Raw genomic sequence first — 54,123 nt, 5'->3', positions numbered from 1 at the left:
TCGTTTACGAAGACTCGGGACGCCCGGCAGAACTGTGCTTCTGGGGCTTCACCGGAGACTGATCCGGGCCCCACGGCCAGACGATCAGGGGACAGCGGGCGGCAGCGGCCTGTCACCGCTGCGGAGTAGTCACATGATCGGCCGGACACGTCCTGGCTCGCTCGCCAGCCAGCCACCCGGCTGAGGAGGCCGCCCCGCCAGCCAACCGAGCAGACGACCGGCCGAGCACCCAAGCAGCCCACCGCCCGGCCAGCCCTGGAAGGTCCGCCTCCGCAAGAGGCGCCCTCCACCCCGGGCAAACTGACACCCGCCCGCGTCCGCAGAGGGTTCAGAAACCTCCACGCGAAGACCGGCTCCCCGGCCAGCGCACCGAAACCATCGCGTCCCGGACCCGGCGCCGGCCGCCGGGCTCGAAGAACCGCCGCCCAGCCACCCGTCACGACGTGGGCAGAGTCCTCGCCGCCGGCGAGGCATTCAGCCGTCCCGCCCACCACAAGGTCGGCACGAAACCACGCCGCACCGGATAGACGGGTCGGCTTGTCATCGATCGCGGATGCGTCGGTGGGATCCTTGGGCTCGTGGCTGGACACGACACGCAGCATCAAGATGACTCGCAGGGACACGTGACGCCTGTTCGGGCCGAAGTCGAACGCCTGCTTACTGAAGCGGAGCGTCGAGAACGCGCTGCCCACCAACGCGTGCGTTTTTGGGGCGTCATCGACGTTGCGCTGGGCTTTCCCGCTGCCGTGCTTGCTGGCCTCTCCGGAGCTGCCGGGCTTGCCTCCCCAGATGCCCGTGTTCCTGCGGCGGTGCTGGCCCTTGTCTCCGCCGGACTCTCAGCAGGGGTGGGCTTCCTCCGCAGCGATGTCAGACGAGCCGAAAACCGGCGCAGCCGACTGGCATGGGCTGAGGTCGAAGCGGGAGCCCGTCTGCTTCTGGCGCAGGAGGCTCAAATGGATCGCGAAGGCATCCAGGAAACCCTCCGAAACTTGTTCGACAGCCGGACAAGAGCCATTGCAACCCATGCAGAAGATGCCTCCGATGGGTCGGCCTCCTGATTTAGCAGCATCCGAGCACCACTCATGTTCGAGGCACGCTCGACTCCGGACGTTAAAAGACAAGTTTTGGCCATGCTTTAGAAGTGGGTTTCGTCGTTCGCTCTGCGCCGTGATGATCGTGGTGTGGGGCGAGGGGATCTTCCTGACGGTCAGTGGGCCGTGCTGGAGCCGATGCTGCCGGTGGCGATGCGGGACAGGCCGGCGGTGGGGCGGCGGAGGCTGATCGACGGGATCCGATGGCGGGTGCGGACCGGGACTCCGTGGAGGGATCTGCCGTCGGAGTACGGGCCGTGGCAGACGGTCTATGGGCTCTTCCGCCGCTGTCGTTGCTGGTCACCGCAGGTCAGCGTGGTGACAGTCCTAAGTTCGCGCCGTCCTGGAAGGCATCCGGGTGCCGCGCACCGGACCTGGCCGTCGTCCCGGGCTAACCGGGCCTACCTGCGAAAGCGGGGGATCCGGTGCACGGTCCCGGAGCCTGCTGACCAGGCCGCGAACCGCAAGCGACGCGGCAAGGTCGGCGGGCGGCCTCCGGATTTCGACCGCGAGGCCAACAAGGCTCGGCATGCGGTCGAGTGCGGGATCAACCGGCTCAAGCGCAATCGGGCGGTGGCCATGCGGTTCGACAAGCTGGCGGTCCGCTTCGAGCCCATCATCCTGATCGCCGCGATCGGCGAATGGTTATGACCGTCCTGAGTTGTCGGTTCCTCATGCCATGCCGACCGCGAGCGGCGTTGAGAGACAATGGGGTCTCAGTACTACGGCGCTGAAAGCGAGAACGGCGACCGCATCGACGACCCCTCCGAGGACGCGCTGTTCATGCTGATCAGCGATCGAACGCGAGGGGGAGGCCGGAGCGGCATGGCTCGGCGAGCTGCCCGGGATCGTGGAGACGCTGCTTGAGCGGTGGGGCTGTACGCCGGACGGCGAGGTCATGCACGGCGGCGTCGGCGTCGTCGTTCCGGTACGAGGAGGGGCCGGGGAGAGCGCCGTCATCAAGGTGTCGTTCCCGCACCCCGGCAACGTCCACGAGCCGGACGCGTTCGCGGCCTGGGGCGGCCGCGGCGCCGTCCACCTGATCGAGCGTGACGACGCACGGTTCGCCATGCTCCTCGAGCGGGTCCGACCGACGACCCTGGCGGAGATCGAAGACGGCGACGAGGTGGTCGCGGTCGCCGGACGGCTCAATCACCGCCTCGCCATCCCCGCACCGCCCGGCCTGCCTCGCCTGAGCCGACAGGCCGACGCATGGGAGGAACATCTGCGTGGGAACGCCGACGAGCTGCCCCATGCCGTACCGGACCGGGTACTGCAAGCCGCCCTGGCGACCGTCCGAGAACTGGGCCGCAGTCAGCCTGACACCCTCCTCCACGGCGACCTCCACGCCCGCAACATCCTGCGCGCCGACCGCGAGCCCTGGCTGGCCGTCGACCCCAAGGGATACGCGGGGGACCCCGCCTACGACGGCGGCACCCTCCTGAAGTCCCGCGCCCTGGCCCTCCTTGCCGCGGACGACCTGCGCGAGGCCGTCCACCGCGCCCTGGACGTCTTCGCCGAAGCCGCGGAACTCGACCGCGAACGCGTCCAGCGATGGTCCCAGTTCCACGCCGTGAAGGCCGCCTACTGGGGCCGCCACCACGGCTTTCGCGCCGTCCGGAGCGGTCCCCGGCTGGACTGGCTCACGCAGTTCGCCGACCGTCTGGCGGAGCTGCTCACCGAGCCCCGCCGGCGGATGCGCAGGCCGGGGGCCTTTTGGAATTCCTGGGGCGAACCGTGGTGAATTCGGTAAGACGCCGTCACCGAACCGTGAAGCACGCGCGCGAACCTGGTCTTCACCACAGCGCGGTCAGTGCGCTGACATCGGGGGGAGCACCGCCATGAGCACCGTTCGCAGAGCCGCCGTCGTCCTCGTCGCCGCGTCCGCGCTGGCCTTGACCGCCTGCGGTCCCTCCGAGGACGGTGCCGCGGGCGGCACCGACGTACCCACCGCGGCCCCCACCGGCTCGGCCTCCCCGTCCGCGACGGCCGAACCGTCGACGCCCTCGACGCCTTCCGCACCCGCCAAGACGTCGAAGCCGGCCAAGTCGACGCCGCCGCCCGCCAAGCCCGCCAAGCCGGGCAAGCCGGGCAAGCCGAGCAAGCCGACGACGGATCCGGACTACGACGTCTTCCCCTGCAGCACCTACGACGTGACGTTCACCGCGAACCTCGCCGAGCCCACGACCAGCAGCTACCTGCTGAAGATCACCAACAAGACCGGCAAGCCCTGCCGGGTGCTCGGCCACCCCATCGTGACCTTCGGCGACCTCGACGGGCAGGCCACCGAGCGCGGCACCGCCCCCGGCATCGAGGACGCGATCCGGCTCGCCCCGGGCCAGTCCGCCTACGCGGGACTCATGGGCGGTCTGAAGACCCCCAAGAGCAAGACCGTCTCGTCGATCGCCATGACGATGAACACGGAGTCCGACCTGACGCAGGTGCCGCTCAAGGCCTCGACGCCCGGCCTGAACGTCTCCGACGACAACTCCGTCACCGCGTGGATGGACAACGCCGAGGACGCGCTCAGCCTGTAGTACCGGTCACGGGTCTCCTTCACCCCGGTGAGGGGCGCGCCGCTGCTGGGCCGCCATTGTCGCCGCGGGGCCGGCCGTCACGGCCAGGGTCGCGCCCGAGGCGCCCCGGCCGGGCCACACACGCGCGCGAGGTACAGGTGGACTGGCCGGCCGCGTCGACCCGGGAACTGCTGGACGCGCTGGAGGACTCGGGCCCCGGCCGCGGCTGCTGGACGTGGTGGGGGTGCGTCGCAGTCGCCCCGCACCTGTGGCGCCGTGGCCCGACACCAACTCCAGAAGATCGCGGTGCACCCGTACCACGCCCAGCTCACTCTCGACGGCCCCGCTGCCCTGCCGGACGAGGTGGCGCTCGACGGTGTCGACGAGTTCCTCGCCACCTGCGTCGCGACGACGAACCTCGTACGCCCACGGGTACGCCCTCGGGCCGGCCTGCCCCTCCGATCGGACCGCCTCCAGGGGGAGGCGCCGGTCGGAGGGGAGCCGTGAGCCAGGGACTGCCTTCAGACGGGCGGGGCCGGTCGGAGGGGGAGTCCCTCAGCCAGGGACCGCCTCCAGGGGGACGGCGCCGGTCGGAGAGGGAGCCCTCAATCAGCCGACATCGACGCTCACGGCGCCATCTCGTACGTACCCGACAGCGCCTCGACGCGCTGCCACACACGCCCCGACCGCGCCTCGTCGACGACGGGGCGGCGGACGGCGCCCAGCGCCCAGAGCTGCTGCTGCTCGGTAGCGGAGTCCTTCCCGTGCAGTTCGATCGCGTGCGCGGAGAAGTCACGGACGAGGACGGCGAAGAGCTCGTCGAGCACGTCTTCGTCCAGAGCGGTGAGCGCGGCCTGCTCCAGGACCAGCTGCCCGTGGACGACGAGCGCGAAGAGCTGACCGACGGCGAGGAGCAGATCGAGGTCGCGGCTCTGCTGCTCGTCGGGCGCCGCCTTGAGGACGAACTCGCAGAGTGCGTCGGCCTGTTCGCGGAATCGGGCGACGTTGGACAGGTGCGCGTACGCGTCGTAGGCCGCCCGCCAGTCGTGGAAGCGGACCGAACCCAGGCCCCGCGCCGGACCCTGCCGGAAGAGGAACGTGTCGTCGGCCGCGTCCAGCCGCGTCGGAACCGGCTCGTACGCCACCGGGTCGAGCAGATGGTTGCGCATGAACTTCAGGATCAGCGCCAGGTTGACGTGGACCGTGCCCTCCAGCTTCGGCAGACCACGGATCTCCACCGCCGCCTGGGCGAAGTAGTTGTCCTTCTCGAAGCCCTTGGCCGCGATGACGTCCCACATCAGGTCGATGACCTTCTCGCCCTCCGTGGTCACCTTCATCTTCGTCATCGGGTTGAAGAGCAGGTATCGCCGGTCGTCGGGACCCGCGGTCCGGAAGTAGTCCACGGCCCGGTCGCTGAACAGCTTCATCCCGACCAACCGCACGTACGCGTCGGTCAACTCCCGCCGCACATGCGGGAACGCGGTGACCGGCCGCCCGTACAGGATGCGGTTCTGCGCGTGCGTGACGGCCTCGTACATCGCGTGCTCGCAGATGCCGATCGAAGCGGTGCACAGGTTGAACTTGCCGACGTTCACCGTGTTCAGCGCGGCGTCGAACGCGGCACGCCCGGCGTGCAGGACGTCCTCGGCGGCGACCGGGTACTCCTCCAGCCGGAACTCGCTCACGTACTTCGACGAGTCGACGACGTTCTTCACCAGGTGGTACGCCGGGTGACGGCTGTCGGCCGCGAAGAAGACGTAACCCTCCGGGCCCTCGACATCCGTCCGGCGCCCGAAGACGGACACGAGCCCGGCCGCGTTGCCGTTCCCGATGTAGTACTTGGACCCCGTCGCCCGGAAGCCGCCCTCACCGTCGGGCTCCAACAGCATGTCCGTGGAATAGATGTCCGCGCCATGCGACTTCTCGGACAGACCGAAGGCGAACACCTCGCCCTGCTCCAGGAGTTCGGCCGCACGGGCGCGCGCGGCGGCGTTCCCGCTCTGCCACACCGGACCGAGTCCGAGAATGGTCACCTGCCAGGCGTACCAGTAGTCGAGCCCGTAGAAACCGAGGATCTCGTTGAGCGCGGCGATACGAGCGGTGTCCCACCGCTTGTCGCCCTCGCCCTCGCCCTCGCCCCCCTCCACGCCCGCATCGGCGGACGGCGTGAGGAACGTCGCGAACAACCCCTCCTCGGCCGCGAAGGCCAGGAAGTCACCCAGCCACGCCCGCGTCCGGTAGTCCTCGATGATCCGGCGCTTCCCCCGCGCCTCGAACCAGTCCACGGTCGCGCGCAGCAGCCTGCGCGTCTCCGGGTCGAAGTGCGCGGGGTCGTAGGTGTGCGGGTTGAACAGCAGCGCGTCGGCCATGACGTCCGCCTTTCCGGCTAGGGATGAGGGTGGTGGTGCCGCACACGGCCGTACGGAGATGCCGGTCGTACGGACGTGATGCTGGTGGTGTGTGGTGCTGGTGGTTCGTGGCGCGAGTGGTCGTCGTGCAGTTGGACTTACGGGGCAGGCCGGAACTCGTAGTGCGGAGGCCGCGAGGCGGATGCGGGCGCGGGCGCAGGCGCGGGTGAGGTGCGAGCCAGGCACGGCCGTGGTCGTGGGCGTGACCGTACGGCGGCGGACACAGCCCTCCTCACCGCACGGTGCGGAATCGGTCGAGCGTGGCGAGGACGTCGTCGAGCCAGGTGATCATCATCTGCTCGTACGCGATCCCGCCCCGCAACACGACGTGCTGAAGCTCCCGCTCGGCGTCCAGCGGACCGTCTCCCGGCTCCTCCCCGAAGTCCCGCACCTCGCCGGCGCGGTAGTGCGCGAGACGCCCCGCATGCGCCGACCGGTGCCGCTCCACCTCACCGATCAGGGCCGCCGGATCGTCGAACGCGGCACCCCGGATCTTCACCGCGAGGTCATGCCGCACGCTCTCGGGCTCGATCGGCTCCTGCAACCACGCCGAGAGCGCCTCCCGCCCCCGCCCGGCCACGGAGTACTCCTTCTTGTCCGGTCGCCCCTGCTGCGGCACCTCCCGCACATCGATCCACCCGTCCTGCTCCATGCGCTTGAGCACGCGGTAGATCTGCTGATGAGTCGCCGTCCAGAAGTACCCGATGGACCGCTCGAAGCGCCGAGCCAGCTCGTAGCCGGACCCGGGCTTCTCGAGGAGGGACACGAGGATCGCGTGGTCGAGCGCCATGTGCCGGATCTTGCTATGCAACGAGGTGCATAGCAAGCGCGCCCACGCCGGTGAGACGCGGCTCACGCCTGCCCGTGGGTTGAGAGGCCAGCTGGACGCGCCCCTACCCCGCTTCGCGGATCGGGTGAAGCTGCTGGAAGAGGCCAATGGGCTCACAGAAGTCACCGGCCGCTGCCGGCATCGACGACACCCTCGTCAACGGCCTCGGCGACGTTGCCGGCGCCAACGGCTACGGATACGGGATCGACGCGGGCGCCGCCACCACCCTGGATCAGCGCAGGAGTCCCAACGGCATCCTGGCCGACACCTGCCGCGAGGTGGCGCCGCCGGCCAGCGGACCTGGGAGGACGCCCAGGCCTCGGAGGGGGACACCGGTGTGACCGAGGCACAAGCCGCCGCGAAGGCCGCAAAGCCCAGAGCGGCTGGGCCGGCTACCAGGAAGCGCACGCTCCCGAGCTCCGCACGCTCCCCGCATGCCACCCAGCCCTCGCGTCCTTGCCCCCGGCCCGCAGGCCGCCGCCAGGATGTTCTGGACACCTGCGCCAGGCGGCCGACGTCCTGAACTCCCGCCGAGGAAAACGGACATGGCCAAGACGCAGGGTGAATTGTCCGACCCCGGGGCACTTGACGGCGTGGCGTGACAGGATTCCTGGTCATGGGAACGAGAGACGACAGCGACGAGGCGTACGTCGTCGGGCTGTGCGGCGAGATCCTCGGCGAAGTGGCCCTGACACAGCACAAGTTCGACTGGCTGTTGGGCGATCCCGGAGCCGGCGGCCGCCAGGCCAGGCTGCCGGTCGACGCGTACTGGCCCGGCCACCGACTCGTCGTCGAGTACCGCGAACTCCAGCACGACCAGCCGATGCCCCACTTCGACAAGCCGGACCGCATGACGGTCAGCGGCGTCCACCGTGGCGAACAGCGCGCCCTGTACGACGCCCGGCGCGACTCCGAGATCCCCGCGCACGGGCTACGGCTCGTCGTCATCCGCCCCGCCGACCTCAACGCGGACAACCGCGGACGGCTGCGCCGCAACACGGAGGCCGACCTCGCGGCCCTACGTACGCTCCTGGCACGCGCCGGCGACGAGGGCCGCGTCACCGACGCCTTCCGTACTTGGCTGCTCGCCGAAGGCTGGACCCCCGCCGACCCCGCAGACCGCTGGACCGACCTGGAGGCCGTACGCGGTCCCGAGCGCCTCATCTGCGAGGCCAAAGGCCGTACCGGCGAGAAGGGCATCGACGCCGACATCGCCTACGGCCGGCTGCTCCGCCGTATGACCGACGAGGACCCGCACATCCGCTACGCCCTCGTCGTCGCGACGTCGTCGGCGAAAGCCGCCCAACGCGTCCCTGCCCATGTCCGTCGGTCACTCCGCATCGATGTCTACGAGGTGACGGACGACGACAAGGTGCACCGACTGACGGACTGACCCACCCACGGACTCACCCATCCACCGGCTTACCCACCCACCCACTCACCGTCTGACGGACGACCGTCGGGCGGACGAATATCCCGCTGACTGGCCGAGCGACCCGCTGCTATGGTGCGCCGATGTCAGCGATCAAGCAGTTCCAAGTCACCTTCGACTGCGCGGAACCCGAGCGCGTCGCTCGCTTCTGGTGTGAGGTGCTGGGGTACGTCGTTCCGCCGCCACCGGCGGGTTTCGCCACGTGGGACGCGTACGAGCAATCCCGGTCTCCCGAGGAGCGGGGGTCGTGGTTCGCGTGCGGTGATCCCACCGGTGTCGGACCGCGTCTGTTCTTCCAGCGCGTGCCCGAAGGCAAGGTGGTCAAGAACCGCGTTCATCTCGACGTGCGGGTCGGCACCGGGCTCGTGGGTGACGAGCGCCTCGCCGCCCTCGAAGCCGAGTGCACGCGCGTGGTCGCACTCGGAGCCGTACGCGTACAACTCCTGTACGACGGCCACGACTCGTGCATCGCGATGCAGGACATCGAGGGCAACGAATTCTGCATCGACTGACCACCCTCCGGGGGATCCGGGGGATCCGAGGGATCCGAGGGCCTCGGCTGGTCCGAGAGAGCCGATTGATCGGAGAGATCCGAGGACAGGCGGCGCAACGGACGCGGTCAGCGGTCCAGGTGTTCGTAGTGGAGCAGGCGGGCGCGGGCCGCCGTTTCGGTCATGCCGAGGGCGGCGGCGATCTCGGGTGTCGGCTCGTCCTGCCCGTAGGTGAGGAGCCTGGCGGCGGTGGGGCCGACCCAGGCGACGATGTCCTCCAGCTCGTCGGCGGCCTTGAGGACCGCTGCGGGTTGGTCTTCCTCCAGGAGGAGGTGGTCGAGCCGCTCGCGCACCTGGTGCAAGAGGCCGGTGAGGTCTTCGGGCAGGGCGACCGCACGGTCGGCCACCTGGTCCATGTGGGCTGTCCAGTCGCCGTACGGGCCTGAGGTGTCGTACGCGTCCGGGTTGTCGTCGCGGCGGACCTTCGCCCAGTCGATGGGATAGGTCCGCTCGCCGCGCCAGCCGCACGCGCACCGGCCCCGCATCGATGTCGCCGTCGGACGGTGGGACGTCCCGTCGTAATGCCACCAGTCGATCGACTCGTGGAACGAGCTGCCGCTGCCCAGGTCGAAGCGGACCGGCCCGGGCTCGCTGCCGTCGGCCGTCAGCACGCCGACCACACCCTCGTGCGACGCGAACCCGTCCCGCTCCCATCCCTCTCGGTCCCCGTACATCGCCTTCCTCCCTGTCGCGGCCCTCACACAGTGCGCCTGGGACCACAGTGCAGAGGATCCGCCGCCTCACGCAGCCGGATGGCGACATATTCCGCAGGCAGATGTAGCACGCGCGGCGCCGCGCGCTCCCTGTGGCGTGATGCGCTCCTGCCGCTCGTCGGCTGCACAGGGCGGGATGTGGTCAGCCGCCGCCAGCGGATGAGTGCGCATTCCGGGGTCAGGAAGGCTTCGTGGGGTCGTCGCGGATCTCCCAGCGGACTTGTAGGCGGCGGAACCACTGCACGTGGGCGAAGGCGCGCTCGGCAACCCGCCGTTGGGTTTCGAGTCCGGAACCGTGTTCGGTGCCGCGTCGCGCGATCAGTGGCTTCACGCCGAGCGGGATGCCGGTGGCCTCGGTCCACTCGGCTAGGGTCTGTTGCGAAAGTGGATCTTGTTCATTGATGATCACCTGTTGTGGGACGTGGTGATCTGACGAATGGCCAGTGGGCCCGGCTTGAGTCGTTGCTGCCGACGGGCATCAAGCCGGGCCGTCCGCAGGTGTGGGCGCGGCGGCAGCCGATAGACGGCATACGGTGGCGGACCCGCACGGGTGCCCCGTGGCGGGATGTGCCCGAACGCTATGGGCCATGGGACCGGGCCTACGACCTTTTCCGTCGCTGGCAGCGAGACGGGACTTGGGCCCGGATCCTCACCCAGCTCCAGACCGAAGCCGACGCGAAGGGCCTGATCACCTGGGACGTCAATGTTGACTCCGCCGTCTGCCGGGCTCACCAGCACGCCGCTGGCGCCCGTGAAAGGGGGACCTCCAGAAGGAGCCGCCCGGAGGCGTCTTCATCGAACCGGCCGACCACGGCCTCGGACGGTCCCGCGGCGGGCTGACCAGCAAAATCCACCTCGCCGTCGAGCAGGGACAGAAGCCTCTGTCCGTTGTGATCACGGCAGGGCAGCGAGGTGACCCCGCAGTTCGAGCCGGTCCTGGAGGCGATCCGGGTGCCCCGGGTCGGGCTCGGCAGGCCGCGCGAGCGGCCGGACCGGGTGCGGGCCGACAAGGCCTACGACTCCCGGAGCAACCGGTCCTACCTGCGCAGACGCGGGATCACGGCCACAATCCCGGTCCCAGCGGACCGGGTCCGCACCCGGCTCAAGCGCGGCTCGTCCGGCGGACGTCCGCCGAAATTCGACAAGGACGACTACAAACAGCGCCATGCGGTCGAGTGCGGCATCAACCGCCTCAAGCGCCACCGCGCCGTCGCCACCAGGTACGACAAACTCGCCGTCCGCTACGAGGCGACTGTGCTGGTCGCAGCCATCAACGAATGGCTGTGACCAGCACTTTCACACGGGCCCTAATCGTACGGCGGGCCGATGACCGCCTGGCCGATCTGCTCAGCCAGCCAGGCAGCGTAGCTCTGCGAGTCCCCGGTCTTCTGGACGTCGACGTATACGGTGTGGGTCCCGATTTGCCGGTCGGTTCCAGGGTCGTCGCAGTTGAAGACCAGGGTGACGCCGTCGTGTTCGACCCGCCCGTCGTACCCGCGCTCATCCACCGCCGGCCAGATCACCTGGTCCCAGTGGATCGAGCCGTATCTCGCACCCACCAACGCGGTGAAAGCGTCCTCGACGCTGCCGACTGGCTGGTCCAGCATCGACGCCCAGAGCGGGAGCAGGGCAATGAGGCCATCCGCATCCTCAGAAAGCTCGGCCGCGTGCCAGTCGCACCGCAAGCCCGCCTTCGCATCAAACTCCCTCGCCCGAAACTCTTCGTTCTCCGTGCGGAACCAGGCGTCCGGCAGCAACCGCCGCAGTTCCAACACCTTCGCAACCGTGCAGAGCTCCACGTCCACCGATACCTGGGCATAATCCCGATCGCCCAGCGCGAGGAGCTGACGTGCTGTGGCGAGGGCCGCTGCCGGGTCGGACGTGCGGAAGACAGGATGGGATACGCCGCTGGACATGTGAGCACCCTGCCACACGTCGATGTTGGCCAGCATCTGCGTTTCGAATGCCTGTGACCAGCACTTTCACAACAGGCCCTAGGCGGCGCCAGCAGGTCATGTCCGAGCCGAAGCCGAGTTCCTGAGGCAGGTGTTCCCAGGCGATCCCGTTGTGCGGGACGAACAGGATGCCCTGGAAGAGCGGCCGGTCCGCTGGATGCTGCTTCCGTCCGGCGGGTGGAGTGATGCGTGCGGGCGGGTGTCGGAATGGGTGTCGGGAGGCGGGAGGCGTCAGGTCTTGGTGGCTGTCGACCCGGGGGAGGGGCGGTCAGGCGAGGGCGAGGAAGAGTTTCTCCAGCTCGTCCTGTGTCATGGGTGGGGCGTCGGGGGTGTCGGTGAGGCACTGGCGCATGCCGCTGGCGACGATCTTGAAGCCGGCCCGGTCCAGGGCTTTGGAGACGGCGGCGAGCTGGGTGACGACGTCTTTGCAGTCGCGGCCGGATTCGACCATCGCGATCACGGCGGCCAGCTGTCCTTGAGCCCGCCTGAGGCGGTTCAGGACCGGCTTCATTGCTTCTTCTTCGACCTGCACGGATCTCCTCCTTCTCCTTCACCCCCTCCTGATGATACCCCTAGGGGTATAAATGGTGTGAATGTGATCTATTCGGATGCTGTGCTCTGTCGGGGCCCGCCGTCGGGCAGGGGGCGCTGCCGGGGGAGGCGCCCCGAGCCCGCGCGCGCGTGCCTCGCGTACCGCAGTAGGCGGACGGCGACGCTGACTGTTGCGGCGGCCCCGAGTGCCGACCAGGTGGCCGGATGGGTCCATACGGAGGTGTCGAGCTGTTGGGCGAGGACGAAGACGCCCATGACGACGACGAACCAGCCGAAAGCCTTGCGTAGAGCGTCCTGCGGTATGCGTCCCGCGAGTCGGCCGCCGATCAGGCTGCCGATCACCGCCGCCGCGGTCACGGTCAGGGCCAGGCCCCAGTCGATCGACACACCGGACAGGTGGCCGGCGAGCCCGGCGAAGGACTTCATCGCGATGACCAGGAGCGAGGTGCCGACCGCGATGCCCATCGGCAGCCCGCCGAGGATCGCCAGGGCCGGTACGACGAGGAAACCGCCGCCCGATCCGACGAGACCGGTCACGGCGCCGACGACGAGACCCTCGACGGCGATGTGCTTGAGAGGGAGGTCCTTGTGCGCGGGTCGGGTGCGCTTGCGGCCGGGCCGCGGCTTGCGGAGCATGGCCGCGGCGGTGGCGAGCATCATAAGGGCGAACGCGACGAGCAGGACCGTGCCGGGGATGTACTCGGCGAGGCGTCCGCCGCCGTAGGCGCCCGCCATGCTGAAGGCGCCGAACAGCAGACCGGTCCGCCACCGCACCCGGTGGGCGCGGGCGTGCGGGATCAGCGCGGCGATGCTGGTGACGCCGACCACGAACAGCGAGGTGGCGATGGCCTCCTTCGTTTCCTGCCCGGCCAGGTAGACCAGGATGGGCACGGTCAGGATCGACCCGCCGCCGCCGAGGATGCCGAGGCTGACGCCGATGAGCAGCGAGACCGCCACGATGACGGCGGTCACGCCGCGCTCCGCAGCTCCGCGATCACCGCGCTGATGTCGGTACGGGGGCCCCGGTTGTACGGCAGCTTGGCCAGCAGCACGCCCATCATGCAGGAGTTGCTGAGCGCCGCGTACGTCAGCCCCGCGCCGACCGCCGTACCGATGAGGTGGGCGCCCGGCACCAGAACGCCCACGAGGCCGGTCGTGAGCACGATCGAGCCGGCGACCAGGCGGACCTGCCGCTCCATGTCCCAGCGCTCGGGCCCCCGCTTCACGGGCGCGTCGGCCGCCTCCCACGCGTTCATGCCGCCGTCGAGGACGCGAAGATTCGGCAGCCCGACCTCGGCAAGCGCCTGCTCGGCCTGCGACGCCCGCGCCCCGGAACGACAGACGAGCACGATCTCCTCGTCGAGGTGGGACCGAAGCTCTGCCCGGTGCTCGCGCAAGGTGTGCAGCGGAACGTTGTAGGCGCCGGGGATGTGGGAGGTGCGGAACTCGGCGGGAGTGCGTACGTCGAGCAGGCGCGGTGCGCGACCTTCCTCGGTGAGTTTGCGCAGTTGGGCGGTGGTGATGGACGGGGCGGTGCTCTTGGCGCTCATGCGTGACTCCGAAGGCGGTCTATACCCAGGGGGGTATATGGGAGGGTGTCGAGGCCCAGTGATGGGTGACAGGAGGGACGTAGGGCGTGCGGCGTGGGGTGTGGTGGGGCGTACGGCGGGGGTGGGGGTGGTGGCGTCCCCGTACGCCTCCGACGGCGGCGGTTCGATCCGGTTCGGTCGGACTGGTTCGAGAGCCGTCAGGCGTCGGTGGATTCCTGGGCGAGGGCCCAGGCCGCGTAACCCCCGAGGATGTCGGAGACGTCCTCGACGCCGCGGTGGCGAAGCAGGCTGGCCGCGATGGAGGAGCGGTGGCCGCCGGCGCAGTGCAGGACGAGCGGCCGGTCGGCGGGGAGTTCGTCCGCGCGCGTGGGGAGTTCGCTCAGGGGGATGTGCAGGGCCTCGGGGATGAAGCCGTTGGCCTGGCGCTCGCCGCAGGTGCGGACGTCGACGACGAGCGGCGGGTTATCGCCGGCGAGGGCGGCCTTCAGGTGCGCCGCGGTGAGGCGGCTGGCGGGGGTGACCTCGTCGTCCATGACCCTGAGGGCGTCCTCGGGGTTGCGCAGGTAGCCCACCACCCGGTCGAAGCCGATACGGGCGAGCCGGGTGACGACCTCTTCCTCCCGGTTCTGCGGCGCCATGACGACCAGCTCGTCGGCCGGATCGAGAACGGTGCCGGCCTGCTCGGCGAACCTGCCGTCTGCGGGGACGTTGACCGCGCCGCGTAGGTGCCCCGCAGCGAACTCCTGCGGGTCGCGGGCGTCGACGACGACCGCCCCGCCGGCCCGCAACTCGACGAACTCGGCGAGCGTCAGCGGCCGGGCCGAGGCCGTCGCGTCGTAACGGACGCGGTCCTTGCGGTTCAGCTCGGCGTCGTAGGCGAAGTAGCCGGGCGCGGCGGACTGGCCGGCGGTGACGAGCGCGACGAACTGCTCGCGACTCATCGGCGCACACGCGTAGTTGGTGGCGCGCTGCTCGCCGATGGTGGACTGCTTCTCCGTCGACAGGTTCTTGCCGCACGCCGATCCCGCGCCGTGCGCGGGAAAGACACGCACCGCGTCGGGCAGCCCCATCAGCTTGTTCTGCACGCTGTCGTGGAGCATCGCGCCGAGCTCCTCGGCGGTCACCCCCACCGAGGCGAGCAGGTCGGGCCGGCCTACGTCACCGATGAACAGTGCGTCGCCGGTGAGCACACCGTACGGAACCTCGTCGTCGGCTTTCTCGTACACCAGCACACTGATCGACTCGGGCGTGTGCCCAGGCGTCTCCATGACCTCCAGGACCACCTCGCCGAGCACGATCCGCTCACCCTCCGCGAGCTTGCGGATCGCGTACTCGGTCTCGGCGCGCGAGCCGTAGCCGATCCACGCGCCGGTTTCGTCCGCCATCTCCAGGTGGCCCGCGACGAAGTCCGCGTGAAAGTGCGTGTTGATCACCCCGACGACCGTGAAGCCACGGGCCCGAGCGTCGGCGAGGTACTCCGAGACATCCCGCCGGGGGTCCACGACCACGGCCTGCCCGGTCGTCTCGTCGGCGATCATGTACGACGCCTGGGAGAGGCAGTCGAGGTAGTACTGACTGAAGAACACGATGGATCCCTTCCGGAGAAAGCCGCACCCGGATCGGGTGCGAAGGGCTGAGTACGGGTGGGTGCGTGGGCGCTCGGTTCGGCCGCCGCCTGCTGACGCCCGGACGCCTGGACGGCCGGTGGGCTGGGGCGCGGGTGCCGGGTGTCCGTACCGGCGGGCAGGACCGGGCACCTCTCGGGTGCTCAGGCTCCTGTGTGGCCCGGGGCTGAGGCGGACGGGCCGCTCACCAGCGGGCGACCCGTGCGGGCCCAGCCCGCGGTGCCGCCCGCGACGGAGGCCGCGTCCACCCCGTAAGTCGCGAGCTGCTCGGCGGCCCGCAGGCTCCTGTTGCCGCTCGCGCAGATCACGTACACCGGCCGGTCGGCGGGCAGCCCGTCGAGGACCGCACCGAGCGCGGACAGCGGCGCGCTGTGGACTCCTGGCACGTGGCCCGCCACGTACTCGTCTGGCTCACGCACGTCGATGACGAACGCCCCGGCGGCCAGGCCGGCGGCGAAAGCCTCCAGGTCTACTTCACGCATCGAGGTATCCCTCACTCTCGCAGGTACCCCCCGGGGTATTGATGTACTCGACAGTAAGTCCACCCCGTGCGGGAAGTCAAATACCCCCCTGGGTATCGAGCGAAGCAAGGTGTGGCCTGTATCGACACTCGGCAAGGATACGGGTGGGGGTATTTTGGCCTGCGGCTATGGGCACCTCCTGCGCTGTCCGCGCTGTCCGCGCTGCATGTGCCTGCCCGCCTGTCTGTCCGTGCCTGTTCGTGTGGCGCCGCCACCGCGCCCCGACTCCACCCGACCCGCGCACCGACGCCGTTCCCGTCCCGAAGGACACCCGCCCATGAGCAACAGCACCGCGCCTGCCGCGCCCACGGACGAGCCGGCCCCGCCGGGCATCGCCTCAGCGCGCCCCGTAAGACTGGGTCTCAGGGAGAACTGGCTTCAGTTCTCCCTGCTTGTCGTCGTCAACATGGCCGTGGGCGGCCTGGTGGGCCTGGAACGCACCACCGTGCCGCTCATCGGCTCGGAGACGTTCGGTCTGACCAGTGAGCTGGCGGTCTTCTCGTTCATCATCGCCTTCGGGCTCACCAAAGCCCTCACCAACCTGGCGGCCGGGGCGCTGACCGCGCGCTTCCGGCGTAAGCAGCTCCTCGTGGCGGGCTGGCTGATCGGTGTCCCCGTTCCGTTCGTACTCGCGTACGCGCCCTCGTGGAGCTGGATCGTCGCGGCCAACGTCTTGCTCGGCCTCAACCAGGGGCTGACCTGGTCGATGACGGTCAACATGAAGATCGACCTCGTCGGTCCGGCCCGCCGCGGCTTCGCCACCGGCCTCAACGAAGCCGCCGGCTACACCGCGGTCGGCGTCACCGCCCTGCTCACCGGCTATCTCGCCACCGCCCACGGCCTGCGTCCGATCCCGGAACTCATCGGCGTCGTCTTCGTCGTCGCCGGCCTCGCACTCGCACTCGCCGTCCGCGACACCGCCGCGCACGTCGCCCTGGAACTCGCCCAGCACCCCAAGCCCCTCCCGGCGGGCGAGAAGAACGCCGGACTGCGGGCCACCTTCGCCCGCACGTCCTGGCGTGACCGCTCACTGCGCGGCGCCAGCCAGGCCGGCCTGGTCAACAACCTCAACGACGGTCTGACGTGGGGTGTCTTCCCGCTTCTTTTCACCGACCATGGCCTGGGCATCGCAGCCGTCGGCCTCATCAAAGGCCTCTACCCGATCCTCTGGGGCCTCGGCCAGATCCCCACCGGCCACCTCGCCGACCGCATTGGCCGCAAACCCCTCATCGTCACCGGCATGCTCGTGCAGTCCGCCGGCCTCCTCCTCGCCCTCACCCTCCTCGACCGCCCGCTCCTCGCCGGCCTCCTCTCTCCGCCATCACTCTCGGCCTCGGCACCGCCATGGTCTACCCGGCCCTCATCGCCTCCGTCTCCGACCACGCCCACCCCACCTGGCGCGCCAACGCCCTCGGCACCTACCGCTTCTGGCGCGACATCGGCTACGCCGCCGGAGCCCTGATGGCCGGTCTCCTCGCCGATCTCCTCGGCCTCGACGCCACCGTCATCACAGCCGTCCTCCTCACCGCCACCTCCGGCCTCCTCGCCGCCCGCTGGATCGACGACCGCAACGACCACGGCACGTCACCCCTGGCGAGGGTGTCGGACCGCCGAGCTACGTTGATCGCATGACCTACGAAGAGACCAAGATCGAGCGCATCAGGCCGCAGCAGTTCCACGCCACCGTCGGACTGGAGGACTGGCGCGTGCTGGGGGAGGGCGCGTGTGCGTACTTCCGCACCGGAACGTTCGCGGTGGGGGCCGAGTTCGTGCGGGCGATCAGTGAGATGCCGGGAGTCGGGGCCGATCACCCGGACGTCGACGTGAGGCAGGAGGGCGTGACCGTCCGACTGATCAAGGTCACGGACGACTACTACGGGCTGACCGAGCGGCACGTCGAACTGGCCCTACAGATCTCGGCAGTGGCCCGCACCCTCGACATCACGGCCGACCCGTCCGCCGTACAGACAGTCCAGGTCACCGTCGATGCCCTCGCCGCTCCCGACGTCGTGGCCTTCTGGCGCGCCCTCCTCGGCTACCAGGACCGCGCGAACAGCCCCGAGGACCTCATCGACCCGCACCGCCGCGGCGCCCCCTTCTACTTCCAGCAGATGGACGCACCCCGCCCGCAGCGCAACCGCCTCCATGTGGACGTCTGGGTGCCGTACGACCAGGCCGAAGCCCGCATCGCCGCCGCCCTCGCCGCCGGCGGCCGCCTGGTCAACGACGCCGACGCACCGTCGAACTGGGTACTCGCCGACCCCGAGGGCAACGAAGCGTGCATCGGTGTCGCCGGCCCGCCCGAGCCGACCACCGCCCGTCCGTGAACGCGGTCCCCTTGATCACGGGGCAGGCAGTACTCAGGTCAGCTCGAAGTCCCGCGATCAGGGGGCAAGCAGTACTCAGATCAGCTCGAAGTCCCGCCGGCCAGTGAGGGAACCGCGTACGGGCGGAGAACCATCAGAGAGTCCTCCAACGCCGCCATCATGGCGAACGGGAACCGGTCGAGTTCCAGGCAGAGCGCGACGTCATCGGGGTGAACTCCCTCGCGTACGCCCTCCGCCAACTCGGCCGCGGCCCGCGACTCGCCGGCGCGGCGCAGGAACTCGGCGGCGTCCACCTCTGCCCCTACAGCCCTCTCGGCGATGTACTGGGCACACGCCAGATCCTCATCCGCGCGCCCCTCCTCGCCGGTCACCACGAACGTGACGCTGCCACACTCACGCGTCCGCAGGACCCGAGCCGTCGCCTCCGCGACCACGAAGCCGGCACACAGCACCAGCGCCGCCTCCTTGACCGCGAGGGCACCGACCGTCCCCGCCGTGGTCTTCTGCACGACGGTCCGTCCGCCGAGGTCGACGGACCGCAGCCGACCTGGTGAGTTGACCGCGTCGAAACCGGGGGCCGGCGGACCGTCCTTGAGCGCCACCCAATCCGGATGGCGCGCCTTGAGCGCCAGCGCTTCGTCCAACGACTCGGCAAGAACGATCTTCTCCGCACCCTGGGCGAAGGCCCAACCCGCCACGGTGAAGGCACGCATGACATCGACCACGACCGCCACGGACGGCGCTTCGACCAACTCGGCTATACCAAGGAAACGAGCATCCATTCGTTCATGATCATGCACACTCGCCCCGAAGCGCCAAGGCGGTGACGGGCATCACAACCGTCGGTCCGGGATGCCCCAGCAGGCGCCAGAACCCATGAACCGAACCAGAGCGACGGTCATTAGCTACGTACCCTCGGCCCGTGATCGATCACGGCATTGCGCTGCTGCCCCGCTACCGGCCCCCGCCGTGCCTGCGGTCATGGCGCTGGCCAGCCCGACACGGCAGCGAGAGGTGTGGCTCGATCCGGATCGGTTCGACTCGGTCGGCGCCGCGAAGGCCGAGATTGGCTGACCGTGGGCCGCTGGCCGCTGGCCGCTGGCCGCTGGCCGCCGGCCGCTCAGTCGATGCAGAACTCGTTGCCCTCGACGTCCTGCATCACGATGCACGACTCGTTGACGCCGTCGGCGGGAAGCAGTTGCTCGCGCACCGCGCCGAGGGCGACCAGTCGCGTGCACTCGGCCTCAAGGGCGGCAAGACGCTCTGCGCCCACGAGCCCGGTCCCGACCCGCACGTCGAGATGCACCCGGTTCTTGACGACCTTCCCCTCGGGAACGCGCTGGAAGAACAGCCGCGGACCCTTCCCCGAGGGATCGGCGCACGCGGACCAGGAGACCTGGTGGCCAGTCGGGCGGGATCGATCGAACTCCTCCCACGTGGCGAACCCCTCCGGCAGCGAGGCGACGTACCCCAACACCTCGGCCCAGAACCGGGCGACACGGTCGGGTTCGGCGCAGTCGAAGGTGACCTGGACTTCCTTGATCGTTGCCATTGGCCCACGGTAACAGGGCGCTCAGCACCGCATCTCCCCATTAAAAGAGGCACGTTGGAAGGCGAATCGCCCCTGCGATCCGTTCGGCGCCGCGTCGCGCCCGCGCGCCACGGCTTCACTCGGTGTCGAGCTGGTGATCAGCCCAGACGTAGCTTTCGGGCAGCAGGTCGGTGATGAGCACGGTTCGGATGCGGTCGCCCCCACCGACGATGACCTTGAGAGCCGGGAAGTAGTCGAGCAGGACCTGACGGCACCGGCCGCACGGCGGAACCACCCCTCGATCCCTGTCGCCCACCGCGACGATCGTGTCGAGCTCATACGCCCCTTGCGCCGCTGCCGCTCCGATCAGGACCAGCTCGGCACAGGGACCCCCGGTGAAGTGGTACGCGTTCACGGCGGTGATGATCCGGCCGTCCTGTGCACGGCCCGCTGCCGCCATGGTGTGGTTGTCGCCTTGGCACCGCGTACGAGCGACGTGTGCCGCGGCTTGGACGAGTTCGTGGTCCACGGGGTGGGTCTGGGCCTGCATGTTCATCTGCTTCCACTTTCATCGGAGGTGCCAGGCGGGACGCTGTCCTGTGCGACGAGGGTGCGCAAGCGAATATCGATGGCGCGACCCCTTGCGGGTCGCTTTGGCGACGAATCGAGTCGCCCTGCTCCTGCGTGCGGTCAGCCCGAAGCCGCATCGTTCTCGGGCTAGTGCTGGAACTGGGGCAGCTCATGCCTGGCGACCGCTTCCCTGAGAACTCCGAACGAAATGATCTCCCATGGGTCGGTTCCAGGTACTGGGGTGCTGCCGGGCTCGGGCACCATGAGGCGATGAACTCGGATGAACCGGTGCCTCGGGAGTTGAAGGTCCTCGACACGGCCTCGCTGGTCAGGTTGGAGGAGCGGGCCCATGAGCTCAGCCTCAACCAGCGGTTGGTCCCGGCATGGGTGCAGGCGCACGCGGCACCCGATGGGGCCCACTATCTGTGGCCGGCCCTGTGGAACCACCTGCCGCATCGCCCCGGCATCCCACGTCAGATTCGGTGCGAACTGCTCATCACGCTTCATGCGGGAGACCGCGTGATGAGCTTGCTCGACGTCCTGCCCGGTGACTTCGCCCCTCTGCCGAGAGTCACCTCACGGGACGAGGGCATGCAGGTCAGCCGACTCCTGGACAGCTCCCCGAGCGTCAAGGAATGGCTACTGAGCACGGGCGTCCCGGACCAGCCGTGAGAGACGGCGTCAGCAGATGAGTGCGCAGTCGAAGGTAAGGAACGCTTCGTAGCGATCCTCTCGGCTGCGGCAGGGTGCTCGCATGTCCAACCCCGTCGCGTATCCCGTTTTCCGTACCACCGACCCCGTAGCGGCCTTGCTCGTGGCGCGCGAGCTTGTGGCAGTCGGTGACCGGCTGTACGCACGGGTGTCGGTGGACCTCGAACTGCGGACGGTCCGGGAAGCGCTGCGGAGACGCCAGGCGCTGCCGGATTCCTGGTTCAGGAAGGAGGACACAGCCACTCCTGGAGTTCGATGAGGTTCCCTTCCGGGTCCTCCAGGTAGGCGACCCGCATGCGGTCACCCATGGGGATCGGGTCGCGTACGAACACGGCCCCCCGGGAGGTGAGTTCGGTGTGGGTGGCGTCCAGGTCGTCCACGCGCAGCGCTATCAGTGAGCGGTGTCCCGCGGGGTTGGCTCCCAGGCGCTCGAGTACGTCGGCCATGTGGGACCGGTCCTGTAGGGCGATGGCGGCGTGGCCGCTGTCGGGGCTGAGTTTGGCGTAGGGGCCGGTCTCTGCCTCGAACTGGGGCTTGAGGCCGAGGGTGTCGCGGTAGAAGCGGTAGACGGTGGGGAAGTCGGACACGAGCAGGCGTATTTGAGTGAGTTCCATGCCCGTCTTTCTAGCCCAGTTCGGGCCGTCGTTCGGCCTGATCGTGATCTTTGCGTGGGCTGCCCCGGGGCGCTCGCCTTCGTGTCCCGGCCGGGGGAGGGGGCGTGCGCGGCCTGTGGAAGGCGGGGCCGTGTACGAGGGGAGCCGACGATGGTGAAGGAGTACGCGGGCGGTGCCGCACGCGCCGCACCACGTGCGTGACTTCGGTCCGCTCTCATTGGTCCAGTGCCGCGTCGAGGGACAACGCGGCGGTGATCAGGGCGAGATGGGTGAAGGCTTGGGGGAAGTTGCCGAGTTGTTCGCCGGTCGGGCCGATTTCCTCGGAGAAGAGGCCGACGTGGTTGGCGTAGGTGAGCATCTTGTCGAAGGCGTAGCGGGCCTGTTCGGTGCGGCCGGCGCGGGCGAGGGCGTCGACGTAGAGGAAGCTGCAGAGGGAGAAGGTGCCTTCGGCGCCGCGGAGGCCGTCGGGGGAGGCGGCGGGGTCGTAGCGGTAGACGAGGCTGTCGGAGACGAGTTCGGCGTCCATGGCGTCGAGGGTGGAGAGCCAGCGGGGGTCGCGTGGGGCGATGAAGCCGGTGATCGGCATGAGGAGGAGGGAGGCGTCGAGTACGTCGCTGCCGTAGTGCTGGACGAAGGCGCGGCGTTCGGTGGACCAGCCGTGCTGCATGACCTGGCGGAGCACGGCGTCGCGGGCGGCGGTCCAGGCGGGAACGTCGGCGGGGCGGCCGAGCTCGTGGGCCATGCGGACGGCGCGGTCGAAGGCGACCCAGCACATCAAACGGCTGTACGTGAAGTCCTGGCGGCCGCCGCGGGTCTCCCAGATCCCCTCGTCCGGGCGGTCCCAGTGGGCGCAGAGCCAGTCCACCGTGGCGGCGAAGTGCAGCCAGCCGTCGTACCCGGCCAGCTGGGCCAGGTCGCGGGACTGGGCGAGGGCGTAGACGGCCTCGCCGTAGATGTCGAGCTGGAGCTGGTCGGCGGCGCCGTTGCCGGCCCGGACCGGGGCCGACCCCCGCCAGCCCTCCAGATGGTCGAGCACCTCCTCGCGCAGGTGTGGATCGCCGTCCACCCGGTACATGATCTGCAGCGGCTCGCCGCTGACCGTGCCACCGGCCTGCAACCGGGCGCCCAGCCACAGGCGGAAGGCGTCCGCCTCCTCGGTGAAGCCCAGGTCCACCATGGCGCGCACCGACAGGGAGGCGTCCCGTACCCACGTATAGCGGTAGTCCCAGTTGCGTTCGCCGCCGACCTGCTCGGGCAGCCCCATCGTCGCGGCGGCCACCGGCGCGCCGGACGGGGCGTACGTGAGGAGCTTCAGCGTGATCGCCGAACGGATGACCTGCTGCTGCCAGCGGCCCCGGTACCGGCAGCGGCCGACCCACTCGTGCCAGAACGAGCGGACGTGGTCGAACGCCGCCTGCAGACTCACCTGGTCGGCCGGCACGGGCGGCTCCGCCCCGGGCGCGTCCAGGGTGAGCACCGCGGCCGCACGCTGCCCGGCGGACAACTCCACCGTGGCGCGGACGTCCTCCCCGTCCCGTTCCAACGGGATCGCTCCGAGCACCTGGAGATGCGCGGCGGCCGTCCCGCCCGTGAACCGGGCGGTGGCACCTTCGAGTACCAGCTCGTGCGTCTCCCGGCCGTAGTCGAAACGCGGCCTGCACTCCACCGCGAACCGCACCGTGCCTCGGACCACGCGCAGCACCCGTACCAAGGTGTGCCGATCGGTCGCCACGGTCGGGTCCGCCGCGAGCGGCATGAAGTCCGCCACCTCACCCACCCCGTCAGGTGTGAGGAAACGCGTGAGCAGCACCGCGCTGTCCGCCAGATACAACTGCCGCACCGTCGTCCCCGGCGCCTCCACCGTGATCGAGAAGTGGCCGCCACGCTCGTGATCCAACAGCCGCCCGAACACGCTCGGCGAGTCGAAGCGCGGCGCACAGAACCAATCCACCACCCCCTCGGCGGACACCAACGCACACGTCTGCAGGTCTCCCACGAGACCATGGTCGGCGATCGGCGGGTAGCGATGCATCGGCGTCGTCCTCGCGGGTTCAGGGCAGCAGGCGGTCCTCCACACCACCCTGCGATAGCACGCGCGGCCAAGCCACCGGAGCTACTCCGAACGACAGCGCCACGGACGGGACGAAGACCATGCTGACGACACCTGGCCCGCCATGCCGACGACACCTGGGAGCCCGTCCCAGGGCGAGGCCGGCCGCCGACAGCCGTCCACGGTCGCGCGCCGAAGCTCACCCCCTACGCCCTGGAGCCCCGCTCCCGAGCGTGGTCAGCCGGCGGCAAGAGGTCTCCACGTGCCCTTCTGCGCCGGATCGATCCTGCTGACCCACACCAGCGCCGCACCGACCAGGCCAGGCGTGTCGCCCGTGGCCAGGGCCGGAGCCTCCAAGGCGTCGGCCACGCCCTCCAGATAGGTGGCCAGCGTGTCGAGCTCTTCATCGGGGCCCTTGTTGTAGCGCGACCAGCGCCCCAGGTAGCCGGTCGCGGCGTCCAGGTACAGACCCGAGGTACGGTCCGAAACGCCGTAGGAGACGACCGGAATCCAGCTGGCCTCCCACACGGTGATCCGGTCCCGCGCGGGATACCTCGCGTGGAGGGCGTCCTCCTGGGCTTGAGTATCCATCTGTCGGCGGTGGAAGGCGGCCACCGTGTCCCACGCCATCAGGGCCTGGTTCCCGGGAAGGCACCCTGCCCCGTTGACGCCGTCGTCACCCCCGGTCAGCGACCACAGCGCGCGCAGACCAGCGGGCACCTGGACGCCGAGATCGGCTTCCAGTGTGTCGACGGCGGCCGAACTCACGCCCGTACGGAGTGCCGCGTACGAGTCAGGTGCACAGCGCTGGAGCCAGCGGGTGACGCGCCGCCAGGCATCGGCGACGACCCGCCCGGCGATCTCCTCGGCGACGGGGCCAGTCGGTGGGTCTGTCGGTGGGTCTGTGGGTGGGTCTGCCGGTGGGGCCGTCCGGTGGTCGTCGACGGATTGCTGTTCGGCAGGGGTGATTGGATCCACGTACCTGATCTCGATCCGGCCGGGCTCGTGGACGTAGCCGACCCTCAAATCGGGGCAGTCCTCGAACAGGTCGCCGTCCACCGACACCGTGAGGACTCCGGGCAGTCCCGAGGGCTGTCCCGGACCGGGATCGTCCGCCACTCGGCCGGCCAGGACCTTCAGGGCGTACGGAGCGCCGGTCCCTAATCGGGCGGTGGTCTTGGCGACGGTCGGAGGGATCTCGAAGGGTATGGCGGGCTCGGGGGGCATGGTGGTGCTCCTTTGGGGTGGGGGTAGGTGGTGTCTAACCGCGGAGCGGGTGTCGGCGGTGGGGTGGGGTTGGCGTGGGGTTGGGGGAGCGGCTGCGTCTGCGTACGGCGTCCGTGGCCCGGCCCACCTCCGTGTGGGCAATCGTCGCGCTGGGGCGGGACGGGTGGGCACACGGGACGGCGCCCTTGGCGGCGCGTCCGCCCCTTGTGCCCTGGCCCGCACCGATACGGCGTCGCACGAAGGGGTGCGGGTTCGGGCGCGGAAGCCTAGACCCGGCAGGGGGCGCCGTCCGTTGTGCCCACCCGTTCCGCCCCAGCGGAACGATTGCCCACAACGAGGAGGGACCGGAGGGGCTCCGCCCGCGTCCGGAACGAACGCCCACAACGGGCCGGTGCCAGGCGGCGTCTTGGGGGACGAGGCCTGGATCGCCCGGCACCGCGCCGCGGGCACGTCAGCTGGGGAAGGAGAAGTAGAGCGCCTCGCTGTAGAAGGACGCGAAGTGGCTCTGCCAGTCGGCTCGGACCGAAGCGAGCCAGTCGTCGTTCTGGCCGACGATCGCCGCCTCGGCCTTGGCGACGGCGTCGGGGACCTCCTCGGATGCCAGACGCCGTACGCTCGCGGCCGGATCGTCGCTGGTCATGGAGACGATCTCCCCGGTCTCGAGGATGAAGTACTTCGCCTGCTGCTTCTCCAGGTGGGCCGTGGTGTTGGCAACGCATTCGGCGAACTCGGCGTCGTCCTCCAGGCCCTTGCTGACCGCGCGCAGGAGGTCGCGGAGCAGCGCGGCCCCTTCGGCGTAGTCCGCGGCGATGCCGATCGGAGGGTTCCAGATCATGGACGGGACGATCGTCGTTCCGCGCCCCACCATGAGCTTGTGCGCGAGCGGGATGTCCCAGTTGTGCTCGGATATGCATCGGATCTGCTTGGGGAGCTCTGCCTCGTTCGGCATCGAGTCTGCGGAGTAGAGATATGAACGATTCGCCATGGCGGCGACGCTAGCACCGGGGACCGACAGTGCCGGCGCCGTCGGATTCCTCCCGGAGCGACGACGGCATCAGCGCCAGGGAGGCCTCCCCGACATGCTCAGCGATCGTCCAGCAGTTCTGACGCGGTGGCCCGTCCCGTCTCGACAGCCCCTCCCACCACACCAGCAACGAACATCAGCTGGACTGCTGGAACCAGCTGAGCCTGTCACCAGGGCACTGTTCCACCGTCGTTGAAGAATCCGCCGGTCGGTCCGTCGTCGGGCAGAGTCGCGAGGTGAAGCGCGATGGCTGCGCCCTGGTGGGGAGTGCGGGGGCCCTGGAAGCCGGTGAGGTCGGTGGCGGTGAAGCCGGGGCAGCCGGAGTTGATCAGGATGTTGGTGTCGCTGAGTTCCTTGGCGTATTGGACGGTGACGGCGTTGAGGAAGGTCTTGGACGCTACGTACGCGGTGGGGAGCGGGCCCATGTCGATGCCGGGCGTGGTCTGCAGGAGGAGCGAGCCGACGCTGCTGGACATGTTCACGATTCGTGGCGATGCCGAGGCGCGCAGCAGGGGCAGCATCGCGTTGGTGACGCGGATGACCCCGATCACGTTGGTTTCCACGACGACTCGTACGGTCGCGGGATCGACCGTGGTGGGCGTCTGAGGCGAACCGCCGGTGATCGCGGCGTTGTTGACGAGGACGTCGAGCCCTCCGGCGCGGTCGGCGATCAGCTCGGCCGCGGCGGCCGCACTCGCGTCGTCTGCCACGTCGAGCGGAACGCCGAACGCGTCGGTCCCGGCTGCGCGCAGCTTCTCCACCGCGGTGTCGCGGCGCTGCTGATCCCGCGCGCCCACGCCGATTCGCCAGCCGAGGGCGCCCAGGCCAGCCGCGATCTCGTATCCGATTCCTTTGTTCGCACCGGTCACCAGGGCGATCGTCTGTTCACTCATGTCATCCAGCGTGGTGCGGACTCGGGTGGGGCGTCCAAGACCGACTGGGCGGGCGGCGATACCGTACGGATATCGGTGGTGGTGAGCGCCGGATACGATGCCGCGGTGGAGACGCGGGAGTTACGGTACTTCGTCGCCGTCGCGGAGGAGTTGCACTTCGGGCGGGCGGCGCAGCGGCTCGCCATGGCGCAACCACCGCTGTCGCGGGCGATCCAGCAGCTCGAGCGGCGGCTCGGAGTGGTTCTGCTGCACCGCACTGCTCGTGTGGTCGCGTTGACCGAGGCCGGGGCGGTGCTCCTGCGGGAGGCCCGGGCCGCGCTCGACGCGGTCGAAGCCGCCGAGCGCCGCACCCGCCGCGCAGCTGCCGAACTTCCCGGTGTGGTGCTGGCCACGAAAGCCGGAGCGTCCAGCGAACTGTTGTCGAAGCTGCTGGACGCCTACGCCGCCGAGCCAGGCGCGGTCGCCGTCGAGGTGATGCTGTGCGGGCCCGGTGAGCAGGAGAGGTCGCTGCGCGACGGGCGTGCCGACGTCGCTCTGCTCCAGCGGCCCTTCGACACGACGGCCGGACTCGACACCGAGGACCTGCACACCGAACAGCAGGTCGTGGTCCTGCCCGCGGGGCACCCCTTGGCCGGTCGACCGCAAATGTCGATGGCCGAGGTCACCACCCTGACGGACCTGCCCCTGCCACGCTGGCCTCGACGGGACGGGGGCTATCCGGACGGACCCGGCCCGCAGGCGCGCGACCACACCCAGCTGTTCCAGCTGATCGCGCTCGGACGGGCCTGCGCGGTCGTGCCCGAGTCCCTCCGAGCCCACCTGCGCGACGATCACGCGACGGTGCCCGTGCCGGACGCACCGGCTGTCACGACCGTCATCGCCTGGCCACCACACAGCAGATCCAAAGCCGTCGCCGACCTCGTCCGCACCGCGACACGCCTCTAGCCAACGGCGACAGCGGGTAGCCAGAGTGCCCTGCGCTGCCCCCACCAGCGACGATGGGCAACATCCCTATGACATACATCGATCCTCAGTTGGAGGACTGGTACTTACTCCAGCAGGACCTTGATGTTTTGCCTCGTCAACGGCTTGAGTGTGCGGATGCGGCGGGGTGGTGCCGGAAGCGGGCCGAGTCCGCCGGGCACTCCACGCCGGACGGGTGAGCGGGTGAGCGGCCATCAGAGAGGGGCGAGGTGAGCGGCAGGGGTCTCCCTGCCCGGATCGGCCGGAGACCGGCCTAGCATCTCCCCATGGCGACCTTCGTGCACCTGACACCCGCCGCCTGCGCGGCGGGCATTCGGCGGAGCGGGATCAAGGCGCGGGGGGAGCGGCGGGGGGTCTACCTGTTCCCCGTCCTGGCCTCGTACGCGCTGACGCACCAGTGGCTGCGGGAGCTGGCTCGGCGGCCGGGGTCGCGGGGGATCGTCGCCGTGCAGGTGCGGCTGCCGGACGGGGAGCCTGTGGCCGTGGGGCGGTACGGGCGGAGCTTCGACGAGGTCACAGCGGCGGAAGCGGTGCGGCACATAAGGGAGTTGGGGGACGGGGCGCTCGGGTGGGAGGTGTTCCTGCCTCGGGCGATCACGCGGGGCGAGGTGCGGCAGGTGCGGGCGGTGCGGCAGGTCGCCGGGTGGCGGTACTTCCCCGGGGCCCATGGAGTCACGCCGTGTGTCTGCGTGGGGTGCGTCCAGCCCGGCACGTACGGGTCCCGGCGGCTGCGGGAGCGGCGGCCGCACCCGTTGGACGGGCCCGCGCCCGCCTCGCGCGTACTCCTCGCACGGCTGGAACGGGCCGAGGCGCGGGCGGACACGGCCGCGTTGCGCGACACGCTCCAGTGGTACGGGCTCCGCCGGCGCGGCCCGGTGGAACGGCTCGCGCCACTCGCGGGCCACCCGGACGCCCGCGTTCGGCAGGGGCTCGCGCGGGCGGTGGCCCCCTGGTCGACGCCGGGGGCGGATGAGCTGCTGCGGGAGCTGGCGGGCGACGCCGTGACCGACGTACGGCAGACCGTCGCCGAGGTCGTCGCCTATCGGCGTACCGAAGCCGCCGCCGCCCTCCTCACGGCCCTCGGCCGCGACCCCTCCTCCGCCGTCCGCGACGCCGCCGTGGAAGGACTCGTCGAATGCGGGACACCTGCGGCGGAGGCTGTGCTCGCACTGCTCGCGGACGACCCCGACGCCACCGTACGCACGACCGTGGCCCTGCTCACGGAGGAGTGAGCAGGGCCGGGTCCGGTCCTGGCTGTTGGTACTCAAGCAGCCCAGCATCGTCCCAGGTCAGACGCCGTCAGACGCCAAATTCCTGCTGGAGTACTAGGGCGGGCGAGGCGGGGCAGCTCGCCGGCCGGCAGGTCAGAAGTCGAAGACGTCTCCGGTCGCGAGGGTGAGGCGGCAGTCGTCGTCGTACGTGTGCTGCCAGTGGACAGCGCGGCCGTCGTGGACGCCGTGCGCGGTGACGGTGATCTGTGCGGCGTCGTTCGAGCAGATGGCGGTCGCGTGTCCTGGCAGGTGGTCGAAGTCGCCGTGTGCGGTGGAGAGGTCGGCGCAGGCGGAGGTGCGGTGCGGGTGGTCGGGGTGTTGGGGGGCGAGGGTGGGGGCGGGGCAGTCGAGCCAGGCGAAGCGGGTGCTCTGGATGCCGTGTACGGCGCGGCTGGTGGTGAGTTGGAGGTGTGTGTCGGGGGTCGGTCGGGGGGCGGGGGCCGGGAAGGCGGTGCCGGTCGGGAGAGCGGAGAGGAGTACGGCTCCGAGGGCGAGGGTGATCTTCTTCACGGGCGGTCCAACGGGATCGCCGTCGGGGAGGTCACTGGGCCGCGCGTGGCTTGTCCGGGAGCGGTACCGATGTGGGTCGGAGGCGTGTCGGGCCATTGCATTGCTGCGGATACCGGTGGCAGGCCGAAGATCTTGAGGCAGTAGGCTCAATTCGCAACACGACGCGAAGGGGAGCTGGATGGCGCGGGTTGCGGTGGTCGGCGGGGGTATCAGCGGGTTGGGGACGGCGCTGATGCTGGGGCGGCGGGGGCATCGGGTCACGTTGTTCGAGCAGGATGTTCGGCAGGCGGGGGAGGACCTGCAGCGGGACTTCTTCCACTGGCGTAGGCCGCGGGTTCCGCAGGCCGTACAGCCTCATTCGCTGCTGGCGCCGGTGCGTACCGTGTTGCGGGCGGAGGCGCCTGATGTCTACGAGGACGTGTTGGCGCGTGGGGCTCTGGAGTACCACGAGTTCGACTGGTTCGGTGAGCATCCGCCTCGTCGGGACGGCGATGAGGACCTGGTGACGCTGCGCACCCGGCGCCTCGTGCTGGAGGCCGCTTTGACGGCGGCGGTGGTTGCGGAGTCCGGTGTCGAGGTGCGGCGTGGGCGTCGGGTGGAGGGGCTGGTGTTCGGGGAGGACCGTCCTGCTCGGGTGACCGGCGTGCGGGTGGGGGCGGAGGTCGACCAGGTCGATCTGGTCGTCGACGCGTCCGGCCGGCGGTCGCCCGTGCCGGAGTGGCTGGTCGCGGCAGGCTGTCGTCCGCCCGTGGTCGAGAGCCATCGGGCCGGGATCGCGTATCTCTGCCGCTGGTACCGACTGCGCGCCGACGGGCCGCGGAATCCCGGACGGGTGAAGACCGGATCGGCCGCGCCGTACGCGTTCGCCGGAGTGTTCCCGTCCGACAACGACACCTTCGCGGTGAGTATCGTGCTGTCGACCGGGGATCCCAGCCGAGGCGCCCTCACCGACCCGGCCGTGTTCGAGGCGGTGGCCCGCCGGTTCCCCGCAACCGCCGCCTGGCTTGACCTGGACCCCGAACCGCAGTCGGCCGTCCTGGCGATGGCGGGCCTGGACAATCGCTGGACTGCCCTGGCCGACGACGAGGGGCCCGTCGTCACCGGCCTCGTCAACGCCGGTGACAGCCTCATCCACACCAACCCCACCTTCGGTCACGGCGCGGCCCTCGGTCTGCTCGCCGCCCAGTACCTCGCCGAGCACGTCGACGAGATAGCCGCGGACCCCACCGGGTACCACGCCTGGACCTCGCAGACGCTGCGCCCCTGGTTCGACGCGCAGATCAAGGCCGACCGAGCCGACGAACAACGCCTCGCCGCGGGTTCGCCGCCCTCCGATCGACGGGCGGCCGCGCTGGCCGCCTGTGCCTTCGACGATCCCGTCGTCATGCGCGCGCGTGCACGGGTGCGCCATCTCCTGGAACGCTCCGACGACGCGTACGGCACCGAGGAGATCGACCGGCACCTCACCGCGTGGCTTGCGGCCCGCCCGGACTTCACGCCGCGACACGACGGCCCGACGCGCGACCAGTGGGACGCGCTGATTCCCGGCTGACCACCGGCCTCGCCCCACCCTCGTTCGTCGGACGTCGGCGTCGGCGGCCGTTCCTGCCTCGCCTGGAGGGGACGCGCAAGAATTGCAGCGGCATGCCGATGGGGCGAGGCTGAGAACCCACCGCTTGAACGGGAGCAGCCAGCTATGGGCAATCTGGTCGTGGTCGGGGTGGACGGCTCGGCGATGAGCCTCGCCGCCGTCGAGGCGGCCGCCACTGCGGCAGCGCGGCGCGGCGCGGCCCTGCGGGTGGTGCACGCCGAGGTGCCGATCAAGCCCAGGCACGTGGTGCCGGACCCGGCGTCCCGGACGCTCGTCGAGGAAGCGGCCACCCATGCGCTCGCCGTGGAGCCTGGAGTCGCCGTGACCGCGACGGTGGTCACGGGCGACGTGGTGCACGTGTTGGAGATCGAGTCACAGGCCGCCGACCTGATCGTCGTGGGCTCCCGAGGCATGGGGGGCATCGCCGGCCTCCTCCTCGGGTCCACCCCGGTGTCCCTGGCCGCCCACAGCCACTGCCCCGTGATGACCGTCCGCGAAGCACACCGCACATCCGCCGACACCGGCCCCGTCGTCCTCGGAGTCGACGGCTCCCGGGACAGCGACGAGGCCGTCACCGTCGCCTTCGCCGAAGCCGCACTGCGCCGGGCCGAACTCGTGGCCGTCCACGCGTGGCAGCCGGACAAGGCCCCGGCCGGCGCGACCCCCGAGTCCGCGGAACGCATGCTCGCCCAAGCGACCGCCGGCCGCGCCGACACCCATCCGGACGTCACTGTCAGACGCGACGTGGTCGGCGGCACCGAGCGCGAAGTCCTGCTCGAAGCGAGTAAGGACGCCCAGCTCCTGGTCGTCGGCGCCCGAGGCCGCAGCGGCCTCGCCGGACTGCTCCTGGGCTCGGTCAGCCAGAGCGTGATGACACACGCGCACTGCCCCGTCATCACGGTGCGCAGGACGACGTGAGCGGCGCTCACGCAACCCTGTGTCCTCACCTCGCTCGGGCCGCGAGGGCCCGACGGGGCGGTGCGGCCCGGCGGGACCGGTCGCACCCTGGACGTCTTGGGAGCGGCTTGTGGAGGTGCTCGCTCGGCGCGTACGGTGCCGGGCCGTAGGTCACTCCTGCGGGTCAGTAGGGGTGGTCGAAACGGGGGCGCGCGAGGTGTCGGGTGCGCGAGCCTGGGGCGGGTACGCCCGCCCGTGCTTTCGGGCGCCGTTGGGGTGGGGGCGGTCGTGGGCAGGATCGCCGGGGAAACCGACGGAAAGGTCGACTGTGGCGAGTGAGTTCCAGCGCGAGAAGCTGCTGAACATGTTCCGGGCGTTCGATGCCGACGGCAACGGATACCTGGACCAGCGCGATTTCCAGGCACTGGCGGAACGCTGGAGGGGGTTGCCCCGGGTGAGGCCGGACACCGAACTGGCCGCACGTGTGGACGGGGTCATGTTGGGGTGGTGGGACCTGCTCGCGGCACACGTGGACACGAACAACGACGGCAAGGTCGACCTGGACGAGATCCTCGCCATGGTGGACCTGCTGCCCACCATGCGGGAGGTCGTCGCCGCGACCGCCGCGACCGTCTTCGACGCCGTCGACGAGAACGGCGACGGCCGCATCTCCCCGGCCGAGCACCGGCGGCTGGTCGACACGTGGCACGGCGAGCGCGTCGACGTGGCCGACGTCTTCGACCACCTGGACCAGGACGGGGACGGCTACCTCAGCCGCCCCGAGTTCACCGAACTGTGGATCCAGTTCTGGACCAGCGACGACCCGGCCGAACCGGGCAACCAGCTGTGCGGCCCCGTGCCGACCCGCACCTGAAGGCCCCCCACTTTTGGCCCGGACGGCCCCACCCGACGGCGCCGCGCTCCCACACCGCGTTCCCGCACCGCACTCCGCACCCCGCGCTCGCGTCATCGCTCCGTGGGCGTCTCCGACGTGAAGCAGTGGCCGAGTTCCGGGGCGAGGCCCTGGTAGTGGCGGTTGAAGATGAGGGGGCTCCAGCGGGTGGGGTCGATGTGCTGGGTGCCGGGCACGACGAGGTGGCGGTCGGCGTGAACGCGTGTGACCGCGCATTCCACGATCAGGAAGTGGCCCTGCGCGTCCGGTGAGGTGCGGATGATCCGGGCTTCGAGCTGGAGCGGGCATTCGGCGACGCGGGGAGCGCGTACCGACTCGGAGGGTGCGGGGGTGAGGCCGGCGGCGGTGAACTTGTCGGGTTCGTAGCGGTAGCCGCGTGCGTGCTTGTCCGGGGGGACGGGGGTGGACCCGGTGAGTGGGGCGAGTCGCTCCACGGCGCCCCACAGGTCGGGTGAGGGGAGGTTGATGACGAGTTCCGGCCGGAGGGCCAGGTTGGCGGCGGTCCGGCTGTCGGCGCCGAGGCCGAGGACCACGGTCTGTCCGAGGGCCCAGACGGAGGAGACGGGGGCCAGGTTGGGCGAGCCGTCGTCGTTCTCGGTGGTCAGCAGGGCGACGGGGGTGCCGAAGTAGAGGATGTTCGGGGTTATCGCGGTGTGCGAGGGTGCGTGGGCCGCTGTCGCTGTCGCTGAAGTCATGGAAGGCGACCCTAGGATCCGGACCCTTCGTCGGCGGCCGAACTGTCACCGGGCGAGACTCGACGGGTGACCGACCTCAACGGAACCTGCGCGGACGGCCCCGACCTCGCGACCATCCGCACGCCTCCTGGCGCCCCACGTCCGTACGCGCCTCGACTGGACCGAACAGCGTCCGCACCTGGCCGGTGCGGTAGGCGCGGCGCTCTGTCGCCATGCGCTGGACTCGTCCTGGCTGGTGCACCGGAGCACGACCCGCAGGGTCACGGTGACCGATGCGGGGCGCGCCGCGCTGCGGACACGGCTCGGCGTCACCGACCAGGTGTGCGTCGGTCGGTCCGGTGCCCCGGGCGGGAGTCAGCCGGCCTGACCGCAGCGCTCGGTGTCGATCTCGGCGAGGGTGGCCTCGTTGTAGCGGGGGCCGTGGACGGTCGAGGAGTCGAGGAGATCGCCTGCCGCGTGGAGGACGTCGTCGAGGACGTCGTCGGGGACGGTGGTGTCGAGCGTGGCGAGGTTCTCGCGGAGGTGGGACGGTGAACGGGTCCCGGGGATGGCGATGACGTGGGAACCCCGGGAGAGGACCCAGGCGAGGGCCAGTTGGGGGAGGGTGAGGCCGGCGTCCTTGGCGAGCTGCTCCAGGCTGTGCCGCAGGAGGAGGTTGGCGGGGTAGTGGTGGTCGTCGAAGCGGGGCATGCCCCGTCGGATGTCATGGGCGGGCAGGACGCCGAGGTCGGGAGGGGCGGAGGTGAGGAAGCCGCGGGCCAGGGGGCTGAAGGCGACCAGGGCGACGCCGAGTTCGCGGGCGGTGGAGAGGGTGCCCTGTTCGGGGTTGCGCGACCAGAGGCTGTACTCGTTCTGCAGCGCGGCGATCGGGTGCACCGCGTGGGCCCGGCGGAGTGTTCGGGCGGACACCTCGGACAGGCCGAGGGCGCGTACCTTGCCGGCCGTGACGAGCTCGGCCATCGCGCCGACGCTCTCCTCGACGGGGACCGCCCGGTCGAGGCGGTGCAGGTAGTAGAGGTCGATGACGTCGGTGCGCAGCCGGGACAGGGCCTCGTCCGCGGTGCGGCGGATGGTGTCGGGTCGGCCGTCGATGACGCGGCGGCCGTCGACGCCGGTCATGCCGCACTTGCTGGCCAGCACGATGCGGTCGCGGTGGTCGGCGAGCACGCGGCCGACCAGTTCCTCGTTGGCTCCGAAGCCGTACAGCGCGGCCGTGTCGAAATGGGTGACGCCCTCCTCCAGCGCCGTCCGGAGGAGGTGCTCGGCCGCCTCCGGCGTCGGAGGGACGCCGTAGGCGTGGCTGAGGTTCATGCAGCCCAGGCCGACCGCCGGGACCTCGAAGGGCCCGATACGGCGCGGCGTACGGTCCGGTCGGGCCGGCGGGGGCGTACTCACGGGCGCGAGGCGGCGGTCAGCTGGGCCTCCAGGGCCGCCAGGGTGCGGTAGCAGGGGAGCACCTGGGCGATCGAGGAGTTCGGCTCGCGGCCCTCGCGGATCGCCGCGACGAACTCGCGGTCCTGGAGCTCGATGCCGTCCATCGAGACGTCGACACCGCTGACGTCGATCGGCTCGTCCTTGCCGGTGAACAGGTCGTCGTAGCGGGCGATGTAGGTGCCGGTGTCGCCGATGTACCGGAAGAACGTGCCGAGCGGGCCGTCGTTGTTGAACGACAGCGACAAGGTGCACAGGGCGCCGCTCTCCGTACGCAGCTGGATCGACATGTCCATCGCGATGCCGAGCTCGGGGTGGATCGGCCCCTGGATCGCGTTGGCCTGCACGATGGGGGACCCGGTCTGGTACGCGAACAGGTCGACGGTGTGGGCCGCGTGGTGCCACAGGAGGTGGTCGGTCCACGAGCGGGGCTGACCCAGCGCGTTGAGGTTGGTGCGGCGGAAGAAGTACGTCTGGACGTCCATCTGCTGGATGGCGTAGTCGCCGGCCTGGATCCGGCGCCGCACCCACTGGTGGCTCGGGTTGAAGCGGCGCGTGTGGCCCACCATGGCGACGAGCCCGGTGCGCTCCTGGGCGGCCTGGCAGGCCTCGGCGTCGGCGAGGGAGTCGGCCAGCGGGATCTCGACCTGGACGTGCTTGCCGGCGTCGAGACAGGCGAGGGTCTGCTCGGCGTGCATCTGGGTGGGGGTGGCGAGGATGACGGCGTCGATGTCGTCCATCGCCAGCACCTCGTCCAGGGACGCCACGCCGCGGCCGACGCCCTGCTCCGCCGCGAACTTCCGGGCCCGGTCGAGGGAGCTGCTCACGACGGCGGCCACCTCGACGCCGTCGATGCGCCGCAGTGCGGCCGCGTGCTTCGCGCCGAAGGCGCCGCCGCCGGCCAGGGCGACCCGCAGGGTTCGTTCGTGGGTCATGTCAGTTCACTCCTTCGGCGGGCTCCTGGGCCCGCGGGTGGTTTTCGAGGATCAGGTGGCCGACGGCCGTGTTGGACGCGGGCACATGGTAGAAGCGGTGCTTGACCTCGACCCGTCCGGAGTCGTCCACGTCGCTCATCGCCCCGCGGGCGATCAGCCACATGACCAGCTCGATGCCCTCGGAGCCGGCCTCCTCGACGTACTCCAGGTGCGGCACCCGCGACAGTCCGGTCGGGTCGTCGACGAGCCGGTCGAGGAAGGCGTTGTCCCACTCCCGGTTGATCAGGCCGGCGCGCGGGCCCTGCAGCTGGTGGCTCATGCCGCCGGTGCCCCACACCTGGACCTTCAGCGGCCGGTCGTACGACTCGATCGCCCGGCGCAGCGCCTGGCCGAGCGCGAAGCACCGGGCGCCCGAGGGCACCGGGTACTGCACCACGTTGACGTGGAACGGGATCACCTTGCACGGCCACTTCTCGACGTCGCCGAACATCAGGGACAGCGGGACGGTCAGGCCGTGGTCGACGGTCATCTCGTTGGCGAGCGTGAGGTCGAAGTCGTCCCTGATGAGAGAGTGCGCGATGTGCGCGGCCAGGTCGGGGTCGCCCTCGATGCCGGGCACGGGGCGGGGCCCGTACCCTTCGTCGGCGGTCGGGTAGGCCGCGCCCGTACCGAGGACGAACGTCGGTATCAGGGACTGGTCGAACGAGGAGGCGTGGTCGTTGTAGACGAGGAAGATCACATCGGGGACGTTCTCCTGCTCCCAGGCCTTGGAGAAGTCGTAGCCCTCGAAGAGCGGCTTCCAGTACGGCTCTTCGGTCTTGCCGTGGTCCATCGCCGCGCCGATGGCCGGCACGTGCGAGGTGAACACGGCCCCGGTGATCGTGGCGTGCTCGGCCGGCGGCCCCGGGTCCGCGTGAGCCGCGTCGAGGACGGCGTGGTCGATCCGGTTCCCCTCGACGGAACGGCCGCCGCCGACCATCATGTCGCGGTACTCCTGCTCGGTCATCCCGGTCATCGAACCGGCCATCTGCTGGAAGGAGAACCCCAGCGTCGCACCCCACTTGGCGAGGAAGTAGATGTTGCCGCCCTCGCGCATCGCCGCGTTGAGGTCGCGGTCGAGCAGCGCCTGCTTCTGCTCCTCCCGCAGCGGCCACGCGTCCAGGTAGGCACGTTCGTCGGCGAGGTAGGCCGCACGGTTCTCCGCCGTCATCAGCGACATGCAGAACTGGTTGAGGTGGTACCCCTTGGCGGACTGCTCGGCGTCGAAGATGGTCGTCCCCGGCACCAGCTTGTAGGTCTTGTCCAGCGACATGCCGGAACTCCAATCGAGACGGGGTCAGTCGGCGTCGGGCCAGTACAGGCGCGTCGGGTTGTCGACGAGCAGCGTGCGCTGGAGCTCCGGCGTCGGCGCGATGTGCGGGACGAAGTCGACCAGCAGCCCGTCGTCGGGCATGTGGCCGGTGAGGTTGGGGTGCGGCCAGTCGGTACCCCACAGCACCCGGTCGGGAAACTCCTCGACCACGCGCCGGGCGAACGGGACGACGTCGCGGTACGCGCTCCGCTCACCGTCGAGGGCCGGCGGGCCGCTCGCGGAGATACGTTCCGGACACGTCACCTTGCACCAGATGTCAGGCCTGGCCCGCATGAAGTTCAGGAACGTCTCGAACTCCGGGCCGTGCGGGTCCTTCGTGACGTCGGGCCGCCCCATGTGGTCGACGACCAGCGGAACCGGGATCGACAGGAAGAAGTCCCGCAGGTCGGCCAGGTCCGCCGCCTCGAAGTAGACGACGACGTGCCACCCGTACGGAGCGATCCGCTCCACGACGTCCCGCAGGTCCTGCCGCGGCGCCGCGTCGACGAGCCGCTTGACGAAGTTGAACCGCACTCCGCGTACGCCGGCCTCGTGCAGTTCCCGCACCTGCGCGTCCGTGACGTCGGGCCGCAGCGTCGCCACACCCCGCGCGGCCCCGCCGGAGGCCCGCAGGGCGTCGACCATCGCCGTGTTGTCGGCGCCGTGGCAGGTCGCCTGCACCACCACGTTACGAGCGAAGCCGAGGTGGTCGCGGAGCGCGAAGAGCTGGTCCTTGGACGCGTCGCACGGCGTGTACTTCCGCTCGGGCGCGTACGGGAACTCGGCGCCCGGCCCGAAGACGTGGCAGTGCGCGTCGACGGCGCCGTCGGGGAGCCGGAACCGGGGCCGGCTCGGACCGGCGTACCAGTCCAGCCATCCGGGGGTCTTCTCGAAGCCCGCCGCGTCGGGGGTGCTCGTGGAGCCTGCCCGGCCCAGGGCCTTGTCGGAAGCCGCCGAGCCGGGGGTCGTCTCGGGGCCCGTCGAGTCGGGGGCCTTCTCGGAACTCGTCGTCATCGTCAGTCCTCGTACCGCAGTCCGAGCTCGGCCAGCGGGCCGCGCATCCCGTACACGTCCAGGCCGAGCGCGCCCGCGCGGAACTGCGCGCGCTTGCCCTCCTCCTTGGCCTCGCGCGCGGCCGACGCGGCCGCCACCTCGGCCGCACGCTCGCGCGGCACCACGACGACGCCGTCGGCGTCCGCGACGACCACGTCACCGGGCCGCACGAGGGCGTTGCCGCAGACCACGGGGACGTTGACGGAGCCGAGGGTGGCCTTGACCGTGCCCCTGGCGTGGACCGCGCGGGAGAAGACCGGGAAGTCCATCCCCTCCAGATCGGCCACGTCGCGGACGCCGCCGTCGATGACCAGGCCCCGGCAGCCCCGGGCGCGGAACGAGGTGGCGAGGAGCTCGCCGAAGAACCCGTCCTCGCTCTCGGTCGTGCAGGCCGCGACGACGACGTCCCCGTCCTGGATCTGCTCCGCGGCGACGTGGAGCATCCAGTTGTCGCCGGGCTGGAGGAGTACGGTCACGGCCGTGCCGCACATCCGGGCCTTCGGGTAGACCGGGCGCAGGTAGGGGCGCATGAGACCGACCCGGCCCATGGCCTCGTGGATCGTCGCGACGCCGAACTTCGCCAGCGCGGCGACGGCCTCGGGGTCGGCGCGGTCGGTCCTGGTGTGGACGACGCCGAGCTCGGTGTGTTCCATTCGGGCTCCTCCTGGATTCAGCGGCCGGCCGCGGCGAGGCGGGCGGCGAGTCGGGGGTAGACGCGCAGGGCGTTGCCGGAGTACACGGCGGCACGCTCCTCGTCCGTCAGGTGCGGGGTGGCGTCGACGTACCGCTTCGTGTCGTCGAAGTGGTGCCCGGTGCGCGGGTCGATGTCCCGGACCGCGCCGATCATCTCGCTGGCGAACAGCACGGACCGGCTGGGGATCACCTGGGTCAGCAGGTCGATTCCGGGCTGGTGGTAGACGCAGGTGTCGAAGAAAACGTTGTCCAGCAGCTTCTCCGGGTCCGGCTTGCCGAGCGCCATCGCCAGCCCGCGGAACCGGCCCCAGTGGTACGGCACCGCGCCGCCGCCGTGCGGGATCACGAACCTCAACGTCGGGAAGTCGGCGAACAGGTCGCCCTGGATCAGCTGCATGAACGCCGTGGTGTCGGCGTTGAGATAGTGGGCGCCGGTGGTGTGGAAGGCCGGATTGCACGAGGTGCTGACGTGGATCATGGCGGGGATGTCGTACTCCGCCATCGCCTCGTACACCGGGTACCAGCTGCGGTCGGTCAGCGGCGGCGCCGTCCAACTGCCGCCCGACGGATCGGGGTTCAGGTTGACCGTCACCGCGCCGAGCTCCTCGACCGCGCGGCGCAGCTCGGGCAGGCAGGTCGCCGGGTCGACGCCGGGGGACTGCGGCAGCATCGCCCCCATCGCGAAGCGGTCGGGGTACAGCGTGCTGACGCGGTGCACCAGGTCGTTGCAGATCCGCGCCCAGGTCGAGGAGACCTGGAAGTCGCCGATGTGGTGCGCCATGAAGCTGGCCCGCGGCGAGAAGATCGTCAGATCGCTGCCGCGCTCGTCCATCAGCCGCAGCTGGTTGCCCTCGATCGCCTCGCGCAGCTCGTCGTCGCCGATGACCAGATCGTCGGGGTCGGGCGCGTCCTCGGGGGAACCGACGGCCGCCACCTGCCGGTCACGCCACTGCGCCAGCTGGGGCGGTGCGGTGGTGAAGTGACCGTGACAGTCGATGATCATGGGGTGTCTCCTGAGGTCGTCGGACTCGGGGTTGGGGTCGGCGTCGGGGTCCGGACAGGTCCAGGCAGAGTCGGGCAGGGCCGCCCGAGGCTGCCGCGGTCCCGGGGCGTCAGGCGCGGGAGTTGACGGGCCAGCCGGTGTACTGCTCCGCGAGATAGGCGCGTCCGGCGCGCGTGCCCACGACGTTGTCGAGTTCGCCGAGCTGGCGCCGCAGGTCGAACGACGTGCCGCCGGGCGCCGTGTGCAGCAGCTGTGTCATCCAGTGCGAGAAGTTCTGCGCCCGCCAGACCCGCTGCAAGGCACGCGGCTGGTAGGCGTCCAGTGCGGCCTCGCCCACGCCGCCGAGTGCTCGAAGCAGCACGTCGGCAAGGACCTTGACGTCGTGCAGTGCGAGGTTGAGCCCGCGGGCTCCGGTCGGCGGCACGGTGTGCGCGGCGTCGCCGGCGAGCACCAACGAGCCCCAGCGCATGGGTTCCTGGACGAACGACCGGAAGCGCAGCACCGACTTCTCGAGGATCGGGCCCTCCTTGAGCCGGAAGCCGTCCTCGCCGGCCACCCGGGCCTGGAGCGTCTCCCAGATCCGGTCGTCCGGCCAGGCGTCGACGGACTCGTCGGGGGAGCACTGGAAGTACATCCGCTGCACGCTCTCCGTGCGCTGGCTGATCAGCGCGAACCCGTGCTCGGAGTGGGCGTAGACCAGCTCGGGCGCGCTGACCGGGGCCTCGGCCATGATGCCGAACCACGCGAAGGGGTAGTCCTTGCCGTACCGCACCCGCCGGTCCTCGGGCACCAGGTTGCGGCACATGCTGCGCGACCCGTCCGCACCGACGACGTATCGTGCGCGGATCTCGTGCCGGGACCCGTCGGGCGCGGTGTAGCGCACCCGGGGAGCGTCGGTCGTGACGTCGAGGACTTCGGTGTCCGTGACACCGAAGTGGACCGTGCCGCCGTCGCGGGCCCGCGCGTTCGCCAGGTCGACGAACACGTCGGTCTGCGGGTAGAGCCACACCGACTCGCCCACCAGCGCCTTGAAGTGGATGCGGTGCGGCCGCCCGCCGAAGCGGAGTTCGGTGCCCTCGTGCTCGTGACCCTCGCGCAGGATCCGGTCGGACACGCCCGTCTCGACCAGGTCCCGTGCCGCGTCGGCCTCGAGGATGCCCGCCCGCTGCGTCGTCTCGATCTCGTGCCGGGTCCGGGTGTCGACCACGATCGTGTCGACGCCGGCCCGCCCCAGCCGGTGCGCCAGCATCAGGCCCGCTGGACCGGCGCCGATGACAGCGACGGGGACCGAGGCAACGGTGTCGACGACGGCTTCGGCCATGGCATCTCCTGAGCGACAGTGAACGTTTCGAACACGACGAACGTTGACACCCAGGACCGTGACCGGTCGCCTCCGTTTCCGTCAGGCGGAAGCGCGGTCGGATCTCGGCAGCCGTCCCTCCACCTCAGCCGGTCGTGCGCGTACGCCGTCCCAGCTCGTCGGAGATGCCCTGCGCCGCCCTCAGCAGCGGATCCCGCAGCCTGCGCGCGCGGCTCGCGCCCTCCGCCGTGATCACGATCCCCAGCGAGGCGCTGACCGGTCCGGCCCGGCCGATCCGCACCGGCGTGGCCACGGCGACCGTGCTCTCCGAAAGCTGCCGGTCACTGACGAAGACCTGTTCCCGGCGGATCCGGTCCAACTGCGCGCGCAGCGCCTTCGGATCGACGACGGTGTACGGGGTCCAGGCACGCATCGGCGAGTCGAGGACCTCCTCCTGGATCTCCGGCGGCGCGTGCGCGAGCAGTACGCGTCCCATCCCGGTGGAGGCGACGGGGAAGCGGGTCCCGACCATGGTCAGCAGTTCCACCGACCGGTGCCCGGCGATCCGCTCGACGAACACGAGCTCCGTCCCCTCGCGCACCGCGAGCTGCACGTTCTCGTGCGTCACCTCGTACAGGTCCTGCATGAACGGCAGCGCCACGTCCCGCAGGATCTGGGTACGCGGACATCCCGAGGCGATCTCCCAGAGCCGCAGCCCGACGTGCCACGACCCGTCCTCGCCACGCTCCAGCGCACCCCAACCCGCCAGCTCCGCAACCACCCTGTGCGTGGTGCTCAACGCGAGACCCGTACGCTGAGCGACTTCCGACAGAGTCTGCGAGGGATGCTCACGGTCGAAGGCCGAGAGGACCTTGAGGACTTTGCCTGCCGCCGAGATCTGGGTTGCGCTCACGCCGCCAGTCTCGCAGACCGGCGCCGAGCGGCCCGACCGCCCGCCGTTCCCCCGCCGCACACCAAGGAGGCCATGTGAACCGAGAGATCACCGGACTGTCCTCGATGGCGACCCGGCCGATCCTGGCCGAGCTGTCCGACCATCTCCGGCACGCCCACGGCACGGCCGTACGGTTCGACGCCGCCGGCGGCGTCGAGGTCGCACGGCGCGTCCGCGAGGGCGCCGAAGCCGACCTCCTCGTCCTCGCCGACGGAGCGCTGGCCGCCCTGGAGAAGGAGGGGCACCTCGTGCCGGGCACCGTACGCCCGCTCTGGATCTCCCAGGTCGTCGCCGCCGTACCGGAGGGAACCCCGGTCCCCGCGCTCGCCTCCGCATCCGACCTGCGGGCCGCCCTCCTCGCCGCGAAGAACATCGCCTACTCCACCGGCCCCAGCGGCACGGCACTCGTCGACCTCATCCACCGGCTCGACCTCACCGACACGCTCGGCGACCGCCTCGTCCAGGCCCCGCCCGGCGTACCCGCCGGCACCCTCCTGTCGTCCGGACAGGCGGACCTGGCCTTCCAGCAGCACAGCGAACTCATGGACCTGCCCGGCATCGTCGTCGTCGGCCCCCTCCCGGGCGACACCGCGATCACCTCGCTCTTCAGCGCGGGCGTCCTCACGTCCTCCACCCAGCCGGCCCGTGCCCGCGAAGTCCTCGACCTCCTCGCCTCCGACACGGCGACGCGGACCGCCCGTGCCCGGGGCATGCGGGCACCCGGGGACGCGTGACCCGAACCGACCGACGGATCCGCACCGGTCGGCCGGGCGGCGTCGGGAACGGTGTCCTCAGTCAGGACCGGTCCAGTCGAACGGGAAGTACTTGCTCGACTTCCCGGTGCGTTCCCAGGAGAAGCCGAACGCGTCGGCCCGGTCGACGGTGGCCCGCCCCCACGTGGCGACCTGGCCCGGCCCGACCTCGGCGCCCGGAGCGTTGAGGACCTGGACGCGCGCGCCGTTCGGGGTGGTCGGTCCGGTGAGCGCCTCGGCGGCCGCCGTGACACGGCCCGGGATCTCGGCACGCCAGGTGCCGAGATCCTCGTCGATCTCCACATGGATCGGAACGACGTCCATGCCCCGCATCTCGGGATGGAACATCGCCCCGAACTCCGCCGGCCACCCGCCCGCCTCACCACCGAAGACGGCCCCCAGCGCCGCCCGCTGCCGCTCGTCGGCACGCTCGTCCAGGAAGACCGCCGCGTACGGCTCGGTATGCGTGCCTGCCCACGGGTTGCCCTCGAACGACCCGAGCATCAGCACGTTCAGATCATCCAGCCGTACGTCCCCGAAGTTGCCCTCCCGGATGTGCCAGACCAGTACACCCTCGCAGTCTCCGTACGTCGGAGGCTGTGCGAACGTGCACGGGCACGGAATCGCGCACTTGCATACGTCGAACCAGTCGCCGGCCAGATGCCAGCGCGTACCGGTGGCGGCCTGCTGCGTCATCTCGCTTCCTCCAGCCGAGCCGAAAAAGCTCACTCGGAGTGACGAGACCGCGAGTCCGGAGCCCGCGCCCGGATCGGACGAACGGTCTCCCTTCCAGCTTGCACCTCCCAGCACGTTCGGGGAACCGGCTCGGGGAGGGCGATCGACACGTCTGTCCCGGGCGGGGGAGATCGCCATGGTCGTCGTCCAGCGCGAAGGAGCTCGCCACGGCTGCCCGAGAACGTGGGAGGTCACCCGTCGACGGACCTCACATGCCGTCCATCGACGGAACGGCATCCTGCAGCCCCGGCAGCATCCAGTCCTGAAACGGCGCGAGCACCGCCAGCACGAGGAAGGCGACGCCCACGACGGTGCTGAGCAGCACGCCCCTTGACCACAACTTCTCCACGAAGATCACCAACGCCAGACCCGCCATCGCCGCCACGTTCATGACGCCGAGCGGAACGAGCACGACCATCAGCCCGGCGCAGCAGCCGACACAGTACGCACCGTGATGGACACCCACCCGAAAGTCGCGGGCCGTGCGCCGGAACCCCGCGTAACGCACCAGATGACTCAGCGGGTCACGGCAATGCCGCAGGCAGACGTTCTTGAGGGGCCCGAGCTGGTACAACCCCGCCAGCAGAAACGCGGCCGCCCCGATCCATCGCCCGGCGGTGGGATGGTCCTCCACCAGGCCGCCGGTCCAGGCCAGCGCCGCGTACGCGAGCAGCCCGAACGCGGTCCACACCAGCAGATAACCGCCCACGAACCCGGCGGTACGGGCGGCCCGAATCCAGCCGGACGACCGCCGGCCGATCCCACGGACCCACGTGAGGGCCACCGGCGCCATCGACGGCAGCATCATCGCCGCCATCATCGTCACCCACAGCAACAAGAACAGCGGCAGCGCCATCCCCATGGTCCCGGGCTCCACCCCCATGTCCCGCGCCTGCCCGATCGTCAGCACCCACGCCGGCACCGCGATCAGAACGACGACCACCCAGGCGACCGCCAGGTCCCGCGCCGGCAACAACCCCCCACCGACTCCGGCCGGGGCGGCCGGCCTGGCGGATACGAACGCGGAAATCCTGCTGCGCAGCATCGTTGTGCCCTCCAGCGGCTGCTTCCAGAACAGCACACGCCGACTTGCGCCGCGAACCGAACCGAAGCGAACCCAGCCGGGCCGAGCCGAGCCGAGCGCACACGGTCTCCGGACTACGGGGTCTCCTCGTCCCGCACGTGGACCGGGCCGTCCTTCACGGTGGAGTGATCGTCGATCGTCCGGGACGCCTCCGCGTCACCCTGGGCCGTGGTGGGTGAATCGATCAGGGACGATCCGTCCGTCACCCGGATTTCCACCCCTGCTCCACGAGTCGCCGTGCCGCCGCTTCGTTCGGCCCGCGAGCTTCCTGTGACGTGCTCTTCGTACCGGGTCCGGTCGGTCGTCCGAGGAGCAGGGGTGGGAGTGGGCGTGGGAGCGGGGGTGCCGGACCGGCTCCAGTACTCAAGGGCGATGATGCCGAGCGCGCATACCGCCAGGCCGCTCACCAGCGGCCAGGTGATGCTCTGCGTCAGGGCGGTGGCGACGGCGCCGACCGCGGCTCCGGCCACGGTGGACAGGCCGGCTCGTGCGGCGGGTCCGAGTCGTGTCATCTGCTCTCCCCGTTTTCCGTGGACAGGCGGGTATTCGCTCGTCTGCCGCCAAGATAGAGGGGGCTGATGCCGGGTCGGAAGCGTCGAACATCGTTCAAGAGCCCGTCAGTTGACGCCAGGGGGTGGGATGAGCACGTACGGGGAGCCGACGATGGGGACGTTCACCGATCGTGTGGAGGCACTCGCGGCCGTAGAGGACCTGGCGCGGGGGCACTCGGGGTTGCGGGCCCTGGTCGTCTGGGGCGTTTCCGGGCAGGGGAAGACGACGCTGCTGTCCCATGTGCGGGCCACCGGCTGGGCCGGGGTGAAGTACGGGATGGCGCAGTTGAGCTTCCTGATCGATCCGACCGTGGCCGCCGGTGGGCATGGTCAGGGCCCCGACCTGGCGCGCGCGTTACTGGAGGCCATCGCGGAGGCCATCACCGAGTTGTGTCCGGCCGAGGTGCGCCGGACACTCATGCGCGACTACCGGGCCGAACAGGCGGATGCCCAGGCCCAGTGGCAGATCCGCATCGAGATGTCGGCGGCAAACGGCAGCCGCATCAGCAACAGCCCCGTCACGGCGGGCGGTCCGTCGCCGGCGATGTGGCACGCCCTGTACCGGCAGGCGCTGGTCGAAGGTCTGGCCGCACTCGCCGAGGGCGCCGCCGAGCATCCCGGCGTCGTCCTGATCGATACCAGTGAGCTGCTGCGTCTCGCGGACGAGGGAGCCCGACGGGATCCGGACGCGGGAGCCCCCGCGGGCGATCTGGACACCTGGTTCACCGCCACCGTGCTCAAGCGCCTGGTCGCCGAGCACCCCGGGCTGCGCTTCGTGGTGGCCGGCCGTGAGCCACTGGACCTGCCCGTGCCTCACGCCCGGGTCGAACTCACGGAGTGGCGGCCGGAGCACACGGCTTCCTTCCTCGAAGCCGGAGGTGTCCCGCGTGACCTGAGCGCCGCGGTGCACACGGCGTGCGGCGGCACGCCGGTATGGACGGCCATGACCGCGGACCTCATCCTGCGGGCCCGCCGTTCGGGACAGCCGATCACCGCCGACTGGCTGCGCGCGGCAGCGGCCGGGCAGCCCGCGGCCGGCTGGCTGCCCGCCAAGTACCTGGAGCGGCTGTCCGACGGCGACCAGCACCGACTGCTGCTGGCAGCCGTGCCCCGCACGCTCACCCACGAGCTGTTGCGCGACGTCTGCACGGACATCGACTGCACCGACAGCGATTTCCGCCGCCTCCGGCGGCACTCGTTCGTCCAGCAGACGCCCGCGGGAAGACTCCAGCTGCATCCCCTCGTGCGCTCGGCCATCACCGCCTATCTCCGCACCCAGTACCCGAACAGGTGGCGAGCGGCCCACCGCGCGGCAGCCGCCTACTTCGAGGCCGCGGGCTCACCCGCCGAGGTCGCCTACCACCGGTTCGCCGCCTCCGGCAGCGACAGCCACGAACTCACCGCGTGGTGGCACACGCAGGTCACAGCGGCCCTCGACGGCTACCGGCTGGACGAAGCCAACCTGCTGATCGACGCGGTGCGCGAGGCCGCACACGCCCCCCTCCCACCTCCTCTGCACGCCCACACCACCTACTTCCGAGGCCGTGTGGAGTACTTCTCGGACCACTACCCGGCGGCCGGGCGCCTACTGGACCGGGCACTGGGGCTCTACCAGGACCTGGACGACCCGCGCGGCCAGGCCGACACCCTGCGCTCCCTCGGCAACCTTGCCCGCATGCGCACCGACGACACGGCGGCCGGACGCCTGCTGGACCAGGCGCTCGCGCTGTACCGCGACCTGAACGATCGACGCGGTCAGGCCCACCTCCTCCGTTCGCTCGGCGACCTGGCGCGGGTTCGCGGCGACGATGCGCAGGCCGGGCGCCTGCTGGAGCAGGCGCTCGCGCTGTACCGCGACCTGTACGACCAGCGCGGTCAAGCCCACATCCTCCGGTCCCTGGGCAATTTGGCGCGGGTGCGCGACGACGATGCGGCAGCCAAGAGGCTGCTGAACGACGCACTCGGCTTGTACCGGGAGCTGGACGATCGGCGCGGTCAGGCCCACATTCTGTGGTCCCTGGGCAACTTGGCACGGATGCGCGACGACGACGCCACGGCCGGTCGCCTCCTGCATCAGGCCCTCGGGCTCTATCGGGACCTTGAGGACCGGCGCGGACAGGCCCACACCCTGTTCTCCCTCGGCGACCTGGCACGAGTACGCGACGATGATGCGGCGGCCCGGCGGCTGCTGGATCAGGCGCTGGCCCTGTACCGGGAGCTCGAGGATCGGCGCGGTCAGGCCCACACCCTCTTCTCCCTGGGCAACTTGGCGCGCACCCGCGGCGACGACGCGGTGGCTGGACGACTCCTGGATCAGGCGCTGGAGCTGTACCGGGACCTGAAGGACCGGCGCGGACAGGCCCACATCCTCTGGTCCCTGGGCAATCTGGCGCAGCGGCACGACGCCGACGATGCTGCGGCCGGGCGCCTGCTGGAGCAGGCCTTGGAGCTGTACCGGGAGCTGAACGACCGGCGCGGCCAGGCCGACATCCTGTGGTCCCTCGGCGACCTGGCGCGGGTACGCGGCGACGACGCTGTGGCCAGGAGGCTGCTGGAACGGGCATGGGGGCTGGCGTCGGCCGTGCTGCCGGAGTCCCACGGCTTGGTGATCGGGATCCGGCACTCGCTTGACGAGCTGTCGTGAGGGCGTCGTAAGGGCGACGCGCGGGGGAGGAGGCGTGGGCGAAGCGCGGGGGAGGAGGCGTGGGGGAAGCGCGGGGGACGGACGCTCGCCAACCTCCTCCAGCTCTCCCCCTTCCCCCTTCCCCCCGAGCTAGCCGCGCAGCGCGGTCAGCCGCGCCTCCGCTCTGTGCAGGAGCGTGTCCAGGACGACCGGGTAGGCGCTGTCGTTCATGCGGTCGGCCAGGAGGTGGGCGGTGGCGGCGATGTGAGGGTGGGTGTGGGGAGGGAGTCGGGCGTAGGTGGTGGTCCACATGTCCTCGTCGGCTGCTCTGACTTCGTCCTTGATGGCCAGGGCGCCGGCGTCGAGGGCGGCGAAGGCGAGGGCCAGGTCGATGAAGGCGTGGTAGATGCCGACGGCGTCGGGGTCGTCGAAGCCGGCGGTGCGCAGGATGCCGAGGATGGTTTCGTCGACTTCGATCTCGCGGGGGCGGCCGGTGACGCGGCTGGCGGTGAGGAGGGCGGCTTGGGGGTGGGCTAGGTACGAGGCGTGGATGGCCAGGCCGAGGGAGTGGAGGTCGGTGCGCCAGGTGCCGGTGGCGGTCCAGCTGTCGAGGGCGCGGCCCATCAGTTCCTCGCCGATGGCCCTGGTGAGGCCGTCGAGGCCGGCGAAGTACCGGTAGAGGGTGCTGGGGTCGGCGCCGAGAGCGGCGCCGAGCCGGCGGGCGCTGAGTCCGGCGGTGCCGTGCTCGCGCAGCATGCGCAGTGCCGTCTGCACGATGAGCTTCTCCGACAGGACGACCCCCTGCCGTGTGGGCCTTCGCCTGCGCCGTTCGGCTTCCGGAACCACCTTCTTGGGCATCGCTCCGCCGCCTCCCTGTCGCTTATGCCAACGCCGTAGACCTTAACGCGGGGCGTCGTGTTCCATCGGGACGTCCCCAGGCGCTCGCCGGGACCGTCTCGACGAAGGGGTGTGTGACATGCGTGTACTTCTGGTGGGTGCGGGCGGCGTCGGAACCGCCGTCACCCGTATCGCGGCCCGCCGCGACTTTCTGACGTGCATGGTCGTCGCCGACTACGACCTGTCCCGTGCGGAGGCCGCCGTGGCCGCGCTCGGCGACGCGGGTGACCGCTTCAGGGCCCGCCGCCTTGACGCCTCCGACGAGGAGGCGGTCCGCCGGGTCCTCGTCGAGGAGAACTGCGACGTGCTGCTGAACGCGACCGACCCCCGTTTCGTGATGCCGCTGTTCGACAGCGCCCTGGCCGCCGGCGTGCACTACGTCGACATGGCGATGTCGTTGTCCGTCCCGCACCCGACCGCTCCGTACGAACAGTGCGGCGTCAAGCTGGGTGACGAGCAGTTCGCCCGGGCCGAGGCCTGGGAGCGCGCCGACCGCCTCGCCCTCGTCGGGATGGGCGTGGAGCCCGGCCTCTCGGACGTCTTCGCCCGGTACGCCGCCGACGAACTCTTCGACGAGATCGACGAACTCGGCGTCCGCGACGGCGCGAACCTCACCGTCGAGGGATACGACTTCGCACCGTCCTTCAGCATCTGGACCACCATCGAGGAGTGCCTCAACCCGCCCGTCGTCTACGAGAAGGACCGCGGCTGGTTCACCACGGCCCCCTTCAGCGAACCCCAGGTCTTCGACTTCCCCGACGGCATCGGCCCGGTGGAATGCGTGAACGTGGAGCACGAGGAAGTCCTCCTCATGCCCCGCTGGCTCGACGCCCGCCGCGTCACCTTCAAGTACGGCCTCGGCGACGACTTCATCGCCAAGCTCAAGACCCTCCACGAGCTGGGCCTCGACGCCACGGCGAAGGTCACCGTCCCCGGCCCCGACGGTCCGGTCGCCGTCTCCCCGCGCGACGTCGTTGCTGCCTGTCTCCCCGACCCCGCCACGCTCGGCGACCGTATGAAGGGCAAGACCTGCGCGGGCACCTGGGTCAAGGGCACCAAGAACGGATCCCCGCGCGAGACGTACCTCTACCACGTCGTCGACAACGAATGGACGATGCGCGAGTACGGTTCCCAAGCCGTCGTCTGGCAGACCGCCCTCAACCCCGTGATCGCCTTGGAGCTGATCGCCGAGGAAACGTGGAAGGCGAACGGCGTCCTCGGCCCCGAGGCCCTCCCGCCGCAGCCCTTCCTCGACCTCCTCGGCGCCTACGGTGCCCCGTGGGGCCTGCGCGAGGAAATCTGACCCACCTGTCCGTCCGTCTGCCCGTCTGCCCGTCCGTCCGTCTGCCCGTCTGCCCGTCTGCCCGTCTGCGCGTCTGCCCGTCCGCCCGCTCGGCGTCAGTGCGCGGGCACCCCGGCCGGGGCCCGTCGCCGAACTCGGCGACGGGGCCGACCGGGGCGGTCGGAACGGTTCAGACGAGGGCGGCCAGCAGTTCCGCGAAGATCCGCGGCCTGCTGAAGTAGCCGACGTGCGAGGCGGCCAGGGTGCGCACGTCGAAGGGGTTGTCCGGCGTCACCGCGTCCGCGCGGCCGATCATGTAGTCCTGTACGGCCGGGGTGATGCCACGGTCCTCGGACAGGCGGACGTAGGTGTGCGGGACGCGGCCCCATCGCTCGGCCCTGATCACGGCCCCCGGCTCCAGCACCGAGTGGTTCTCGTCCGCGTCCAGGGAGTCGAGCAGCAGCCGGAACCGGTGATCGGTGGAGTCGGCCATGACGGCCGCCTTCAGTTCGGCGAACAGCGCCGGATCGCTGTGCGCCCGACGCCAGTTGAGCCGCACGACGCCGGGCTCGCTCACGCCCGGCACGGCGATCCGCGCCGCCACGGCGTCCAGCAGGTTGTCGTCCGCCACGTCCCAGGGATCCGTGAGCATGGCCGGGTCGCCGAGGCAGAGCGCGGAGACGTAGACCATCCGGTCGAGGAGTTCCGGAACGGCGTTGGCGACGGCGGTGATCGTCAGACCGCCGAGACTGTGGCCGACCAGCACTACCGGCCCCTCGTCGCCGAACCTCCGTACGGCATCCGTCACACGCCGCACGTTGTCCCGCAGCGTGACGCCGCTCATCGGCGAAGGTGCGGCGGCCAGTGCCGCGATGTCCTGGGGCTGCCGGTAGTAGGCGGCGGGACCGTCCGCCAGGTCGCCGTGGCCCGGCAGGTCGAGCGCGTACGAGCGACAGCCGAGCAGGGCCAGTTCGTTCTGCAACGGCCCCCAGGCTCGGGCGTTGCTGGAGCCGCCGTGCACGAGCACGAACGTGGTGGTGCACAGGGTGGAGAAGCGCATGGAGACGCGCATGGTGAGGAACCTCGTCATCCTGAGGCGAACGATGGACGTCGGGCCCGGGTGTCGACGACGGTCGACACCACGGTCAGCGCGTCGACCGGGTGCGGATTGCCTGGCGGTTGTGGATGACGGAACACATGGCGACGAGGATATCGGAAGGAGCCGGGCGGCGGGGCGGTTACGACGACGTCATGACGGACCCCCGGCAGAGCGGCAGCAGAGGCTGCCCATCGCAATCACGCGCACCCGTTCCCCCCGTCAGTGGCGGCCTCAAGCCGCCCGTGCGTCAGCCTCAAGCCGCCCGTGCGTCGGCCACGCGGAGGGCGACGGCCCGTGGGGTCAGGGCCGCCGTGCCTGGGGCGCCTCCCAGGGGTGGGTCTCGGCGAGGAGGAGGGCGACGTCGTCGGGGTCGTCGGGGCTGCGCATGGCGTCGACGAGGCGGGAGCAGGTGGAGTCGAGGAGGGGGCCGGCGGAGCCCCAGGTGTCGAGCAGGGTGGCGAGGCGGTCGTCGATCGAGTCGGTGCGGGTTTCGACGAGGCCGTCGGTGTACAGCAAGATCTGGTCGCCGGGGTGGAGGGGGATCGTCACGGTGTCGAAGGTGACGCCGCCGACGCCGAGCGGGGCACCGGAGGGGACGGGAAGGAGCTCGGGTTTGTGCCCGGTGCGGGTGATGACAGGGGGGAGGTGACCGGCGTTGGCGATGTGGCAGTGGCCGGTGCGGGGGTCGTAGACGGCGTAGAGGCAGGTGGCGATGTAGTGCTCCAGGCCGCGGGTGAGCTGGTCGAGGTGGCGGAGGATTTCGTCGGGGGCCAGGTCGAGGGTGGCGTAGGCGCGGGCGGCGGTGCACAGCTGGCCCATGGTGGCGGCGGCGTCGATGCCGTTGCCCATGACGTCGCCGATGACGAGGGCGGTCTTGTCGTCGGCCAGCGCGATGACGTCGTACCAGTCGCCGCCCACCTCGTTGGCCGCCTGCGCCGGTTGGTAGAGGGACGCGATCTTCAGGCCGGGGCGTTGCGGCGGGGCGGGCGGCAGAAGGCTGCGCTGGAGCGTTTCCGCGGCGGTGCGCACGTTCTGGTGCCAGCGGGCGTTGGCGATGGCGATGGCGGCCCGACCCGCGAGTTCGCGGGCGAGCAGGACGTCGTCCGCGTCGAAAGGCTCCGGGTTGGTGACACGCAGCAGGTCGAAGGCGCCGAGGATCTCGTCGCGTGCGATCAGCGGAACCGCGAGATAGGAGTGTGCGCCGGCGCGAGCGAGGGTCGCGGCGGCCTGCGGGTCACGGGCGATGCGTCGCAGGTCCCGCTCGTCGCAGTGGGTCACCAGGACGGGCCGGCCGGTCCGTATGCACTGGGTGATCAGCCGGTCCGGGCCGTACGCGGCGATCTCGCCGACCGGGTCGGCGGCGCCGGTGACACCGTCGGGGATCACGGAGGCGACGGCGAGCGCCCGGAACAGCTCCGGCCCCTCCCTGCGGGGTGCCGGCGGTCGTCCGGACAGGACAGAGTCCAGGATGTCGACCGCGGCCATGTCCGCCAGGTCGGGCACGGCGACGTCGACGAGTTCCCGAGCCGTCTGCTCCATTCCGAGGGTCGTCCCCACGCGGGCCGACGCGTCCGCGATCAGCGCCAGCCGCCGCCGGGCCCGCTCCGCCTCGGCGGCCGCCAGATGCCGCTCGGTGACGTCGACGACCGACGACGCCACCCCGACCACCCGCCCACCGGGCCCCTGGACCTGGTAGTAGGACACGGACCAGGCGTGATCATGATCCGGGTCGGCCCTCGTACGACTGACGACGTACTGGTCGATCAGCGGTTCACCCGTCGCCAGCACCTGCCGCAGCGCCGACTCGACCGACTCGACGTCCTTGTTCGGGTGGATGTCGCGGGGCCTGCGGCCGATGTGCTCGGCCGCCGAGACCCCGTTGATCCGCTCCAGCGCGCCGTTGACCAACCGGTAGCGAAGATCGGTGTCCAGCAGCGCGAACCCCACCGGCGCCTGCGACACCAGCTGCTCCGACAGTGCCAGCCGCTCCTCCACACGGTGCAGCGTCGACTGGTCGACCGCGATCCCCAACGCGTACACGTCACCCAGGTCGTCGAGCAACCGCACGTTGCGGAACTCCACGGACCGCTTCGTCCCGTCCCTCCGCCGCACGGGGAACACCCCCGCCCAGCTCTGCCCCGTCTCCATCACCCCCGCGAACAGCTCCAACGCCCGATGCCGGTCCTCCTTGCTCAGCAGCAACCGCGCCGCGTGCTGCCCCAGCGCCTCCTCCGCCGTATGCCCGAACGTCTCCGTGGCCTGAGGACTCCAGAACACGATCCGCCCACCCGTGTCCACCACCACCGCCGCGACGTTCAGGAAATCCAGCAGACTCCCCGCCGTCTTCCATCCCGCACCGATCCCGACCTCCGCGGCACCGGAGCCGCCGCTATCGGGCGGTGCGTCCTCACCCATCGCCCCTCTCCCTCCACCCACCGACCATCCACCACATCGCCCCTACGGGACGCTCCCCTCCATGCTGCGCCCCCATCCCACCCCCGAGCATCCCGAACCAACCCACACCAGCCCGCCCCAGCCGACCCACCCCCGGTCGCCCGCCCCACAAAAGAGCCTCGCTCAGTCGGCCCACCCTGGTGACAGTCGGTGATGTCCCGACGGTCAGGCCGTCACGGACCTCTCCCCCCACCTGCTACCGGCGATGCAGGCGGACCATACGGATTCGGATGCCGAACGCCGGTGGCTGGCGTGGCGGCAGGACCCGCTCCCCGACCACCGCACCTGGTACGCGCTCGGCAGCGGGGGAGGGCACGACGGACGCGCACGAGTGGATGCCGCCGCGATCGAGTCGTTCCGCACCCTCACCGCACCAG

Annotated in this window: 56 protein-coding genes and 3 pseudogenes (2 of these 59 only partly in view); 24 read left to right on the top strand and 35 right to left on the bottom strand. The window is 70.6% G+C overall.

The genetic code is table 11. The features are described from left to right. From MRBLMG1_RS24850 to MRBLMG1_RS24815, 7 genes and pseudogenes are all read left to right on the top strand, one after another. On the top strand, positions 1–62 hold the end of the coding sequence (locus MRBLMG1_RS24850; RefSeq protein ID WP_367826316.1) for a hypothetical protein. The gene continues 373 nt to the left of window position 1, outside the view; the window shows 62 of its 435 coding nt (coding positions 374–435); its start codon lies off the left edge, out of view; the stop codon is at positions 60–62. 208 nt (positions 63–270) lie between these two features. After that, positions 271–527: pseudogene (locus MRBLMG1_RS24845) on the top strand (transposase); the annotation flags it as partial. Between the two features lie 51 nt (positions 528–578). Beyond that, positions 579–1,058, top strand: coding sequence for a hypothetical protein (locus MRBLMG1_RS24840; RefSeq protein ID WP_367826315.1), 480 nt, complete (start codon positions 579–581; stop codon positions 1,056–1,058). Positions 1,059–1,181: 123 nt separating this feature from the next. Continuing rightward, entirely contained in the window at positions 1,182–1,742 is a 561-nt protein-coding gene (locus tag MRBLMG1_RS37395; RefSeq protein WP_414721640.1) for a transposase, read from the top strand. Between the two features lie 199 nt (positions 1,743–1,941). Next, entirely contained in the window at positions 1,942–2,835 is an 894-nt protein-coding gene (locus MRBLMG1_RS24825; protein WP_367826314.1) for an aminoglycoside phosphotransferase family protein, read from the top strand. A 97-nt stretch (positions 2,836–2,932) separates the two neighbouring features. Further along, positions 2,933–3,628 carry a DUF4232 domain-containing protein gene (locus tag MRBLMG1_RS24820; protein WP_367826313.1) on the top strand — a complete coding sequence of 232 codons (696 nt, stop codon included), beginning with the start codon at positions 2,933–2,935 and terminating at the stop codon, positions 3,626–3,628. Positions 3,629–3,883: 255 nt separating this feature from the next. After that, on the top strand, positions 3,884–4,114 hold the full coding sequence (locus tag MRBLMG1_RS24815; RefSeq protein ID WP_367826312.1) for a hypothetical protein: 231 nt from the start codon (positions 3,884–3,886) through the stop codon (positions 4,112–4,114). A gap of 119 nt (positions 4,115–4,233) precedes the next feature. Here MRBLMG1_RS24815 and MRBLMG1_RS24810 read toward each other — a convergent pair whose 3' ends face one another. Together MRBLMG1_RS24810 and MRBLMG1_RS24805 are read right to left on the bottom strand one after the other, a co-directional pair. Further along, positions 4,234–5,976, bottom strand: coding sequence for an acyl-CoA dehydrogenase family protein (locus MRBLMG1_RS24810; protein ID WP_367826311.1), 1,743 nt, complete (start codon positions 5,974–5,976; stop codon positions 4,234–4,236). Positions 5,977–6,247: 271 nt separating this feature from the next. Further along, a complete protein-coding gene (locus MRBLMG1_RS24805) occupies positions 6,248–6,805 on the bottom strand; it encodes a PadR family transcriptional regulator (RefSeq protein WP_367826310.1) in 558 nt (185 codons plus the stop codon). Positions 6,806–6,951: 146 nt separating this feature from the next. Between MRBLMG1_RS24805 and MRBLMG1_RS24800 the strand changes: the two genes are divergently transcribed. The 3 genes from MRBLMG1_RS24800 (at position 6,952) to MRBLMG1_RS24790 (ending at position 8,788) form a co-directional block, all read left to right on the top strand. Then, positions 6,952–7,185 carry a hypothetical protein gene (locus MRBLMG1_RS24800; RefSeq protein ID WP_367826309.1) on the top strand — a complete coding sequence of 78 codons (234 nt, stop codon included), beginning with the start codon at positions 6,952–6,954 and terminating at the stop codon, positions 7,183–7,185. Between the two features lie 275 nt (positions 7,186–7,460). Then, a complete protein-coding gene (locus MRBLMG1_RS24795) occupies positions 7,461–8,237 on the top strand; it encodes a hypothetical protein (RefSeq protein WP_367826308.1) in 777 nt (258 codons plus the stop codon). Positions 8,238–8,359: 122 nt separating this feature from the next. Beyond that, positions 8,360–8,788: a VOC family protein gene (locus MRBLMG1_RS24790; RefSeq protein WP_367826307.1), complete on the top strand. Its 429-nt coding sequence runs from the start codon at positions 8,360–8,362 to the stop codon at positions 8,786–8,788. A 107-nt stretch (positions 8,789–8,895) separates the two neighbouring features. On the opposite strand, the gene MRBLMG1_RS24785 is transcribed toward MRBLMG1_RS24790, so the two are convergent. Both MRBLMG1_RS24785 and MRBLMG1_RS24780 read right to left on the bottom strand, forming a co-directional pair. Continuing rightward, a complete protein-coding gene (locus MRBLMG1_RS24785) occupies positions 8,896–9,501 on the bottom strand; it encodes a hypothetical protein (RefSeq protein ID WP_367826306.1) in 606 nt (201 codons plus the stop codon). 217 nt (positions 9,502–9,718) lie between these two features. Then, positions 9,719–9,949, bottom strand: coding sequence for a hypothetical protein (locus MRBLMG1_RS24780; RefSeq protein ID WP_367826305.1), 231 nt, complete (start codon positions 9,947–9,949; stop codon positions 9,719–9,721). Between the two features lie 5 nt (positions 9,950–9,954). On the opposite strand from MRBLMG1_RS24780, the pseudogene MRBLMG1_RS24775 reads away from it, so the two are divergent. Then, positions 9,955–10,827 (top strand): annotated as a pseudogene (locus MRBLMG1_RS24775) (IS5 family transposase). A 20-nt stretch (positions 10,828–10,847) separates the two neighbouring features. Here the strand turns inward: MRBLMG1_RS24775 and MRBLMG1_RS24770 are convergent. The 7 genes and pseudogenes from MRBLMG1_RS24770 to MRBLMG1_RS24740 all read right to left on the bottom strand — a co-directional run bounded on the left by MRBLMG1_RS24770 (position 10,848) and on the right by MRBLMG1_RS24740 (position 15,704). Continuing rightward, positions 10,848–11,492: a hypothetical protein gene (locus MRBLMG1_RS24770; RefSeq protein WP_367826304.1), complete on the bottom strand. Its 645-nt coding sequence runs from the start codon at positions 11,490–11,492 to the stop codon at positions 10,848–10,850. A 43-nt stretch (positions 11,493–11,535) separates the two neighbouring features. After that, a pseudogene (locus MRBLMG1_RS24765) lies at positions 11,536–11,676 on the bottom strand (transposase); the annotation flags it as partial. A gap of 87 nt (positions 11,677–11,763) precedes the next feature. Then, positions 11,764–12,006 carry a metal-sensitive transcriptional regulator gene (locus MRBLMG1_RS24760; RefSeq protein ID WP_414721645.1) on the bottom strand — a complete coding sequence of 81 codons (243 nt, stop codon included), beginning with the start codon at positions 12,004–12,006 and terminating at the stop codon, positions 11,764–11,766. Positions 12,007–12,095: 89 nt separating this feature from the next. Continuing rightward, positions 12,096–13,019, bottom strand: a complete 924-nt coding sequence (locus MRBLMG1_RS24755) for a sulfite exporter TauE/SafE family protein (protein ID WP_367826302.1) — start codon at positions 13,017–13,019, stop codon at positions 12,096–12,098. Continuing rightward, positions 13,016–13,597, bottom strand: coding sequence for a rhodanese-like domain-containing protein (locus MRBLMG1_RS24750; protein WP_367826301.1), 582 nt, complete (start codon positions 13,595–13,597; stop codon positions 13,016–13,018). Before MRBLMG1_RS24750 ends, MRBLMG1_RS24755 begins: the two co-directional genes overlap by 4 nt. Before the next feature lie 197 nt (positions 13,598–13,794). Continuing rightward, positions 13,795–15,183: an MBL fold metallo-hydrolase gene (locus tag MRBLMG1_RS24745; RefSeq protein ID WP_367826300.1), complete on the bottom strand. Its 1,389-nt coding sequence runs from the start codon at positions 15,181–15,183 to the stop codon at positions 13,795–13,797. 182 nt (positions 15,184–15,365) lie between these two features. Continuing rightward, positions 15,366–15,704, bottom strand: a complete 339-nt coding sequence (locus MRBLMG1_RS24740; RefSeq protein WP_367826299.1) for a rhodanese-like domain-containing protein — start codon at positions 15,702–15,704, stop codon at positions 15,366–15,368. 316 nt (positions 15,705–16,020) lie between these two features. Between MRBLMG1_RS24740 and MRBLMG1_RS24735 the strand changes: the two genes are divergently transcribed. The 3 genes from MRBLMG1_RS24735 to MRBLMG1_RS24725 are packed head-to-tail and all read left to right on the top strand — an operon-like array spanning position 16,021 to position 18,070. Then, positions 16,021–17,205, top strand: coding sequence for an MFS transporter (locus tag MRBLMG1_RS24735; RefSeq protein ID WP_367826298.1), 1,185 nt, complete (start codon positions 16,021–16,023; stop codon positions 17,203–17,205). Then, on the top strand, positions 17,088–17,375 hold the full coding sequence (locus MRBLMG1_RS24730; RefSeq protein ID WP_367826297.1) for a hypothetical protein: 288 nt from the start codon (positions 17,088–17,090) through the stop codon (positions 17,373–17,375). The genes MRBLMG1_RS24735 and MRBLMG1_RS24730 overlap by 118 nt, the downstream gene beginning before the upstream one ends. Then, positions 17,372–18,070 carry a VOC family protein gene (locus tag MRBLMG1_RS24725; RefSeq protein WP_367826296.1) on the top strand — a complete coding sequence of 233 codons (699 nt, stop codon included), beginning with the start codon at positions 17,372–17,374 and terminating at the stop codon, positions 18,068–18,070. Before MRBLMG1_RS24730 ends, MRBLMG1_RS24725 begins: the two co-directional genes overlap by 4 nt. An 80-nt stretch (positions 18,071–18,150) precedes the next feature. On the opposite strand, the gene MRBLMG1_RS24720 is transcribed toward MRBLMG1_RS24725, so the two are convergent. From MRBLMG1_RS24720 to MRBLMG1_RS24710, 3 genes are all read right to left on the bottom strand, one after another. Beyond that, positions 18,151–18,852 carry a 2-phosphosulfolactate phosphatase gene (locus MRBLMG1_RS24720; RefSeq protein ID WP_367826295.1) on the bottom strand — a complete coding sequence of 234 codons (702 nt, stop codon included), beginning with the start codon at positions 18,850–18,852 and terminating at the stop codon, positions 18,151–18,153. A 338-nt stretch (positions 18,853–19,190) separates the two neighbouring features. Continuing rightward, complete coding sequence (locus MRBLMG1_RS24715; protein WP_367826294.1) at positions 19,191–19,622, bottom strand: VOC family protein; 432 nt, start codon at positions 19,620–19,622, stop codon at positions 19,191–19,193. A 115-nt stretch (positions 19,623–19,737) separates the two neighbouring features. Beyond that, complete coding sequence (locus MRBLMG1_RS24710) at positions 19,738–20,151, bottom strand: cytidine deaminase family protein (RefSeq protein ID WP_367826490.1); 414 nt, start codon at positions 20,149–20,151, stop codon at positions 19,738–19,740. A 290-nt stretch (positions 20,152–20,441) separates the two neighbouring features. Between MRBLMG1_RS24710 and MRBLMG1_RS24705 the strand changes: the two genes are divergently transcribed. Next, on the top strand, positions 20,442–20,843 hold the full coding sequence (locus MRBLMG1_RS24705; RefSeq protein WP_367826293.1) for a hypothetical protein: 402 nt from the start codon (positions 20,442–20,444) through the stop codon (positions 20,841–20,843). A gap of 260 nt (positions 20,844–21,103) precedes the next feature. Here the strand turns inward: MRBLMG1_RS24705 and MRBLMG1_RS24700 are convergent, their stop codons facing one another. The 5 genes from MRBLMG1_RS24700 to MRBLMG1_RS24680 form a co-directional block, all read right to left on the bottom strand. After that, the gene (locus MRBLMG1_RS24700) at positions 21,104–21,496 is read right to left on the bottom strand and encodes a VOC family protein (protein ID WP_367826292.1); all 393 of its coding nucleotides are present in this window, start codon (positions 21,494–21,496) and stop codon (positions 21,104–21,106) included. A gap of 214 nt (positions 21,497–21,710) precedes the next feature. After that, complete coding sequence (locus tag MRBLMG1_RS24695) at positions 21,711–23,528, bottom strand: glycoside hydrolase family 15 protein (protein ID WP_367826291.1); 1,818 nt, start codon at positions 23,526–23,528, stop codon at positions 21,711–21,713. A 255-nt stretch (positions 23,529–23,783) separates the two neighbouring features. Then, complete coding sequence (locus MRBLMG1_RS24690; protein ID WP_367826290.1) at positions 23,784–24,773, bottom strand: hypothetical protein; 990 nt, start codon at positions 24,771–24,773, stop codon at positions 23,784–23,786. A gap of 451 nt (positions 24,774–25,224) precedes the next feature. Then, the gene (locus MRBLMG1_RS24685) at positions 25,225–25,758 is read right to left on the bottom strand and encodes a hypothetical protein (protein WP_367826289.1); all 534 of its coding nucleotides are present in this window, start codon (positions 25,756–25,758) and stop codon (positions 25,225–25,227) included. 206 nt (positions 25,759–25,964) lie between these two features. Next, positions 25,965–26,690 carry an SDR family NAD(P)-dependent oxidoreductase gene (locus tag MRBLMG1_RS24680; RefSeq protein ID WP_367826288.1) on the bottom strand — a complete coding sequence of 242 codons (726 nt, stop codon included), beginning with the start codon at positions 26,688–26,690 and terminating at the stop codon, positions 25,965–25,967. A gap of 105 nt (positions 26,691–26,795) precedes the next feature. Here MRBLMG1_RS24680 and MRBLMG1_RS24675 point away from each other — a divergent pair, with 105 nt between their 5' ends. After that, positions 26,796–27,635, top strand: a complete 840-nt coding sequence (locus MRBLMG1_RS24675) for a LysR family transcriptional regulator (RefSeq protein WP_367826287.1) — start codon at positions 26,796–26,798, stop codon at positions 27,633–27,635. Positions 27,636–27,940: 305 nt separating this feature from the next. Next, positions 27,941–28,906 carry a HEAT repeat domain-containing protein gene (locus tag MRBLMG1_RS24670; RefSeq protein WP_367826286.1) on the top strand — a complete coding sequence of 322 codons (966 nt, stop codon included), beginning with the start codon at positions 27,941–27,943 and terminating at the stop codon, positions 28,904–28,906. A 132-nt stretch (positions 28,907–29,038) separates the two neighbouring features. Here the strand turns inward: MRBLMG1_RS24670 and MRBLMG1_RS24665 are convergent, their stop codons facing one another. Then, the gene (locus tag MRBLMG1_RS24665; RefSeq protein ID WP_367826285.1) at positions 29,039–29,455 is read right to left on the bottom strand and encodes an SSI family serine proteinase inhibitor; all 417 of its coding nucleotides are present in this window, start codon (positions 29,453–29,455) and stop codon (positions 29,039–29,041) included. Positions 29,456–29,633: 178 nt separating this feature from the next. Between MRBLMG1_RS24665 and MRBLMG1_RS24660 the strand changes: the two genes are divergently transcribed. The 3 genes from MRBLMG1_RS24660 (at position 29,634) to MRBLMG1_RS24650 (ending at position 32,817) form a co-directional block, all read left to right on the top strand. Further along, on the top strand, positions 29,634–31,007 hold the full coding sequence (locus MRBLMG1_RS24660; protein ID WP_367826284.1) for an FAD-dependent oxidoreductase: 1,374 nt from the start codon (positions 29,634–29,636) through the stop codon (positions 31,005–31,007). A gap of 144 nt (positions 31,008–31,151) precedes the next feature. After that, the gene (locus MRBLMG1_RS24655) at positions 31,152–31,964 is read left to right on the top strand and encodes a universal stress protein (protein ID WP_367826283.1); all 813 of its coding nucleotides are present in this window, start codon (positions 31,152–31,154) and stop codon (positions 31,962–31,964) included. 307 nt (positions 31,965–32,271) lie between these two features. After that, positions 32,272–32,817 carry an EF-hand domain-containing protein gene (locus MRBLMG1_RS24650; protein ID WP_367826282.1) on the top strand — a complete coding sequence of 182 codons (546 nt, stop codon included), beginning with the start codon at positions 32,272–32,274 and terminating at the stop codon, positions 32,815–32,817. Between the two features lie 92 nt (positions 32,818–32,909). Here the strand turns inward: MRBLMG1_RS24650 and MRBLMG1_RS24645 are convergent, their stop codons facing one another. The 9 genes from MRBLMG1_RS24645 to MRBLMG1_RS24605 form a co-directional block, all read right to left on the bottom strand. After that, the gene (locus MRBLMG1_RS24645; RefSeq protein ID WP_367826281.1) at positions 32,910–33,551 is read right to left on the bottom strand and encodes a flavin reductase family protein; all 642 of its coding nucleotides are present in this window, start codon (positions 33,549–33,551) and stop codon (positions 32,910–32,912) included. 354 nt (positions 33,552–33,905) lie between these two features. Beyond that, complete coding sequence (locus MRBLMG1_RS24640; RefSeq protein WP_367826280.1) at positions 33,906–34,946, bottom strand: aldo/keto reductase; 1,041 nt, start codon at positions 34,944–34,946, stop codon at positions 33,906–33,908. After that, complete coding sequence (locus tag MRBLMG1_RS24635) at positions 34,943–35,917, bottom strand: Gfo/Idh/MocA family oxidoreductase (RefSeq protein WP_367826279.1); 975 nt, start codon at positions 35,915–35,917, stop codon at positions 34,943–34,945. Before MRBLMG1_RS24635 ends, MRBLMG1_RS24640 begins: the two co-directional genes overlap by 4 nt. 1 nt (position 35,918) lies before the next feature. Continuing rightward, a complete protein-coding gene (gene ligA / locus MRBLMG1_RS24630; RefSeq protein WP_367826278.1) occupies positions 35,919–37,229 on the bottom strand; it encodes a protocatechuate 4,5-dioxygenase subunit alpha in 1,311 nt (436 codons plus the stop codon). Positions 37,230–37,253: 24 nt separating this feature from the next. Then, positions 37,254–38,282 carry an amidohydrolase family protein gene (locus MRBLMG1_RS24625; RefSeq protein ID WP_367826277.1) on the bottom strand — a complete coding sequence of 343 codons (1,029 nt, stop codon included), beginning with the start codon at positions 38,280–38,282 and terminating at the stop codon, positions 37,254–37,256. A 2-nt stretch (positions 38,283–38,284) separates the two neighbouring features. After that, complete coding sequence (gene ligK, locus MRBLMG1_RS24620) at positions 38,285–38,974, bottom strand: 4-carboxy-4-hydroxy-2-oxoadipate aldolase/oxaloacetate decarboxylase (RefSeq protein WP_367826276.1); 690 nt, start codon at positions 38,972–38,974, stop codon at positions 38,285–38,287. A 17-nt stretch (positions 38,975–38,991) separates the two neighbouring features. After that, positions 38,992–40,017 (bottom strand): amidohydrolase family protein, encoded by a 1,026-nt coding sequence (locus MRBLMG1_RS24615; RefSeq protein WP_367826275.1) that lies wholly within the window; start codon positions 40,015–40,017, stop codon positions 38,992–38,994. Positions 40,018–40,126: 109 nt separating this feature from the next. Continuing rightward, positions 40,127–41,338, bottom strand: coding sequence for a 4-hydroxybenzoate 3-monooxygenase (locus MRBLMG1_RS24610; protein WP_367826274.1), 1,212 nt, complete (start codon positions 41,336–41,338; stop codon positions 40,127–40,129). Positions 41,339–41,462: 124 nt separating this feature from the next. Further along, positions 41,463–42,230, bottom strand: a complete 768-nt coding sequence (locus MRBLMG1_RS24605; protein WP_367826273.1) for an IclR family transcriptional regulator — start codon at positions 42,228–42,230, stop codon at positions 41,463–41,465. Between the two features lie 74 nt (positions 42,231–42,304). On the opposite strand from MRBLMG1_RS24605, the gene MRBLMG1_RS24600 reads away from it, so the two are divergent. Continuing rightward, the gene (locus tag MRBLMG1_RS24600; RefSeq protein WP_367826272.1) at positions 42,305–43,003 is read left to right on the top strand and encodes a substrate-binding domain-containing protein; all 699 of its coding nucleotides are present in this window, start codon (positions 42,305–42,307) and stop codon (positions 43,001–43,003) included. 57 nt (positions 43,004–43,060) lie between these two features. Here the strand turns inward: MRBLMG1_RS24600 and MRBLMG1_RS24595 are convergent, their stop codons facing one another. From MRBLMG1_RS24595 to MRBLMG1_RS24585, 3 genes are all read right to left on the bottom strand, one after another. Next, positions 43,061–43,717 carry a DUF1326 domain-containing protein gene (locus MRBLMG1_RS24595; protein WP_367826271.1) on the bottom strand — a complete coding sequence of 219 codons (657 nt, stop codon included), beginning with the start codon at positions 43,715–43,717 and terminating at the stop codon, positions 43,061–43,063. A 247-nt stretch (positions 43,718–43,964) separates the two neighbouring features. Then, entirely contained in the window at positions 43,965–44,801 is an 837-nt protein-coding gene (locus MRBLMG1_RS24590; RefSeq protein ID WP_367826489.1) for a DUF2182 domain-containing protein, read from the bottom strand. Between the two features lie 113 nt (positions 44,802–44,914). Beyond that, entirely contained in the window at positions 44,915–45,352 is a 438-nt protein-coding gene (locus MRBLMG1_RS24585; RefSeq protein ID WP_367826270.1) for a hypothetical protein, read from the bottom strand. Positions 45,353–45,503: 151 nt separating this feature from the next. Between MRBLMG1_RS24585 and MRBLMG1_RS24580 the strand changes: the two genes are divergently transcribed. Continuing rightward, the gene (locus MRBLMG1_RS24580; RefSeq protein ID WP_367826269.1) at positions 45,504–48,035 is read left to right on the top strand and encodes a tetratricopeptide repeat protein; all 2,532 of its coding nucleotides are present in this window, start codon (positions 45,504–45,506) and stop codon (positions 48,033–48,035) included. Positions 48,036–48,164: 129 nt separating this feature from the next. On the opposite strand, the gene MRBLMG1_RS24575 is transcribed toward MRBLMG1_RS24580, so the two are convergent. Next, a complete protein-coding gene (locus MRBLMG1_RS24575; RefSeq protein ID WP_367826268.1) occupies positions 48,165–48,872 on the bottom strand; it encodes a TetR/AcrR family transcriptional regulator in 708 nt (235 codons plus the stop codon). Positions 48,873–48,990: 118 nt separating this feature from the next. Between MRBLMG1_RS24575 and MRBLMG1_RS24570 the strand changes: the two genes are divergently transcribed. Further along, positions 48,991–50,214 carry a saccharopine dehydrogenase family protein gene (locus MRBLMG1_RS24570; RefSeq protein ID WP_367826267.1) on the top strand — a complete coding sequence of 408 codons (1,224 nt, stop codon included), beginning with the start codon at positions 48,991–48,993 and terminating at the stop codon, positions 50,212–50,214. A gap of 169 nt (positions 50,215–50,383) precedes the next feature. On the opposite strand, the gene MRBLMG1_RS24565 is transcribed toward MRBLMG1_RS24570, so the two are convergent. Both MRBLMG1_RS24565 and MRBLMG1_RS24560 read right to left on the bottom strand, forming a co-directional pair. Then, positions 50,384–51,283, bottom strand: a complete 900-nt coding sequence (locus MRBLMG1_RS24565; RefSeq protein ID WP_367826266.1) for an alpha/beta hydrolase — start codon at positions 51,281–51,283, stop codon at positions 50,384–50,386. A gap of 309 nt (positions 51,284–51,592) precedes the next feature. Then, entirely contained in the window at positions 51,593–53,707 is a 2,115-nt protein-coding gene (locus MRBLMG1_RS24560; RefSeq protein WP_367826265.1) for a SpoIIE family protein phosphatase, read from the bottom strand. Positions 53,708–54,077: 370 nt separating this feature from the next. Here MRBLMG1_RS24560 and MRBLMG1_RS24555 point away from each other — a divergent pair, with 370 nt between their 5' ends. Then, positions 54,078–54,123, top strand: the 5' end (the start) of a protein-coding gene (locus MRBLMG1_RS24555; RefSeq protein ID WP_367826264.1) for a hypothetical protein. Its footprint extends 227 nt past the window's final position; the window shows 46 of its 273 coding nt (coding positions 1–46); its start codon is at positions 54,078–54,080; the stop codon falls past the right edge of the window.

The sequence above is a fragment of the Streptomyces sp. LMG1-1-1.1 genome (assembly GCF_040815545.1).
Taxonomy (GTDB): domain Bacteria; phylum Actinomycetota; class Actinomycetes; order Streptomycetales; family Streptomycetaceae; genus Streptomyces.
Note: the sequence above shows the minus strand (reverse complement) of the source record. Positions and strands in the feature narration are given on the sequence as shown.

Excerpts from the sequence above, each read along its gene's own strand:
- MRBLMG1_RS24820 (WP_367826313.1), top strand. The coding sequence starts at position 2,933 with ATGAGCACCGTTCGCAGAGCCGCCGTCGTCCTCGTCGCCGCGTCCGCG.
- MRBLMG1_RS24725 (WP_367826296.1), top strand. The coding sequence starts at position 17,372 with ATGACCTACGAAGAGACCAAGATCGAGCGCATCAGGCCGCAGCAGTTC.
- MRBLMG1_RS24795 (WP_367826308.1), top strand. The coding sequence starts at position 7,461 with ATGGGAACGAGAGACGACAGCGACGAGGCGTACGTCGTCGGGCTGTGC.
- MRBLMG1_RS24680 (WP_367826288.1), bottom strand. The coding sequence starts at position 26,690 with ATGAGTGAACAGACGATCGCCCTGGTGACCGGTGCGAACAAAGGAATC.
- MRBLMG1_RS24800 (WP_367826309.1), top strand. The coding sequence starts at position 6,952 with ATGGGCTCACAGAAGTCACCGGCCGCTGCCGGCATCGACGACACCCTC.
- MRBLMG1_RS24575 (WP_367826268.1), bottom strand. The coding sequence starts at position 48,872 with ATGCCCAAGAAGGTGGTTCCGGAAGCCGAACGGCGCAGGCGAAGGCCC.
- MRBLMG1_RS24645 (WP_367826281.1), bottom strand. The coding sequence starts at position 33,551 with ATGACTTCAGCGACAGCGACAGCGGCCCACGCACCCTCGCACACCGCG.
- MRBLMG1_RS24760 (WP_414721645.1), bottom strand. The coding sequence starts at position 12,006 with ATGAAGCCGGTCCTGAACCGCCTCAGGCGGGCTCAAGGACAGCTGGCC.
- MRBLMG1_RS24590 (WP_367826489.1), bottom strand. The coding sequence starts at position 44,801 with ATGCTGCGCAGCAGGATTTCCGCGTTCGTATCCGCCAGGCCGGCCGCC.
- MRBLMG1_RS24670 (WP_367826286.1), top strand. The coding sequence starts at position 27,941 with ATGGCGACCTTCGTGCACCTGACACCCGCCGCCTGCGCGGCGGGCATT.
- MRBLMG1_RS24580 (WP_367826269.1), top strand. The coding sequence starts at position 45,504 with ATGGGGACGTTCACCGATCGTGTGGAGGCACTCGCGGCCGTAGAGGAC.
- MRBLMG1_RS24700 (WP_367826292.1), bottom strand. The coding sequence starts at position 21,496 with ATGGAACTCACTCAAATACGCCTGCTCGTGTCCGACTTCCCCACCGTC.
- MRBLMG1_RS24695 (WP_367826291.1), bottom strand. The coding sequence starts at position 23,528 with ATGCATCGCTACCCGCCGATCGCCGACCATGGTCTCGTGGGAGACCTG.
- MRBLMG1_RS24635 (WP_367826279.1), bottom strand. The coding sequence starts at position 35,917 with ATGACCCACGAACGAACCCTGCGGGTCGCCCTGGCCGGCGGCGGCGCC.
- MRBLMG1_RS24810 (WP_367826311.1), bottom strand. The coding sequence starts at position 5,976 with ATGGCCGACGCGCTGCTGTTCAACCCGCACACCTACGACCCCGCGCAC.
- MRBLMG1_RS24740 (WP_367826299.1), bottom strand. The coding sequence starts at position 15,704 with ATGCGTGAAGTAGACCTGGAGGCTTTCGCCGCCGGCCTGGCCGCCGGG.
- MRBLMG1_RS24570 (WP_367826267.1), top strand. The coding sequence starts at position 48,991 with ATGCGTGTACTTCTGGTGGGTGCGGGCGGCGTCGGAACCGCCGTCACC.
- MRBLMG1_RS24750 (WP_367826301.1), bottom strand. The coding sequence starts at position 13,597 with ATGAGCGCCAAGAGCACCGCCCCGTCCATCACCACCGCCCAACTGCGC.
- MRBLMG1_RS24730 (WP_367826297.1), top strand. The coding sequence starts at position 17,088 with ATGGTCTACCCGGCCCTCATCGCCTCCGTCTCCGACCACGCCCACCCC.
- MRBLMG1_RS24595 (WP_367826271.1), bottom strand. The coding sequence starts at position 43,717 with ATGACGCAGCAGGCCGCCACCGGTACGCGCTGGCATCTGGCCGGCGAC.
- MRBLMG1_RS24585 (WP_367826270.1), bottom strand. The coding sequence starts at position 45,352 with ATGACACGACTCGGACCCGCCGCACGAGCCGGCCTGTCCACCGTGGCC.
- MRBLMG1_RS24710 (WP_367826490.1), bottom strand. The coding sequence starts at position 20,151 with ATGCAGGCCCAGACCCACCCCGTGGACCACGAACTCGTCCAAGCCGCG.
- MRBLMG1_RS24625 (WP_367826277.1), bottom strand. The coding sequence starts at position 38,282 with ATGACGACGAGTTCCGAGAAGGCCCCCGACTCGACGGGCCCCGAGACG.
- MRBLMG1_RS24715 (WP_367826294.1), bottom strand. The coding sequence starts at position 19,622 with ATGGCAACGATCAAGGAAGTCCAGGTCACCTTCGACTGCGCCGAACCC.
- MRBLMG1_RS24720 (WP_367826295.1), bottom strand. The coding sequence starts at position 18,852 with ATGGATGCTCGTTTCCTTGGTATAGCCGAGTTGGTCGAAGCGCCGTCC.
- MRBLMG1_RS24685 (WP_367826289.1), bottom strand. The coding sequence starts at position 25,758 with ATGGCGAATCGTTCATATCTCTACTCCGCAGACTCGATGCCGAACGAG.
- ligA (WP_367826278.1), bottom strand. The coding sequence starts at position 37,229 with ATGTCGCTGGACAAGACCTACAAGCTGGTGCCGGGGACGACCATCTTC.
- MRBLMG1_RS24790 (WP_367826307.1), top strand. The coding sequence starts at position 8,360 with ATGTCAGCGATCAAGCAGTTCCAAGTCACCTTCGACTGCGCGGAACCC.
- MRBLMG1_RS24785 (WP_367826306.1), bottom strand. The coding sequence starts at position 9,501 with ATGTACGGGGACCGAGAGGGATGGGAGCGGGACGGGTTCGCGTCGCAC.
- MRBLMG1_RS24655 (WP_367826283.1), top strand. The coding sequence starts at position 31,152 with ATGGGCAATCTGGTCGTGGTCGGGGTGGACGGCTCGGCGATGAGCCTC.
- ligK (WP_367826276.1), bottom strand. The coding sequence starts at position 38,974 with ATGGAACACACCGAGCTCGGCGTCGTCCACACCAGGACCGACCGCGCC.
- MRBLMG1_RS24560 (WP_367826265.1), bottom strand. The coding sequence starts at position 53,707 with ATGGGTGAGGACGCACCGCCCGATAGCGGCGGCTCCGGTGCCGCGGAG.
- MRBLMG1_RS24770 (WP_367826304.1), bottom strand. The coding sequence starts at position 11,492 with ATGCTGGCCAACATCGACGTGTGGCAGGGTGCTCACATGTCCAGCGGC.
- MRBLMG1_RS24735 (WP_367826298.1), top strand. The coding sequence starts at position 16,021 with ATGAGCAACAGCACCGCGCCTGCCGCGCCCACGGACGAGCCGGCCCCG.
- MRBLMG1_RS24660 (WP_367826284.1), top strand. The coding sequence starts at position 29,634 with ATGGCGCGGGTTGCGGTGGTCGGCGGGGGTATCAGCGGGTTGGGGACG.
- MRBLMG1_RS24565 (WP_367826266.1), bottom strand. The coding sequence starts at position 51,283 with ATGACGAGGTTCCTCACCATGCGCGTCTCCATGCGCTTCTCCACCCTG.
- MRBLMG1_RS24615 (WP_367826275.1), bottom strand. The coding sequence starts at position 40,017 with ATGATCATCGACTGTCACGGTCACTTCACCACCGCACCGCCCCAGCTG.
- MRBLMG1_RS24610 (WP_367826274.1), bottom strand. The coding sequence starts at position 41,338 with ATGGCCGAAGCCGTCGTCGACACCGTTGCCTCGGTCCCCGTCGCTGTC.
- MRBLMG1_RS24805 (WP_367826310.1), bottom strand. The coding sequence starts at position 6,805 with ATGGCGCTCGACCACGCGATCCTCGTGTCCCTCCTCGAGAAGCCCGGG.
- MRBLMG1_RS24705 (WP_367826293.1), top strand. The coding sequence starts at position 20,442 with ATGAACTCGGATGAACCGGTGCCTCGGGAGTTGAAGGTCCTCGACACG.
- MRBLMG1_RS24690 (WP_367826290.1), bottom strand. The coding sequence starts at position 24,773 with ATGCCCCCCGAGCCCGCCATACCCTTCGAGATCCCTCCGACCGTCGCC.